This is a genomic window from Corynebacterium falsenii, from assembly GCF_020099275.1.
GTDB classification, from domain to species: Bacteria; Actinomycetota; Actinomycetes; order Mycobacteriales; family Mycobacteriaceae; genus Corynebacterium; species Corynebacterium falsenii.
Genome location: NZ_CP083646.1, coordinates 172,089 through 229,759, shown reverse-complemented (window position 1 = coordinate 229,759; position 57,671 = coordinate 172,089). Strand labels below are relative to the sequence as shown.

47 protein-coding genes and 1 tRNA gene (2 of these 48 cut by a window edge) are annotated in these 57,671 nt (G+C 62.2%); 28 read left to right on the top strand and 20 right to left on the bottom strand.

Going from position 1 to position 57,671, the window contains the following annotated elements; translation table 11 throughout:
- Positions 1–246 carry the beginning of an adenylate/guanylate cyclase domain-containing protein gene (locus tag LA343_RS01100; RefSeq protein WP_025403721.1) on the bottom strand. 1,416 nt of this gene lie to the left of the window's left edge, so 246 of the gene's 1,662 nt are visible here — the first part of the coding sequence; its start codon is at positions 244–246; the stop codon falls past the left edge of the window.
- A gap of 97 nt (positions 247–343) precedes the next feature.
- On the opposite strand from LA343_RS01100, the gene LA343_RS01095 reads away from it, so the two are divergent.
- On the top strand, positions 344–1,561 hold the full coding sequence (locus LA343_RS01095) for a DNA polymerase III subunit delta' (RefSeq protein WP_224209184.1): 1,218 nt from the start codon (positions 344–346) through the stop codon (positions 1,559–1,561).
- 87 nt (positions 1,562–1,648) lie between these two features.
- Positions 1,649–1,724 (top strand) — tRNA-Thr (locus LA343_RS01090).
- A gap of 56 nt (positions 1,725–1,780) precedes the next feature.
- Here LA343_RS01090 and LA343_RS01085 read toward each other — a convergent pair.
- The 7 genes from LA343_RS01085 to LA343_RS01055 all read right to left on the bottom strand — a co-directional run bounded on the left by LA343_RS01085 (position 1,781) and on the right by LA343_RS01055 (position 11,391).
- The gene (locus LA343_RS01085; RefSeq protein WP_025403719.1) at positions 1,781–3,340 is read right to left on the bottom strand and encodes a cellulase family glycosylhydrolase; all 1,560 of its coding nucleotides are present in this window, start codon (positions 3,338–3,340) and stop codon (positions 1,781–1,783) included.
- A complete protein-coding gene (locus LA343_RS01080; RefSeq protein WP_025403718.1) occupies positions 3,337–4,608 on the bottom strand; it encodes a glycosyltransferase in 1,272 nt (423 codons plus the stop codon). Before LA343_RS01080 ends, LA343_RS01085 begins: the two co-directional genes overlap by 4 nt.
- Before the next feature lie 373 nt (positions 4,609–4,981).
- The gene (locus tag LA343_RS01075) at positions 4,982–6,523 is read right to left on the bottom strand and encodes an FMN-binding glutamate synthase family protein (RefSeq protein ID WP_025403717.1); all 1,542 of its coding nucleotides are present in this window, start codon (positions 6,521–6,523) and stop codon (positions 4,982–4,984) included.
- Between the two features lie 165 nt (positions 6,524–6,688).
- The gene (locus LA343_RS01070) at positions 6,689–7,369 is read right to left on the bottom strand and encodes a response regulator (protein WP_025403716.1); all 681 of its coding nucleotides are present in this window, start codon (positions 7,367–7,369) and stop codon (positions 6,689–6,691) included.
- Positions 7,370–7,396: 27 nt separating this feature from the next.
- Positions 7,397–7,588, bottom strand: a complete 192-nt coding sequence (locus LA343_RS01065) for a hypothetical protein (RefSeq protein WP_025403715.1) — start codon at positions 7,586–7,588, stop codon at positions 7,397–7,399.
- A 99-nt stretch (positions 7,589–7,687) separates the two neighbouring features.
- Positions 7,688–8,851, bottom strand: coding sequence for a sensor histidine kinase (locus tag LA343_RS01060; protein WP_144084530.1), 1,164 nt, complete (start codon positions 8,849–8,851; stop codon positions 7,688–7,690).
- 278 nt (positions 8,852–9,129) lie between these two features.
- Complete coding sequence (locus LA343_RS01055; protein WP_025403713.1) at positions 9,130–11,391, bottom strand: acyl-CoA dehydrogenase family protein; 2,262 nt, start codon at positions 11,389–11,391, stop codon at positions 9,130–9,132.
- 219 nt (positions 11,392–11,610) lie between these two features.
- On the opposite strand from LA343_RS01055, the gene LA343_RS01050 reads away from it, so the two are divergent.
- On the top strand, positions 11,611–12,822 hold the full coding sequence (locus tag LA343_RS01050) for an MFS transporter (protein ID WP_025403712.1): 1,212 nt from the start codon (positions 11,611–11,613) through the stop codon (positions 12,820–12,822).
- A 30-nt stretch (positions 12,823–12,852) separates the two neighbouring features.
- Here LA343_RS01050 and LA343_RS01045 read toward each other — a convergent pair whose 3' ends face one another.
- From LA343_RS01045 to LA343_RS01015, 7 genes are all read right to left on the bottom strand, one after another.
- Entirely contained in the window at positions 12,853–13,764 is a 912-nt protein-coding gene (locus LA343_RS01045) for an NAD-dependent epimerase/dehydratase family protein (RefSeq protein WP_025403711.1), read from the bottom strand.
- 103 nt (positions 13,765–13,867) lie between these two features.
- Positions 13,868–14,305 (bottom strand): DUF2304 domain-containing protein, encoded by a 438-nt coding sequence (locus tag LA343_RS01040; RefSeq protein ID WP_025403710.1) that lies wholly within the window; start codon positions 14,303–14,305, stop codon positions 13,868–13,870.
- A complete protein-coding gene (locus tag LA343_RS01035) occupies positions 14,302–15,114 on the bottom strand; it encodes a polyprenyl-phospho-N-acetylgalactosaminyl synthase PpgS (RefSeq protein WP_025403709.1) in 813 nt (270 codons plus the stop codon). The genes LA343_RS01040 and LA343_RS01035 overlap by 4 nt, the downstream gene beginning before the upstream one ends.
- 58 nt (positions 15,115–15,172) lie before the next feature.
- Positions 15,173–16,081 carry a glycosyltransferase gene (locus LA343_RS01030; protein WP_081737369.1) on the bottom strand — a complete coding sequence of 303 codons (909 nt, stop codon included), beginning with the start codon at positions 16,079–16,081 and terminating at the stop codon, positions 15,173–15,175.
- Between the two features lie 11 nt (positions 16,082–16,092).
- Positions 16,093–17,394, bottom strand: a complete 1,302-nt coding sequence (locus tag LA343_RS01025) for a hypothetical protein (protein ID WP_025403707.1) — start codon at positions 17,392–17,394, stop codon at positions 16,093–16,095.
- A 3-nt stretch (positions 17,395–17,397) separates the two neighbouring features.
- Positions 17,398–18,918, bottom strand: a complete 1,521-nt coding sequence (locus LA343_RS01020; protein WP_025403706.1) for a M1 family metallopeptidase — start codon at positions 18,916–18,918, stop codon at positions 17,398–17,400.
- Between the two features lie 78 nt (positions 18,919–18,996).
- Positions 18,997–20,220, bottom strand: coding sequence for an alpha/beta hydrolase (locus LA343_RS01015; protein WP_025403705.1), 1,224 nt, complete (start codon positions 20,218–20,220; stop codon positions 18,997–18,999).
- Between the two features lie 509 nt (positions 20,221–20,729).
- On the opposite strand from LA343_RS01015, the gene lpdA reads away from it, so the two are divergent.
- Both lpdA and LA343_RS01005 read left to right on the top strand, forming a co-directional pair.
- Positions 20,730–22,157 (top strand): dihydrolipoyl dehydrogenase, encoded by a 1,428-nt coding sequence (lpdA, locus tag LA343_RS01010; RefSeq protein ID WP_025403704.1) that lies wholly within the window; start codon positions 20,730–20,732, stop codon positions 22,155–22,157.
- Positions 22,158–22,268: 111 nt separating this feature from the next.
- Complete coding sequence (locus LA343_RS01005; RefSeq protein WP_224209183.1) at positions 22,269–23,270, top strand: hypothetical protein; 1,002 nt, start codon at positions 22,269–22,271, stop codon at positions 23,268–23,270.
- 42 nt (positions 23,271–23,312) lie between these two features.
- Here LA343_RS01005 and ramB read toward each other — a convergent pair whose 3' ends face one another.
- Positions 23,313–24,785: an acetate metabolism transcriptional regulator RamB gene (ramB, locus tag LA343_RS01000; protein ID WP_039910993.1), complete on the bottom strand. Its 1,473-nt coding sequence runs from the start codon at positions 24,783–24,785 to the stop codon at positions 23,313–23,315.
- Positions 24,786–25,117: 332 nt separating this feature from the next.
- Between ramB and LA343_RS00995 the strand changes: the two genes are divergently transcribed.
- Entirely contained in the window at positions 25,118–27,097 is a 1,980-nt protein-coding gene (locus LA343_RS00995) for an MMPL family transporter (protein WP_224209182.1), read from the top strand.
- Between the two features lie 249 nt (positions 27,098–27,346).
- Here the strand turns inward: LA343_RS00995 and aceA are convergent, their stop codons facing one another.
- Entirely contained in the window at positions 27,347–28,642 is a 1,296-nt protein-coding gene (gene aceA, locus LA343_RS00990) for an isocitrate lyase (protein WP_025403700.1), read from the bottom strand.
- 559 nt (positions 28,643–29,201) lie between these two features.
- Between aceA and LA343_RS00985 the strand changes: the two genes are divergently transcribed.
- Together LA343_RS00985 and LA343_RS00980 are read left to right on the top strand one after the other, a co-directional pair.
- Positions 29,202–31,424 (top strand): malate synthase G, encoded by a 2,223-nt coding sequence (locus LA343_RS00985; protein ID WP_025403699.1) that lies wholly within the window; start codon positions 29,202–29,204, stop codon positions 31,422–31,424.
- 107 nt (positions 31,425–31,531) lie between these two features.
- The gene (locus LA343_RS00980) at positions 31,532–32,650 is read left to right on the top strand and encodes an alkene reductase (RefSeq protein WP_025403698.1); all 1,119 of its coding nucleotides are present in this window, start codon (positions 31,532–31,534) and stop codon (positions 32,648–32,650) included.
- A 39-nt stretch (positions 32,651–32,689) separates the two neighbouring features.
- On the opposite strand, the gene LA343_RS00975 is transcribed toward LA343_RS00980, so the two are convergent.
- On the bottom strand, positions 32,690–33,394 hold the full coding sequence (locus LA343_RS00975; protein ID WP_144084529.1) for a hypothetical protein: 705 nt from the start codon (positions 33,392–33,394) through the stop codon (positions 32,690–32,692).
- 197 nt (positions 33,395–33,591) lie between these two features.
- On the opposite strand from LA343_RS00975, the gene LA343_RS00970 reads away from it, so the two are divergent.
- The 14 genes from LA343_RS00970 to LA343_RS00905 all read left to right on the top strand — a co-directional run bounded on the left by LA343_RS00970 (position 33,592) and on the right by LA343_RS00905 (position 49,053).
- The gene (locus LA343_RS00970) at positions 33,592–34,344 is read left to right on the top strand and encodes an HAD family hydrolase (RefSeq protein ID WP_025403696.1); all 753 of its coding nucleotides are present in this window, start codon (positions 33,592–33,594) and stop codon (positions 34,342–34,344) included.
- Between the two features lie 73 nt (positions 34,345–34,417).
- On the top strand, positions 34,418–37,255 hold the full coding sequence (locus LA343_RS00965) for a glycoside hydrolase family 65 protein (RefSeq protein WP_025403695.1): 2,838 nt from the start codon (positions 34,418–34,420) through the stop codon (positions 37,253–37,255).
- Between the two features lie 150 nt (positions 37,256–37,405).
- Complete coding sequence (locus LA343_RS00960) at positions 37,406–38,194, top strand: succinate dehydrogenase cytochrome b subunit (protein WP_025403694.1); 789 nt, start codon at positions 37,406–37,408, stop codon at positions 38,192–38,194.
- 34 nt (positions 38,195–38,228) lie between these two features.
- Positions 38,229–40,262, top strand: a complete 2,034-nt coding sequence (locus LA343_RS00955; protein WP_025403693.1) for a fumarate reductase/succinate dehydrogenase flavoprotein subunit — start codon at positions 38,229–38,231, stop codon at positions 40,260–40,262.
- Positions 40,262–41,011, top strand: coding sequence for a succinate dehydrogenase/fumarate reductase iron-sulfur subunit (locus LA343_RS00950; protein WP_025403692.1), 750 nt, complete (start codon positions 40,262–40,264; stop codon positions 41,009–41,011). The genes LA343_RS00955 and LA343_RS00950 overlap by 1 nt, the downstream gene beginning before the upstream one ends.
- A 120-nt stretch (positions 41,012–41,131) precedes the next feature.
- Positions 41,132–41,452: a hypothetical protein gene (locus tag LA343_RS00945; protein WP_025403691.1), complete on the top strand. Its 321-nt coding sequence runs from the start codon at positions 41,132–41,134 to the stop codon at positions 41,450–41,452.
- 316 nt (positions 41,453–41,768) lie between these two features.
- Positions 41,769–42,074, top strand: coding sequence for an urease subunit gamma (locus tag LA343_RS00940; RefSeq protein ID WP_025403690.1), 306 nt, complete (start codon positions 41,769–41,771; stop codon positions 42,072–42,074).
- A gap of 18 nt (positions 42,075–42,092) precedes the next feature.
- Positions 42,093–42,866, top strand: a complete 774-nt coding sequence (locus LA343_RS00935; RefSeq protein ID WP_025403689.1) for a sirohydrochlorin chelatase family protein — start codon at positions 42,093–42,095, stop codon at positions 42,864–42,866.
- A 24-nt stretch (positions 42,867–42,890) separates the two neighbouring features.
- Positions 42,891–43,274, top strand: coding sequence for an urease subunit beta (locus tag LA343_RS00930; protein WP_025403688.1), 384 nt, complete (start codon positions 42,891–42,893; stop codon positions 43,272–43,274).
- Positions 43,275–43,282: 8 nt separating this feature from the next.
- Positions 43,283–44,989, top strand: coding sequence for an urease subunit alpha (ureC, locus tag LA343_RS00925; protein WP_025403687.1), 1,707 nt, complete (start codon positions 43,283–43,285; stop codon positions 44,987–44,989).
- 5 nt (positions 44,990–44,994) lie between these two features.
- A complete protein-coding gene (locus LA343_RS00920) occupies positions 44,995–45,903 on the top strand; it encodes an urease accessory protein UreF (RefSeq protein WP_224208256.1) in 909 nt (302 codons plus the stop codon).
- Positions 45,904–45,976: 73 nt separating this feature from the next.
- Complete coding sequence (ureG, locus tag LA343_RS00915) at positions 45,977–46,600, top strand: urease accessory protein UreG (protein ID WP_025403685.1); 624 nt, start codon at positions 45,977–45,979, stop codon at positions 46,598–46,600.
- Entirely contained in the window at positions 46,600–47,703 is a 1,104-nt protein-coding gene (locus tag LA343_RS00910; protein ID WP_025403684.1) for an urease accessory protein UreD, read from the top strand. The genes ureG and LA343_RS00910 overlap by 1 nt, the downstream gene beginning before the upstream one ends.
- A 492-nt stretch (positions 47,704–48,195) precedes the next feature.
- Positions 48,196–49,053, top strand: coding sequence for an abortive infection family protein (locus LA343_RS00905; protein WP_025403683.1), 858 nt, complete (start codon positions 48,196–48,198; stop codon positions 49,051–49,053).
- A 230-nt stretch (positions 49,054–49,283) separates the two neighbouring features.
- On the opposite strand, the gene LA343_RS00900 is transcribed toward LA343_RS00905, so the two are convergent.
- Positions 49,284–50,051, bottom strand: coding sequence for a hypothetical protein (locus LA343_RS00900; protein WP_147362861.1), 768 nt, complete (start codon positions 50,049–50,051; stop codon positions 49,284–49,286).
- Positions 50,052–50,177: 126 nt separating this feature from the next.
- Entirely contained in the window at positions 50,178–50,369 is a 192-nt protein-coding gene (locus LA343_RS00895) for a hypothetical protein (RefSeq protein ID WP_144084528.1), read from the bottom strand.
- Positions 50,370–50,658: 289 nt separating this feature from the next.
- On the opposite strand from LA343_RS00895, the gene LA343_RS00890 reads away from it, so the two are divergent.
- The 6 genes from LA343_RS00890 to LA343_RS00865 all read left to right on the top strand — a co-directional run.
- On the top strand, positions 50,659–52,425 hold the full coding sequence (locus LA343_RS00890; RefSeq protein ID WP_025403681.1) for a purine-cytosine permease family protein: 1,767 nt from the start codon (positions 50,659–50,661) through the stop codon (positions 52,423–52,425).
- A gap of 613 nt (positions 52,426–53,038) precedes the next feature.
- Entirely contained in the window at positions 53,039–53,353 is a 315-nt protein-coding gene (locus LA343_RS00885; protein ID WP_025403680.1) for a hypothetical protein, read from the top strand.
- Positions 53,350–54,015: an SGNH/GDSL hydrolase family protein gene (locus LA343_RS00880; RefSeq protein WP_025403679.1), complete on the top strand. Its 666-nt coding sequence runs from the start codon at positions 53,350–53,352 to the stop codon at positions 54,013–54,015. The genes LA343_RS00885 and LA343_RS00880 overlap by 4 nt, the downstream gene beginning before the upstream one ends.
- A 173-nt stretch (positions 54,016–54,188) precedes the next feature.
- Positions 54,189–55,859, top strand: a complete 1,671-nt coding sequence (locus LA343_RS00875) for an AMP-binding protein (protein WP_025403678.1) — start codon at positions 54,189–54,191, stop codon at positions 55,857–55,859.
- 104 nt (positions 55,860–55,963) lie between these two features.
- Positions 55,964–56,851, top strand: coding sequence for a 3-hydroxyacyl-CoA dehydrogenase NAD-binding domain-containing protein (locus LA343_RS00870; protein WP_025403677.1), 888 nt, complete (start codon positions 55,964–55,966; stop codon positions 56,849–56,851).
- A 54-nt stretch (positions 56,852–56,905) separates the two neighbouring features.
- Positions 56,906–57,671, top strand: the 5' portion of a protein-coding gene (locus tag LA343_RS00865; RefSeq protein ID WP_025403676.1) for a DUF445 domain-containing protein. 566 nt of this gene lie beyond the right edge of the window; 766 of the gene's 1,332 nt are visible here — the first part of the coding sequence; the start codon lies at positions 56,906–56,908; its stop codon lies beyond the right edge, outside the window.

Below are 57,671 nucleotides of genomic sequence, written 5' to 3'. Positions count from 1 at the left end.
CGGTGCGAAGAAATACAGTGTCATCGCAATGCCCGCGACCACGGCGAAGGCGAAGTATGCCACGTAGAGGGTCGCAGTGGTGGTGTTGAGGCTGGTCAGTTCCTTGGCTTCCGGGAGGGGGATGAGGAAGCGGAGGAACGTTGCGACCGCCAACGCGCCCATGACGTTGGTGGTGAGGACCGTCGCTGCGTACAGGGGCCAGGAGGTTCCCCAGGCCCACGAGAGGTAGCGCAGCAATTGTTTCATGCCCTCCAGACTATCGAACGTTGGTGGTTTAGTTGTCGCATCGGTTATCCCATCCGGTGTCGTATCCGGTGTCCCATCTGTTGTCTAGACTGTGGGTGTGAGTGAGACTCAGGATCTTTCGGCGCCGGAGGGCGTATTCGCGCGGATCACGTCGCCTGCCGTGCGCGTGCCGTTGCGCCGTGCGGTGACGGATCTGCAGTCGATGACGCACTCGTGGTTGTTTACGGGCCCGCCGGGTTCGGGGCGCTCGATCGCCGCGAAGGTTTTTGCCACGGCGTTGGTGTGCCCGCATGGTGGGTGCGGTCGTTGCGAGCAGTGCCGTTCGGCGGACGCGGGCACACATCCGGATATTTTGTGGGTGTCGACGTCGGGTGTGGTCCTCGCTGTCGATGACATCCGCGAGGTCGTGCGGGAGGCTGCGAATATGCCGACCGTGGCGCGCTGGCGTGTGGTCGTTGTCGAGGACGCTGACCGGCTTTCGGACGGTGCCGCGAACGCCTTGTTGAAGTCGGTGGAGGAGCCGCCGCCGCGCACGGTGTTCCTGCTCTGCGCGCCGTCGACCGATCCGCAGGACATTTCGATCACGCTGCGGTCGCGGTGCCGCCACGTCTATGTGCCCACTCCTGGTGTGGCTGCGGTTAAGGATGTTCTTTTGTCCGACGCCACCCTAGGGCTCACCGATGAACAAGCTCAATGGGCCGCCAGTGTCTCCGGCGGACACATCGGCAGGGCGCGGCATCTGGCGCGGGAGGAGCGTGCCCGTGCCAAGCGAGCGACTGCCCTGAAACTTCCGCAGATGGTGTACGAGTCGGGCAGGTTGTTCCTGTTCACCTCCGAGCTGGTGAAGAAGGCCACGGAGGAGGCCGCGAGTGCCCTTGAGGCCGATGAGCAGCGCGAAAAGGCGGAGCTGGAAAACAGCCTGGGCGTGGGCGCGAAGGGACGCGGCGCGGCGAAGGCGCAGCGCGGTGCTTCTGGCCAGATGAAGGAGCTGGAGAAGGAGCAGAAGAATCGCCGTACCCGCCAAACACGCGATGCCCTGGATCTGGCGCTCATCGATGTGGCGGGTCTGTACCGGGATGCGATGATGCAGGCTGTGGGCGCGGTGGATGACGATGGGGCGCCGATCGGTGGCTACCAACACCCGGATATGGCTGCGACGTCTCGGGAGTTGGCGCGCCGCAATTCCGGCGAGGCGTTGGTGCGGTGCATCGATGCGGTCAGTGAGTGCCGCGAGGTGCTGGGATATAACGTGAAGCCGGAGGTAGCGTTGGACGCGATGGCCGGGCGCCTGCGGGAATGCTGTGGCGTTGTCTAGTTGCAGGCCTGTTTTGGTGCCGGGGCTGGTGGTGCACTAGGATAACGCTTCGTACAACATCCGCTTCTCACGGCGGTGTTGCTACGCGCCGCTTTAGCTCAGTCGGCAGAGCGTTTCACTCGTAATGAAAAGGTCGCGAGTTCGATTCTCGCAAGCGGCTCCAGCAAAACATCAGGTAAAAGCCACTTTCTCGAAACTTGAGAAGGTGGCTTTACCCGTTCACCTGGTTCCCGCAGGATCGGACGAGGTCAGCAGCGTTGGTCGATACACCGGCTCCCGCGGCGTCACGATCACAGAGACTGGGTCCTGCCCACCACTCTCAATGACCAGCTCAGCGGCGTTATCCGCAGATACCACCCTGCCATTCGTCACCCGCACCGTGTACCCGCCCGGGAACGCAGTCGGCGGAATCCGCACCACGCTGCGGGAGCCAGCCGGGAATACCCCATCGCGCGCGGGCCGTTCTGAGCTCCACGTCAGAGCGAACGTCCCGCGGTCGTCCGTGCCCCACCGCAGCGGCGTGCCGGCGATCGCTTGCGGGTACGCCCGCTGAATGTCGCGCAGGTTATCCCAGTTCACATTCACCCCAGCCGGCGCCTGATGCGGGTCGATCACAATGGCCTGATCCTCGGGCGAGGGCGCTGAGGTCGTATGATCCGGTCCGCCATAGCTCCAGTGGAACCAGCTGATCATGTTGGCGTCGGCGATAGAGCTTTGCGTGCGCAGCACCCCCGGGTTACCGATGGCGCCAAATTCGGTCATGGCAAACGGGATGTTCCACTTCTCGGCGTACTCACGCGAGCGTTGCGCGTTGAGCCGTTCCTGAGGGTCGCAGACGAAACCGGGCAGGTCGAGGCCGATATTGCACAGGAACGAATAGGAGTTGAACGGGTAGACCTCGTTGGGATCCACCGGCGGGCCCATGTTGGGGTGCGCGCCCAGCGCCGAGGTGATGTAGGCCATCGGCCAGATGCTCGTCTTTTTGTCCGACGCCCGAATCGCGCCCGCAACCTCGGCATTGAGGGTGCGCAACTTGTCCGTGACCTGGGGTGGGCACAGATCTGCCTGGCAGAGGAGGAAAGTCCACCCCGGCGTGGGCTCGTTAATGGGACTGTAGCCGATGATCCCCGGAACCGAGGCGAAGCGCCGTGCTACGTGCCCCCACATGGTGACGTAATGCGTGCGGATGCCCACGCCGTCCGGGCCCGGGGCGTTGTTGAAGAAGTTGCCGACCGCTTGGTAGACGGCCGGGCTGAACTGGGCGGCGATGAGCCCGCCTGGGATGGCGGGGAAGTTGTCGTCGATGCTGGCCCACTCCGGTGCACCCTCGCCACCGTACTTGCTGGACCAGGCATCTTGGTGCACTTCCAGCAGAGTTTCGATGCCGGCGCGTGAGAGCTGGCGGACGGTGTCCTCAATGGTGTCCAGGTAGTGGTCGTCGTAGTGGCCCGGCGTGGGCTCCACGGCTTCCCAAATGATGCCGAGGCGAACGGCGTTGTAGCCCTGTTCCTTGAGGAAGGCGATATCGTCTGCGCCGAAGCCGATAGAGCCTGGCGTGTAGGGCGGCTTCTTGGCCACCACGTTTTCGCCGTGATAGATCACGGCTCGACCTTGCGGGTCGACGATCCATCGGTTGGCCGTTGCCGGGCGTGAGACCTCGGTGGTGGAGGCGGGTGCTGCGACTGCGGTGACCCCGGCGGTGGCTCCGACCGTGAGGGCGATGGCGCAGAAGCTTGCGAGAAGGCTGGTGAAGCGGCTGGTGAGACGGGAGCGGCTCATGAGATCACCGCCTGCACTGCGGTGGTCTTGCTGGCGCGTTGGCTGGTGGCCCGGCTGGTGGTCCGATGCGCGAGTTGGCTTTCGATGATGTCAGCGGCACGCTCTGCACCACCGGCGCGGGCGAGCTGCCGAGCCACTGCGGCGGTGCGGGATTTCAGCGCCATGGCTGCGGTGACTTTGGAGTGCAAAGCGGAGGCGGTGAGCTTGGTGGGGGAGAGCACTTCACCTGCGCGGCAGTGCCGAACCCGTTCGGCCACTTCTCGTTGATCCCGTCCGAAGGGCACAACCACGATCGGAATGCCCTTGACCAGAGCTTTCTGGGTGATGCCCATTCCGCCGTGGCAGATCACGACAGCACAGCGGTCCAGGATGGCATCGTGAGACAGGAAATCCACGACTGTCGCCTGGGATTTCGGGCGGAAAGTCAGCGGGTCCAGGGCGCCGGTGGTTACGACGGTATGCAGGCCAGTGCCTTCCAAGGCGTCGATGGCGACTTGTCCCAGCTCGGCATCGTCTTGGAACTCGGTGGAGCAGGTGACCAGCGCGATGGGATCGGTGACGTCGCGGAGCACGTCCGAGTCGCTGACGGGTGGTGACCAGGTGCCGGGGCCGACGAGGTGAACATTGTCTGGCCACTGTTTCCTCGAATATTCGAGGGGCTCGGCGGTGAAGTTGATGATGGCGGGCGGGCGCTGGAGCAGGTCCGTGGTGTGCCGGAGAGGTTCCAGCCCGTGTGTGGTGCGCAGCGCGTTGACGTCTCTGATGCTGAAGCGATCCCACAGGTGCGTGAGAACGCGGCGCAGTGCCTTGTCGCGCAGTGCGCCGGTCGTACCGGTGGAACGCTTGAGGCCCATGCCGAATGGCGGGTCGTCGGGAAGGTTGAGCGGCAGGAAGGTGGGGCTCCAGAGTGCCCACGGAAGGCCGGAGGCTTCCGCCGCGATCTGGCCGCCAAAGGTCGTGAAATCCACCATGACCATGTCCGGTTGTGTTTCCGCGATGAGGCTGGTGAGCTCGCGGAAATCATGAGGCATACGGCTGACGAGCTGGCGAAGCACCGCGTTGAGCGCCCCGATGGAGTTGGTGGCTTGCCAGTCGTCGAGCTGGGCGTCGTTGAGAGTGTCGCTGAGCGGGATTGCCGTGAAACCGAGATCTTCGAGTGTCTGCGTTTCGCTGGAGAGTGTTTTCACCACGATGGAGTGGCCGCGTGAGCGGAGTTTGATGAGGGTATCCACGAGGGGATAGAGATGCCCCTTGGCAGGGGATGTCATCACTGCGATTGTTGACATGTGAACGTCGTCCTAAAGGTAGGCACGTCTTCCAGTAGGTCCTGATCCGGCCGGTGTTGCAGCGTGATTGAGGGACACGAATGCGAGTGGACGAATTAAGGGTGTTCCGAAAAGCTGCGAAACAATTCGGATGGAGACGTGATGCTGATGAGGAGCATTGATAAGCGTACCTTATACGGAAGCTGAGTAAAGGGGCCGCAGCAGATGCTGCGACCCCTTTTGGTCAGTGTTGATAGGTTTCCGATGATGGATTGGCTCAAGCTTCTCAAGCTACCTATCAACGCGCGGATACCGCGACCTACCGATTCCCACTAATTCCCACGGGTGGTAATGGGATCCGTAGCGCGATCAGCGGTTAGATCCGCGTGCGGGTTCCTCGGGTAGACGGCTCGAAGTTGTCCGCGCTGGCCTGCTTCCAGTACTCGGCCCACACGCCCTTCGGCTCCTCAAGCAGCTCGCCGTCGGAGAGCCAGGTGAACAGGTCGAGGTAGGTTTTGGTCTCGGTAGCGCTGATCACCTTGCGCAGCATGTGCGGAGCCAGCTTGGATGGGTGGTCAACACCCATGGCAGCCATGAGGTTTTCGGCCTCCTTGGCGGTGGCATCGTGGTAGTTGCGCACGCGGATGGCCTTTTCATCCACATCCAGAGCGCGCTGGCGCCACTGGCTCTGGGTGGCCACGCCCACGGGGCACTTACCGGTGTTGCAGACTCGCGCCTGGATGCAGCCGGCGGCCATCATCATGGGGCGGGCGGCCAGGGTGATGTCCGCGCCCTGGATCAAGCGGCGAACGATGTCGTTGCCGCCCGTGATCTTGCCGGAAGCGCCGAGGGCGATCTTGTCGCGCAGGCCGGTGCCCACCAAAGCGTTGTGTACAGCCATGAGGCCATCGGTGAGGCGCATGCCCACGCGGTCCTCGAACTCCACGGGCGCTGCGCCGGTGCCGCCTTCTGCACCATCGACGATGATGTAGTCCGGTCCGGTGCCGACGGCGAGGATGGCCTTGCAAATAGCCAAAATGTCGGTGTGGTTGCCCACGCACAGCTTGAAGCCGATCGGCTTTCCGCCGGAGAGCTCGCGGAGCTCCGCGATGAACTCGATGAGCTCGGTGGGGGTGGAGAATTCCTTGTGGGATGCGGGGCTGATGCAGTCCTGACCACGGGGAACGCCGCGGATCTCGGCGATTTCAGCGCTGATCTTCGATGCCGGAAGCTCGCCACCAATGCCGGGCTTGGCGCCCTGGGAGATCTTGATGGTGATCATCTTGACGTTGTCGATCTGCGACTTCTCCTTGAACAGGCCGCGGTCCAAGTGTCCGTCTTTGGTGCGTGCGGAGAAGTAGCCGGAGCCGAGCTGCCAGATGACGTCGCCGCCATAGCGCAGGTGGTACTGCGTGAGGCCACCCTCGCCCGTGCTCTGTGCGAAGCCACCGAGGGCTGCGCCCTTGTTCATGGCCATCACAGCGTTGGCGGAGAGGGCGCCGAAGCTCATGTCGCTGATGTTGTAGCGAGAGATATCGTAGGGCTTCTTGCAGTCCGGGCCGCCGATGGTGGCGCGGAAAGGAATGTCGATGTGATCCAGCGGGAATGCTGAGTGCGCCAGCGTTTCGTAGCCGAACTTGTCCATGTCCGACTCGGTGCCAAACGCGGTGGCGGAGCCGAGGCCCTTGGCGCGCTGGTAGATCATTGAGCGGGTGGTGCGGTCGAAGGGGCGGCCTTCGCCATCGCCCTCGATGAAGTACTGACGAATCTCCGGCCGGATGGTCTCCATGGCGTAGCGCAGGTGACCGGCAACTGGGTAGTTGCGGAGGATGGAGTGTTTCTTCTGGGTGAGGTCGCGAGCAGCGAGCCCAGCGGTAGCTGCGGCCGCTACGGCAGCGATTTTCTGTGGCAGTTGCATAGTGGTAGTCCGAACTTTCTCGTCGCGTAAGTTCTTTACCCAACCCATGCTAATACCGTTTATTGCTATCGCGCCGGGGCTGGCACCATTCTGGTGCATTCTGCACAGTATCTTAATAGGCATTCACCCAGCTCAGGGGCTGCAGAATTGCAAAAATATACCGTTTTACCAGCCTGCTCGAATAGCAGCCGTGGCTAGTTTTAATCGCGATGAGGCATCAAATTTTTGCATCAGAGACGATACGTGCTTTTTGACGGTCGATTCTGCATACCTGGACTCCAGCGCTATTTCCTTATTGGACAGCCCTTGAACGATAAGTCGAAGCACGGCCTTCTCGCCGTCGGTGAGTTGTGCCGGAGATGTGGCTCGAGTTTTCGACCAACTTCCGCGACCGTCCTCTGCTGCGTCGACCGGAGGGATGTAGTCCAGTAGGCGGGAAAGGCACTCGGGGGACACGGCCGTGCCACCGTTAACTGCGTCTTCGACCGCGGCGATGAAGCGCTGGGGGCGAGAGTTTTTGATGATGTAGCCGCTGCCGCCGTGGCTCAGGATCTCGAGCATGGTTTCGTCTGTATCCATGCTTGTCATGGCGACAAAGGCGGGGACGTGCGACAGGTGCTGGATGTTCTGGAGCAGTTCCAGGCCACCCATCTCTGGCATGTGGATATCGGCCAGCACGACGTCGATGGCAGCTGGGTCTGCGCTGATGCGCTGGAGGGCGGCGCGACCGTTTTCTTCCTCGCCGACAATTTGAATGGTGTCACTGACAGCAAAATAATGCCGCAGTGCGGTCAGCACGGCGGCATCATCATCCACTAACAAAGTGCGGATGGGGGAGGTGTTCATAGGCCTAGCCTACGTCCTCAAGGCAAGTTAGCACCACACCATTTCAGGGTGGACGCGGCAGCTGAAGATCATGTACGGAGCCTCGTAGGGGGTGTACTGAATTTTCTGGGTGGTCGGTGCGGGTTGTGCGGCTGCGATTCCGGTACCGCCGAGCATCATGACGATGCCGGCCCCCGCTGCGACAGCGGCCTTTGCGAAGCGATTGTTCTTGAATGACATGATAGCTGTGTTCTCCCTACGAATAAGAAGCTATATACAAAAGATAGTCTAGAGTCAGGTACTTATATTTGCATCTCATGTGGCGGGCATCACAGGAACCTAGCGCTGGATCTCGATGTCAAGCGACCATAGAGGCCCTGCCGGAGACTCGACGACGTGACCACGCGCGGATCCCTTCGTGCGTTTTGCCCACTGAGTCAAGCTCTCGAGCCCCAAACCTGATGACATGATCGTCTTTCGTTTCGCGGGCAATTCTTCGGCAGTTTTGCATAGGTTCCGAATGTACAAGGTCACTCGCCGCCTGCTGCTGCGAATGGCGAATTCCACGGTGGAACCGGGCTTTGCATACTTGAGGATGTTCGTTGAACCCTCGAACAATGCTCGCTGAGTGAGCATGCGCTGCTGGTTGCCATCTGGCAAGAGAGCTGCGAATTCTCGGGATGACAAGCTGGTGGCCCGTGCCTCGTCGCGGAATTGCACGGTGAAGCCGTGATTCTTGAGAAGACGAATTGCCTGCTCGAGTGACTCCGCTGGGCGAAGCGCAGGGTTGCCCGGTTTTTGCCAGTCGGTGGTGGTGAGAGCATTGAGTAGCTCTCGTAGTTGAGTCATCGCTGTGCGTCCTTCTTCAGCGATGAACTCAAGGGATTCGCGTAAATGCAGAATCTCAATGTCATTCTCTCGAGCAGTGGGCTCAACTATTTTCGCTTGCTGCTTGCGCAGTGCGTCGATCTGAAGGCCGAGAGTTTCGGACTTCATGACGACGGAAGTAAGTGATGAAGCCACGTTGTCATGTAGAGATTCCGCGAGCTGGCTTTGCTTCGTCTCGAGCTCACGGCGCCATTCCTCGGTGAGATCTCTGCGTTGCCGATCCTTATGCCCTAAGAACCACCCCAATGCGTCGGCCACACAAAGAAACCCAGTCCAGATAATTGCTGCCATGAGATCGGCAGATGCGACCGAGTCCGTTAGCGTTTTTGCGGAAGGGTCTAGGACTCCCCAGGCGCCGAGCAAGACTGTGCACATCACCGTTAACCAAATGCGGCCTGAGTAAGCGATGATCCCGCAGAAGACGGGAACCATGAACGTAAAAGCTGCGAACTCGCTCGACGAATGAATGGTCGCGAATCCCAAGGCAGCGATGAACAGCGGTGCTGCGATGCGGGGGAACTTCACCGCAGCGGCGAGCAAAATCGACAGCGCCAACCCCATGAGGATCGTGAACAAGCGAACCTCTTGTGGCTCCAGCAGGAAGTTGAGTGCCACAACCACGAGGCTGGCGACGAGAACCCACAGGTCAGCCCCCACGCGGGGTCGGCGAGCGGGAGACGCCGAGCGCGGCCTGTCCGCCGTAATACCCTGAGAATCCACGATATGGCCTGTCTACGAATGGCTCCGTGGTGGCGTCGGAATAAAGAAAGACTAACCAGAGCCGAAGGTTCCTGGTCATCGCCACCATAAGTACTGAAGAAATTATACGCAGTCCCATCCAGTGAGAAGAACTGGATGGGACTGCGTGAGAAGGCGTATCGTCTCGAAAACTCCTACCGCTGCGCCTCGGAGCGTGCTTGCTCAGACGCGGAAGGGTCAGAGACCCACTTGGGGGTCATGTCCTCGTAGGACTCCATCATCGTGACATTCGTGATCGTGCTCGGGATGCCGAACGCATCCACTAGCACCTGCGACCATGGACCCAGCGAATCGCACAGATCGTTGAGCGCCGCGCGGGCAGCCTTCGTGCGCGTGCCGGAAAGCAGGTTCTGTTCCAAGTACCACGAGGCGTTATCTACGATGCAGCTGAGGAAGAAGACGTCGCGGATCTGCTCCAGAACCTGGCTCCCTTCCTCCGACTCCAGGCGGGATTCGGCATCCACGAAGGCCTCGAAGATGATGCGATCCACGTGCGCCCAACCCACAGCGAGCAGGTGGTCCTGGGCCTTGTCCACGACCTTGGCTGCTTCCTCCACACCCAGCTTGCGAGCCGCGCGTAGGCGGCGAGCGAGCGACAACATCATGCGATCCTCGCGCTCAGTGAGCAGCTCGAGCTGGTAGGCAGGGTCGAACAGGGATGCGTCATCGCTGTCGCTGAATGTATCCACGAGGTTCTGCAGAATTGCATCGGCGGCGGTGCGGCGGCGCAGCAGGGTACCGAAGCTATCCAGGCCGAAGCGGACCATCTCCATCGGCTTGAGGCCGCCGAGCTCCTTGGCGAAGCCGGTCATGAGCTCCTTGGCGGCGAGCTGCATCATCACCACGTTGTCGCCCTCGAAGGTGGTGAACACATCCGAATCGGCCTTGAGTGTGGTGAGCAAGTTCTCCGCCATGTACCCGGCGCCGCCGCAGGCTTCGCGCATGTCCTGAATGGTGTCGGTGGCGTGGGCAGTGTTCGCAGCCTTCAGTGCGGCGGCGTGGGCCTCGACCTCACGCTGGTCGGCCTGCTGCTCCTTGGTGAACACGGCCGGGTTCAGGCCCAGCTGATCGAGCTCGTGCACGCGGGAGATCAGGTGGTTCGTGGCGAACTGTAGGCCATAGCTGCGGGCGATTCGCGGGATGAGGCGCAGGCGGTGCCAGCGGTGCTCGATGAGCCGCTTCTCCGGCAGGGAATCATCCGGTGCGAACTGGCGGCGCAGGTTCGCGTACGTGGCGCCGATATCCAGCGCGGTGCGGGCGGCAGCGCCTGCAGCCGCTCCCACGGTCACGCGACCGCGCACGAGCGCGCCCAGCATGGTGAAGAAGCGGCGGTTCGGGTTGTCGATATCGGAGGAGTAGTTGCCCTGCTCATCGACATCGGCGAAGCGGTTGAGCAGGCCCTCACGCGGGATGCGGACGTTGTTGAAGCTCAGCGTTCCGTTGTCGACGCCTTTAAGCCCGCCCTTGTAGCCATGATCTCCGAGGTGGACACCCTCAACGGCGGAACCGTCGTCCTCGCGGATGCGAACCAGCAGGCAGTGCACACCCTTCGATTCCTCGTCCCCGGGAACGAACAGCTGCGCGAACACCGCAGCCCAGCGACCATCGCGGGCGGCGTTGCCGATGTACCACTTCTCCGACGAGGCCGTGGGGGAGTTGATGATGAACTCCTGGGTCTCCGGATCGTAGGTGGCTGTGGTTTCGAGGTTTTGCACATCGGAACCGTGACCGCGCTCCGTCATGGCGAAGCAGCCCAGGGCGTCGAGGTTGATGAGATCCTTGACCATCTGCTCGTGCCGCTCGGAACCGAGGTTGCCCACAGCGCCGCCGAACAGGCCCCATTGCACGCCGGACTTCACCATGAGCCCCAAGTCAGAGTGCCCCAGCATCTCGATGGAGGTCAGGCAGTAGCCCGTGTCGCCCGTGCCGCCCTGATCCTTGCGGAATGCGGCATGGGGCAGGCCGGTTTCCAGTACCTTGCTGAGCTGATCGGTGGTGTGCGCCCGAGCTTCCTCCAGGTCGAAGTCGGGGCGGGGGATGAAATTACCCGTGGCCAGCAGCTCGCGCATGCGGCTGCGAGCATCGACGAACTCGCCATCGAGGACGGACTTCAGATCCTCGGTCACGTGGGCGGCTACTAGCTCGTCCGGTGCGGCGTTGAGTGTTGCGGGGGCATCCTTCGCGCGGCGGATCGAGAAGCGTCGGGTGGAGTTTTCTCCCTTGTCGTGTCTGCGGTCGTCTCCGCGTTCTTCACTGCGGTCTTCACCGCTGTTTTCTCCACGCATGGGGTTCTCGGTGGAGCTTCCAGCGGAGTTCTGCGGATCTTCCGCAGCAGGGCTAGTGGCGTTGCCCTCGGGCTGGAGTGCATCGTTCCCAGAAGTGGTGTTATGTGACATAACTTAACCTTACCTTCAATTGTGATCTGTGCTGCACAATTTTAATAATAAATTCATGTCTTTTGTCTAGGGGACATAGGTAACTCTCAGCTAACTGTGACAAAGCTGAACTGGAGGCTCCATCAGTGCCGGTCCCATCCCGCTCCTGCGCCGCCCGGAATCCGATAAACGTGACCCGCGCCACCGCGCACACCACCTACAGGCATACACTTGGTGACTATGCCAAGGAATAAAAATGCATGGAAACTCGTAGCTTTTGCCGTGCTCGCCGTGGCATGGGGAGGCAACGAGTTCACCCCCATGATGGTGTTTTACCGCCAAGAACACGTGTTCAGCCGCGTGTTCGTGGATGCCCTCCTGGCGTGCTACGCAGCAGGCATCGCAGTTGCCCTGTTGCTCTCCGGCCCGCTTTCCGACCGCTACGGCCGCCGCGTGGTGATGCTCCCCGCACCGGTCGTCGGCCTCGTGGGCAGTATCCTCATCGCCCTGGGCGAAACCAACGAGCCCCTCATCTTCATCGGGCGCGTCCTCTCCGGCCTATCCATCGGCATGGCTATGACCGCAGGTGGCTCGTGGATCAAGGAACTGTCCACCACTCACTTCGACCCCACAGCCAAGCCAAACTCCGGCGCCAAGCGCGCCACCATGTCCCTCACCTTCGGTTTCGGTGCGGGCGCAGGACTGGCAGGAGTGCTCGCCCAGTGGCTGCCCGCTCCCGGCCAGATCACGTACATCGTCCACATCCTCCTGTCCATCGCCGCGCTCGTGGGTCTCTCCCGCATCCCCGAAACGCGCCAGTCTGCTCACCTCAAAGTGCGCGGATCGTTCTGGACTGACCTGCGTGTGCCGTCGATGTGGAACCCGCGGTTCATCTTCGCCGTGCTTCCCATTGCCCCCTGGGTCTTTGGTTGTGCGGGCGTGGCCTACGCGATCATGCCCAGCCTGGCTCAGTCTGAGTCTTCGACGCCGATTGCGTTCTCCGCTCTCGTCACCGCCCTGGCGCTGGCGCTCGGATTCTCCATCCAACAGGTATCCCACTGGTACATCCGGCCCAACAACTCCCGTGCCCAGCAGGTAGGCCTGGTCATCGTGATCATCGGCATGATCATCGCAGCGTGGACGGCCAAGGTCGGATCCATCGCGGGCACCATCGTGGTCGCAGTTCTGCTCGGCACCGCCTACGGCATTTGCCTCATCACCGGCCTCACGGAGGTGCAACGCATCGCAGGCCCCGATGACCTCGGCGGTCTGACCGCAGTGTTCTACGCCTTCACCTACATCGGCTTCTTCTTCCCGATGATCCTCACCCGCCTGAGCGAGTGGTTCACCTACCCGATCATGCTCGGCTTCGGCGCCGTCATGGCCGCTCTGGCCTTGGTGGTCGTTACGATCACGTCGAAGAAGTTCATCCCCGCCCCTGCCGAGGCCTAGCGCGGTCCGTGAGCCCAGTGGCAGATAGCCCTACCGGAAGAACTCCACTGTCCGCCGGATACCTTCTTCCAGGCTGACCTGCGGGGACCAGCCCAGTACCTCGCGGGCCAGGGACGCGTCCAGTGCCGAGCGCGGCACATCTCCCAGGCGCGCCGGGGCGAACTCAGGGTCGTCATCAGCCCCCGCGGCAGCTGCCACGAGCGAGTGCAGCTCCCGGTCGGTGGTCTCCTTGCCGGTTCCCACGTTGAACCGCAGCCCGTTGCCTTTGTCGCCGGACGCCGCAATGAACGCATCCACTACGTCCCCCACGTACACGTAGTCGCGGGTGTTAGAACCCTCACCGAACACCTTGGTGGGCTTGCCCTGCAGTAGGTGCTGGCTGAAGATCGCCACCACGCCGGCCTCGCCGTGCGGATCCTGCCGCGGCCCGTAGACATTGGCTGGTGCAATGAATGAGCACTCCAACCCATACAGGCGCCGGTACACGTTCAGGTAGATTTCTCCCGCATATTTCGACGCCGCGTAAGGCGATTCTGGCTCCGGAACCACCTTCTCGCTGACAGGGAGCTCGGGCCGGCCGTAGATGGCTCCGCCACTGGAGGTGTGCACAATCTTGCGCACGCCGTGCCGGCGTGCGGCTTCCGCGAGCCGAATGGTGGAGAGGATGTTGAGGGTGGCGTCGTTAATAGGGTCCTCGACCGAGCTGCGCACGTCGATCTGCGCCGCCAGGTGGAAGATGACCTCCGGAGAGGCCTTCGACACGATCGAATCAAGGTCGGCGGTGCGAATGTCGGCGTCGATCACCGTGGCCTTGGGGTTGATGTTCGTGCGCTTGCCGTGGCTGAAGTTATCCACGATGGTGACCTCATCGCCGCGATCGATGAGTTTGTCGACCAGATGAGAGCCGATGAATCCGGCACCGCCTGTGACGATTGCGCGCATGGGCATCTACCTTTCTCTACTTGTCTCTCTGTGACCTCGGATCGGACTTCGGATCGGACCTAGGGCCGGGCTCGGGGCGACCGTAGTGGACGCTCACCTAGTGTTACCGATTGTCGTGCGGAGAGGGGGAAGACTCCACACTAGCGGAATCACTATCATTGTCCGGCTGTGCTGTGTTCTGCTGTGCTGTGTTCTGCTCCGGCGGCACCGCATTCTGCAGTGCAATAGCGCGCGCCAAGCGGGCGTACCGCAGCTCCTGCTCACGCAGGCGCATGTACGTGGACATCGTGGTGAACACAAACCCCACCACCAGCATGTACAGCAGCAAGTCCGTGCCACGGGATACGCCGAGCCAGCGCGCGACCACTGTGAGATCGTCCGGCCGCAGCACCGTCCACACCGAGAGGATGATGAACAGCACGAAGCCGATCTTCACGCCCGCCTTGGCGCGAGCCTTCTTGCGGTTGGAGAGGAAATAGAGGGCCAACCCCAGTACTGCCAGCAGCAGCAGGGTTTGGATGAGCATGGTGGTTCCGGTCATGGCAGCTTCCTCGCAACGAATCCGTCGGCCAGGATGTTCACACCGTTGAGCAGGCTTTGGCCCTTGGACATGGAGTATTCGGTGTAGAGAATGTCCACGGGCTCCTCGCTCACGCGCCAACCCTTGGTTGCCATGAGGGTTACGAACTCGCTGGCGTGGCTCATGCCGTTCATCCGCAGGTTCAACTCATCGGCCACGCGCTTGTTGAACACGCGCAGGCCGTTGTGGGCGTCGGACAGCCCGAGCTTCCGAGTCTTCGGGGAGAGCAGCACCACGGTCTGCAGCACGAGGCGCTTGAGCCACGGAACCTGCGAGTTGTCCTGCCCGCCGAAACGGGTACCCGTGATGATGTCCACCTCTTCGGTGCGCATCCGTCCCAGCATCGTGAGCACGTCCTTGACTTGGTGCTGGCCGTCGGCGTCGAAAGTGACGAAGTACTGGGCTCCCGGCTGGCTGCGGGCGTATTCCACACCTGTCTGCAGGGCAGCGCCCTGCCCCAAGTTCACGGGGTGATTGACTAGGTGTGCACCAGCGGCGTGGATCTGCTCGGCGGAGTCGTCAGCCGAGCCGTCATTGACGGCCACGATGTTGGGGAAGGTGCGCAGGGCGTTGCGGATCACATCCCCGATGACAGTGCCTTCGTTGTAGCAGGGGATGATCAGCCAGACGTCCCGGTTGTCCTTATTGTCCCTGCTGTCGACCGAGTCACGAGCGCTCGAGCCGCTAGGGCTTCCAGCGCTGCTAGAGCCGCCAGCGCTGCGATCGTTGCGCGGTGCAACGTCGCTGGCGGAAGTGTGAGGGTGTGCCATAGCCGGCTTGTGCTCTCCTCGAAATCGTCTGCACTGCCTGAACGAAACGGACGAAAAGTCAGCGCTGGAATAGTACGCGATAGACCAACCGCAGCATGGGGCGCGGCAGAGATCGGTACAGACTACGGAATAACAGGTTAAATATAGCCCGTGGTCGGCTAATCAGCCCGTAATGAAACAGGTTGGCCTGCATCTGCTTCTCTGCGCGCCACATGTCTGTGCCCGTCCGGCGGTCGAACATTGCCTCCGACGTGCGGAAGTAGGTGAGCCCTTCCGGCAGGTTATGCAGCGTGTAGCCACCGGCCACCAACCGCGCCCAGAGGTCGTAGTCCTCCATGAATGGTACGTGCCGGTAGCCGCCGAGTTCGCGCAGCGCGCTGGTGCGCAGGATGGAGGCGGGGTGATTGATCGGGGAATTCCAGGCCACCGCCTTGTGGATCTCCTCGTTTGTCTCCGGCAGCGCCCGGGTGGAGTGGGCTATCGTTGCTACCGCTCCGAGATCCACCGTGAAGTCTCCCGGCGCGGCGACCGGTAGGTCGTGGTCGGTGAACTCCGCCAACGCGGTTCCCAGTGCGTCGATCTCCGGGTGTTCGCGCAGGTAATCGAGCTGTTTTTCCAGCCGGTCGGGGCGCGCGATATCGTCGGCGTCCAGCCGCGCCACCCAGGTGCTCGCGCAGTGTTCCAGCCCCGCGTTCGATGCGATGGCGCTGCCCTGATTCTCTGGCAACTCCACGATCACGGTCGTGTCATGCAGCTTCTTGTACTGCTCGACGACACCCCGAAGCTTCTCACCCACCGGGCCGTCGAGGACGATCACGGTGTGTGCTGGTTGGAGGGTTTGCTGGTGGATGCTGGCCAAAGCCCACGTGAGGTCGCTGGGGTCGATGCGGTGGTAGACGGTCATGAGAACGTCCACAGAGTCGGCCGGTGGCGCATCATGGGAAGAATGGGAGGGCTGGGAAGTCATGGTGAAAGAGGCTAGACCTTATCAGGGAAGGACGTGGTGTCTGCGGGGGTGTCGGGCCTATCGAGCCTGTCGGACCTGTCGGATCCAGTGCCAGCATAATCCGGGGTGGGCAGGAACGAGAGGAGCCCGAGCTGTACGACGGCGCCGACCAGCGGCCCGATGCCCAGCGCCAGGATGGCGCGGGTATCGGCGGAGGCGTTGATGGTAAGAATGCCGATGGTCACCGCTGTGGCCACCAGCCACCCTGTCGTGTAGAGATTGTGCCGGTCTGCAGCGAGCGCTGCGGAACCGCTGATCATGAGGATGGCCGTGGCACCCGAGGCCACCGTGAGCAACCCGAGGGTTGCGGGGGGAGCGATGAGGTCGGCGTCGAAAAAGATTCCCATGAGCGGTGCGGCGATGGCCCATGCGGCCAGGCCACCGACAACCGCCACACCCGCGACCGCGCCAATCGGCAGGGCTGCGGCGCGGAGGACGTGGTTGCGATGCTTCGTGAAGTGCACGATCAGCGCAGGTTGGAAGCGTTGCAGGGGAACGAGGATGGGCGCACGCGTGAGCGTGACCGCGGTGATGGTGGCGGCGAGAGCACCGGGCGGAACATCCGAGGCCGACGTGTAGCGCAGGAGCACCGTGAAGCCGGTGATGAGAATGGCGTTGGCGCCAGCGGCGATCATGGCCTTGCCAGCGCGGCTGAGAAACGCGTTGGTAGCCACGTCCGCGCGTTCGGGGAGCAGCTCGCGGGCCTGGCCGCTGACCAGGAGGATGAACAACCATGTGAGCGCACCGAGGACGGTGACGATAAGGAAGGCCAGGACGTGCCAGCCTACCGCCCACGCCACGGCGGCGAGGACGAGGCGCACGCCGGAATCGATGGCGATGAGCCACGCGAACACACCCCACGCATTCGCTGCGGAGAGCAGTCCGCACACCACCGCCTGGAAGGTGTAACTCGCCAGGCCAATGGCCATGAGTCCGACGCCCCAGCCCGGCATGCTCGGCACGATCTGATCCACCCACAGCGGGCCGGTGGCGGCCATGATGATGGCGATGACCGCAGCGACGATCGCGCTGATCCGGAACGGCGCGGCGGTGCGGGTGTGGGGAACGGCCGGGCCGCCGAGTTCGCGCCGGGTCGTGACGGCGCGGGCGGTCTCCTGCATGAGGCCATCGAGCACGCCCGTGAGCGCGAAGAACATGGACCAGTACACCATGAAGTCTTCGTAGCCCGCCTTCGGCAAAGCCTTCGAGGCTACCCAGATCACCAGGTAACCGGCGGCGGCCACGAATACGGTGGCGTAGGTCATCGCGCGCATGGGTCAGCGCCCTCCTGCGTCGACGTCGGGGGCGTTGGGTCCGGCCGGCAGAGCGGCGGTGGGGATAGCGCCCGCTGCGCCCGCTGCGTCTGCCGCACCTGCTGCCGGCACAGGGAATTCGGGTAGCTCAGCTCCCCGGACCCATGCGTCGAACAGGGCCGTGACATCCGCGCTGCTCACATGTGGCAGCGCCTGGGTGATGTGTTGAACCAGGTTCTCCAGGTCGCGCGTTTCCACCAACCCCATCCGGAACGTGGACGTCCATGTGTGGAGCAGCTCGAAAAACGCCGCATCGCCCAGCAAACAGCGCAGCGCGTGCACGGTCAGTGCGCCGCGCTTGTACACGCGGTCATCGAACATTTCTTGCCCACCCGGCTCGGCGAGCACGAGGTCTTGCGGCTTGATGCGCAGCACATCGTAGTGCGAGCGGGCATGTGTGGCCGCTGGGATGCCGCGGGAGCGCTCGAACCACAGCCATTCCGCGTAGCAGGCGAAGCCCTCATTGAGCCAGATGTCTCGCCATTCCACCAGTCCCACAGAGTTGCCGAACCACTGGTGCGACAACTCGTGGGCGATGAGGCGTTCCCAGGTGCCCCGACCGTTGGCGTGGTTGCTGCCGAACATGGACAGCGCTTGCGCCTCCAGCGGAATCTCCATCACCTCGTTGGTGACCACCACGGAATACTCGGGGAAGGGGTAGGGGCCGAACATCTCGGAAAAGGCCTCCACCATGGCGGTTTGATCCTTGAAGTCCCGATCGATGTTGTCCCGGACGCGCTTGGCGTGGGCGTCGCCGACAGGCACCCACCCGATGACCGGTACCTCCTTGCGCCCCACCTGGGCCTTCGGCCATTCTCGACGCTCATACGGTCCCACATACACAGCCGCCAAATAGGTGGCCATGGGGTAATCGACCTCGAAGACGCGGGTGATGGTGTTGCCAGAGGACGTCGTGGAGGTCAGCAGGCCCGTGGCCACCGCAGTGACATCGCGGTGTGCGGTGATGGCGATGCGGTACGTGGCCTTCTCGTCCGGGGTGTCGTCGCAGGGGAACCAGCTGGGTGCGCCGTTGAGTTGGCCGGCGACGACCGAGCCGGTGTCCGTCTCCTCCCAGCCGACCTCGCCCCACTTGGAGCGCAGCGGGCGGGGATAGCCGGCGTAGGAAATCCGCACGTCAAAGGTGAGATCGGCGGGGATTTCCTCGCGGAAAGTGATGGTGAGTTTGTTGCCAGAGTGGCGGAAACGGCGGATCGTGAGGGTATCCGCGAGACTGGCCTCCCCGTAACCGGTGATGCTCACGCGGTTGACAGCGAGGTTATTCGCCAAGTCGAGCGTGAGGGTTTTCAGGGGGAGGTAATTTTCCACCGAGATGGTGGCAGTTGCCTTCAGATGATTGGGCTCAACGTTGTAGTCGAGATCCAAATCGTAATGCAGTACGTGAAAGCCCAGGTTGTAGGCGATTCCGGTGTAGGAATCGATAGCGCCATCGATGGGTGTACTGCGGCAAGGGCGGGGAAAAGTCACACAAGGCACCCTACCCGCTGGCAGCCCCGGGCACCCAAATGAGAACCGAGGGCTGGCGGGTGGCTAGCTGCGGGGTGGCTACTGCTGCGAGCCGAAGATGTTGCCGGTGGCCGGCTGAGAGTGCGGCTCGGCAGGGCGCGGCACGTTGGTGCCGAGGCCCTTGGTGACGATAGGCCAGAAGTCGCGCAGGTCATCCTGCCAGTAACCCCACTGGTGGGTGCCCTGGGGGCGGAAGTTGTACGTCACGGGGATGTCCAGAGCCCGAGTCTTGGCTTCCAGATCGTGGGTGCACGTGTTCGTGGCGGTTTCGATGGCACCACCTTCCACCATGACTCGGGCGGAGGTCAGCAGGTTGCCATCCACGCGCGGGTCGGAGGGAAGGTCGTGCTCACCGGGCCAACCGGAACCATTGGACACGTAGATGTTTTCCGTGTCACGCAGCTTGTCCGCGTTGATGAGGGCATCGTTGTAGCGAGCCACCTCGGACTGCGGGCCGCCCCACATCTCGTTCATGTTGGAGTTCGCGCGGTTGAGCGTGATGTTCACGAACAACGGTGCAGCACCGGTGGTGGTGGCAGCGCACCCAGAGAACGAGCCGAGCGCATTGTAGAAGCCGGGGTTGTGCTCGGCGTAGAGCAGGGAGGTAGTGCCGGACATCGACATGCCCGCCAGGGCACGCTTGCCGTTGGAACCCAGAGCAGATTCCAGCGGAGCGGGGAGTTCCTTAGTGAGGAAGGTCTCCCACATCTGCTTGCCACCCAGCTGCGGGGCCTCGTTCACCCAGTCGGAGTAGTAGGAAAACGCACCGGACATGGGGATGACGATGTTGGCGCCGATGCCCGGGGAAGGATCTCGCAGGCCAGCCTTAGCACGCAGGCTCTTGGAGGGATCGTCCAAGCCACCGAGGTACTCGACAACGTCGGTCTGCATGAGCCAGTTCGCGCCGCCCTCGCCGCCGTCTGCACCATTGAGGAGGTACAGCGTGGGAGCATTGGCTCGCTTGGCCTTATCCAGCGGACGGATGACGACCAGCGGCACGTATCGGTCCATGGACGGTGAGTAAGCGTAGGCCTCTTCGATGTTGTCGAAACCAGCCTGCTGGTACTGACCCAACGCGAAGCGCCACGACGCCTTATTCGGGTCGAGGTTCGGGGTCTTGCCGAAGTGGATCGTAGCGGGGGTTACCGCCTGGTCAGCCTGACCCGGTTCAGCCTGCGCCGCGGGGGAGACGGCCACGGTCGCTACTGCGGGAGCGAGGGCGGCCAGGGTAGCTGCAACTGCCCGGATGACACCTTTTTTCATGGAATAGCTTTCTCGTGAGGGGTGATCTCAAAACGTCGCTACTGCACACCACACGTATCGCTGTGTCACAGTAGTATTCCTTGCAGACAATACAGTGTCGCATACTGTACTGCCTAGGCATCACAGCAATTTTTCCTCGACCTTCACTCTAGAAAGGCCCCTCATGTCTCCAGATTCCATCATCCTCGCCCTCACCTATGCTCTGGGCTCCGCCAGCCACGCCATCCTCACCGTGGCCTCCACGGTGGGCTACTACCTCAGCACGATCCTCCCGCAGTAGATCGTCCGCTTCAGATGGTCCGCTTCGCCACCCGCCACCTGAACCGCGCAGCCCCGAGCGGCTCTCCCTCTGGGAACTCCGATCGGAGGTGTGAGGGTTGGGGAGGCGTGGGGTGGCGTCGAGATAACAACGCAATAAACGCAATAAATGAGGAACGCCCGCGCGGGGGAGAGCGAATAGTTACCACGGGGGAAGAAAAACCAGCCAGAAACACGTATCCTTGGACACTGTGGCTAAAGAAAATTATGACCTCGTAGTACTCGGAGCAGGCCCCGGCGGATATGTGGCGGCAATTCGCGCTGCTCAGCTGGGCCTCAAAGTAGCAGTTGTGGAAAAGCAGTACTGGGGCGGCGTGTGCCTCAACGTGGGCTGCATCCCGTCCAAGGCGCTGATCCGCAACGCGGAACTGGCACACACCATCACCAAGGAAGCCAAGTTCTACGGCATCACCGGTGACAACATCTCCATGGACTTCGGCGTGGCGCACCAGCGCTCCCGCAAGGTCTCCGAGGGGATCGTCAAGGGCGTGCACTACCTGATGAAGAAGAACAAGATTCAGGAGATCAACGGCCTCGGCACCTTCGTCGATGACCACACCCTGGAGATCACGGACGGCGACGACGAAGGTAAGACCCTCACCTTCGACAACTGCATCATCGCCACCGGCTCCGTGGTGAAGTCGCTGCCTGGCGTGGAGATCGGTGGCAACATCGTCTCCTACGAAGAGCAGATCCTCGACGAAAACAAGCCGGACTCCATGGTCATCATCGGTGCCGGCGCCATCGGCATGGAGTTTGCCTACGTGCTGTCCAACTTCGGCGTGGACGTCACTGTGGTCGAGTTCATGGACCGCGTTCTGCCCAACGAGGACAAGGACGTCTCCAAGGAAATCGCCAAGCAGTACAAGAAGCTGGGTGTGAAGCTCAAGCTCGGTCACAAGACCACCGAGGTTCGCGACCTCGGCGAGGGCAAGGGCGTGGAGGTGGACATCGAGTCCGCCGACGGCAAGAAGAACGAAACCCTCAAGGCAGACCGCGTGATGGTTTCCATCGGTTTCGCCCCGCGCGTGGAAGGCTTCGGCCTGGACAAGACCGGCGTGAAGCTGACCGAGCGCGGAGCCATCGACATTGACGACGAGATGCGTACCAACGTGGATCACATCTACGCCATCGGTGACGTGACCGCGAAGCTGCAGCTCGCCCACGTGGCCGAGGCACAGGGCGTGGTGGCCGCTGAGGTCATCGCCGGTGCCGAAACCGAGCTGCTGGGCGACTACATGATGATGCCCCGCGCAACCTTCTGCTCCCCGCAGGTGGCCAGCTTCGGCTACACCGAGGAAGCCGCCAAGAAGAAGGCAGAAGAGGAAGGCCGCGAGGTGAAGGTCGCCACCTTCCCGTACTCCGCCAACGGCAAGGCCCAGGGTCTCGGCCACGCGGTGGGCTTCGTCAAGCTCGTGGCGGACGCCGAGTATGGTGAACTGCTGGGCGGACACATGGTGGGCCCGGACGTCTCCGAACTGCTGCCGGAGCTGACTCTCGCGCAGCGCTTCGACCTCACTGCTGAGGAAATCGGACGTAACGTGCACACCCACCCGACGCTCTCCGAGGCAATGAAGGAAGCCGCGGAAGGCATCGGCGGACACATGATCAACCTGTAAAAAGGTTGAAGGCGATCCGCACCGCCGCCTGACGTTAGTAGCGCGACAAGAGAGACACCGTTGCCTGAGAAGATTGGTCTTCTGGCAGACCGCGGACTGCCAGAAGCACGGGTGCGATCCCTTCTCCCGGACCTGGAGAAGGCCGCCGAACATCACATATCCGGCGAAACCCCCAGCATTGAATTCCGCACCGGAACGCTGCCCATGGATGACAGCGGAAGCGTGCGCCTCGCCGACAGCGCTGCGGGCATCCTCCGCGACTACGGTTGGGACAGACTGGTGTACGTCACCGACCTGCCCCTAACCACCCGGCGACCCGTCATCTCCCAAACCGTGGAGTGCGGGCGCGCCACCATGCTGTGCCTCCCCGCCTTCGGCTTCCTGCGCGCCAAAGACGGGCTGCGCCAAGAAATGTCCCGCCTCGTGTGCGGCAAGTCCGCAGGGGCAGGAACCAAAGAACGCGGCGTGGAAGACATCGAGGGTGGCGATGTTGAAGCCGACACCACCCGAGTTCTCGAAGGCCGGGGGCGCACACTGCGCCTGCTGCTGGGAATGACGCGGGCGAACCGCCCTGGCCAGCTCGTTAAGGTCCTCTCCAGCTGCCTCGCCACGGGCGTGGCCACCGGTGGGTTCGGCATCTTCTACGGCTCCGTGTGGGAAATGTCGTACCTCATCGCCACGTGGCGGCAGGTCATGATCACCGTCCTGTCCATCAGCCTGCTGACCTTCTGGCTCATCTACAAAAACGGTCTGTGGAACAGCCGCTCGTACAAGAAGAGCCTGGATAGCGTGGCCGCGTGGCGCGCCCGGATGGACAACCTGGCCACCGCGGCAACCGTGCTGATCTCCGCCACAGGCGTGTATGCGCTGCTGTTTCTCACGATGCTGCTGGTCTCCGGGGCGGTGGTTCCCATCCAGTTCTTCGAAAACAAAGTCCATGCCCACATCAGCTTCATTGATTACCTCAAGCTCGCCTGGTTCTCGGCCTCGCTGGGAACCCTCGGCGGCGCGCTGGGTTCCAGCTTCGACACCGACGAATCGGTGCGCGAAGCCACGTACAACCGCCGCGAATTGCGGCGCCGACAGATCACGGGTCTGTTCGACGAGTCTTAGGCCTGGTGGCGTCGAAAAAACAAGAAACCTGCGACGGACGATCTAGTACGGCGACACCGTCGACCGGTGCGGATCAATGCTCAACGGGCGGTGGATCGCCGGGAAGGCGCGCTGCGGGCACTGCGCGCGAGGGCACAAGCGGCAACCGGAACCGATGGGCACGGCCGCCGACGTATCCGCGATATCCAGACCGTCGGAATACACCGTGCGGGAGGCATGCCGCAGCTCGCAGCCCAGTCCGATGGCGAACATCTTGCCCGGCTGGCCCCACGCCGCGCGGTGGTGATTGACGGTGCGGGCGATCCACAGGTACGTGCGCCCATCGGGCATCTCCGCGATCTGGCGCATGATTTTGCCGGGGTAGCTGAACGTCTCGTACACATTCCACAGCGGGCACGTGCCACCGGAGTTGGAAAGGTGCAGGCCCGATGCGGACTGACGCTTGGACATGTTGCCCGCCCGGTCCACGCGCACGAACGTCCACGGAACGCCACGCAGGCTCGGCCGCTGCAGGGTGGAGAGGCGATGGCAGACGGTTTCGTACCCCACGCCGTACTCGCGCATGAGAAACTCCAGGTCATAGCGGGAATTTTCCGCCGAGGCGTGGAACTGTTCGTAGGGGAGGAGCAGCGCGGCGGCCCAATACGTGGCGAGGCCGCGGGAGGCCAGGGCCTTCGTCTCGTCAGACTGGAAGTGGCCGAGCTCCACGAGGGAATCGATGGTGTCGCCGGCCTCGAGATAAGCCAGCTCCGTGGCCATGCGGAACGCGATCTGCCCCGGGCGCATCTTCGAGGACACGTAGAGGGTTTTGGCCTGCACATCGAAGCGGTGCTGCGTGTCGCCGAGGTCGCGGGAATACTGCACAGTCACGCCGTGGGCGTTGGCGAGGTGCTCGCCGATGATCTGTTCGGTGTGGTGGATCTGCTGGGTGCCGATTGCTAGCTCGGCGGCTACGTGCTCGGCCTGGACGTCGAGGACATCCACGTAGTTCTGGCGGGCGTAGAAGTAGTCGCGGACTTCCTCGTGCGGCATGGAAAAGGCTTCGGGGCCGGACGCGCGGCCGAAGATCTCGCCGCGCGGGGTGATGGACATGATCGCCGAACCCTGCATGCGCTCCTCGGTGAGCAGGGAGAGCTTGTCCGAGATGTTGCGATAGCGCGAGTGCATGTCCACGAACGCGCGGGCGAGGGTGGGGTGGTTCTTCACCAACTCCGCCAATTCGGTGACATCCACGGGTTCGGACAGCAGCTCGGAATCGAGCGTGACATCCTGCACCTCCGCCAGTAGGCGGGTGGAATCCTGGTCCGCGAAGAAGGTGGGATCAACCCCGAAAGTGTTGGTGATCTTCTTGAGCACCGAGACCGTCAGCGGGCGCCCATCGTGTTCGATCTGGTTGACGTAGGACGCGGATAATCCCAGTACCTCAGCGAGCCGAGCTTGGGAAATGCCGCGTTCGTGGCGCAGTTGCCGCAGCCGCGAACCCACGAAGGGGCGATCCTTTCCTTCCATTCCCATACTGTGCAATGCTAACTAGTTTCACCGATCTGTGTGCTTCGGGTTATCGTTTTTGTGAAGAACGCTCAGGGTCACCACACGTTTGCCTCAGGACTCACCATCCGCCGACCGTTGTGCTGGGCACAGATTCACGTGGCCGAACACCGTTGAACAGTCGCCACACACCACAACCAACACCGATTACCGCTGACCGCAACCGACCGCCACCGACCACCACAACCACAGAAGACACCGAGGGGCCACCTATGCGCACAGAAAAAGCAGCCAAGTTGAGTAGATGGGTGACGCTTGCGCTCATCCTCCTGGCCGGAGCACTCATCGGGATGGGCCCTATGGCCCAGCCCAAGGATCAGACTGCCACCCTCCCCGACGGCGCGGAATCCACCGTGGTCGCCCAGCTGCAGCAGCGCAGCGAGGACCCGGCCGCCGATAGTGCCCTCGTGCTGTTCACCGCCCCCGATGGCGCGGACAGCCCGCAAGCCAAGGCCGTGGGCCAGAACTTGGGAATGCTGCGCGACAAGGCCAAGCAGCTCGGCGGCCCGCTGATCCCGAACGACCAGGGCACGGCGGCGCTGAGTTTCATCAACATCACGTCCGATTCCTCCACACAGAACGCGGAGAAGGTCACTGAGCTGCGGGAGAAGGCCAACGAGGGCTTGCCGGAGGGCATCGTCGCGAAGGTCACGGGTCCGGCGGCTGTCCAGGCCGATCTGGCGAATGTGTTCAAGAATGCCAATTTCCTGCTGCTCAGCGTGACGGCCATCATCGTGGCGGTGCTACTCATCATCACGTACCGCTCGCCGGTGTTGTGGCTAATCCCCCTGCTGGTCATCGCGCTTGCTGACCGTTTGGCGGCGGTGCTGTTCACGTACGTGTTGAGCGCGGTGGACGTGCCGTGGAACGAGTCCACCTCCGGCATCTTGTCCGTGCTGGTCTTCGGCGCGGGCACGAACTACGCGTTGCTGCTCATCAGTCGTTATCGCGATGAGCTGCATGAACATGACAGCCGTTTCGCTGCCATGGCTGCGGCGTGGTGGCCGACGGTGAAGACGATCACCGCCTCTGCCTCCACCGTGGTGCTCGGCGTGGCCTGCCTGCTGCTATCTGCCGTGCCGACCACTCGCGGCCTGGGCTTGGCCGCCGTCGTGGGTGTGTTGGTGGCGCTGTTCTTCGGTGCGTTTGTCCTTCCCGGTGCCATGGTGCTGTTCGGCCGGTGGATTTTCTGGCCTCGACGCCCACAGGTCGGCACCGCCGTGGAGCACAAGTTCTGGGATCGCATTGGTGGCTTCGTGAAGGCGAAGCCGCTGCCGATCACGATTGTGTCCTTGCTGGTGTTGGGCCTGGCCTGCATTGGTGCCACGCAGATGCGCACGGGCTTGAACCAATCTGATCAGTTCATTGATACCCCGGAGTCCATCGCTACCGCTCCGCTGCTGGAGCAAGCATTCCCGGACCAGGATGCCACGCCGGCTACGGTGATGACGCTCAACCCGAAGCAGGTGGAGACGGCGCTGCGGGATAACGGGCTGTCTGAGCGCGCGGTGCAGAGCGCCGTCAACGAGGGCCAGCAGATTACCGTGCCGAACGGCGAGATCGATGGTGCCGCTGGCGGCACGTGGACGAGCATGCGTGTGTCCGGTCTGAGTGTGGAGGAGCTGCGGCACATCTTTGCGGGTGAGGGCAAGGACGGCAATATGCCCGGTGGCCAGGTGATCCGCGATACCTACGTGGGTGGGCAGGATGCTCAGCTCATCGATGCGGAAACATCCTCGGCGCATGACCGCCTGGTGATCTTCCCGCTGGTGTTGGGACTGGTGTTCGTGGCGCTGGCCGTGCTGCTGCGCTCGCTGCTGGCGCCGTTGATCATGGTGGCCACGGTGCTGCTGACGAACATCTCCGCACTGGGCATCGGTTGGTGGATCTCCACGGGCGTGTTTGGGTTCAAGGCCTTCGCGGACACGACTCCGCTGTATGCATTCGTCTTCCTCGTGGCCTTGGGCGTGGATTACACCATCTTCCTCATCACTCGAACGCGCGAGGAAGCGCGGCGGGTGGGCACAAAGGAAGGCGTGCTGCGCGCGCTGACCTCCACGGGTGGCGTGATCACCTCGGCGGGTATCCTCTTGGCCGCGGTGTTCGCTGCGCTGGGTGTGCTCCCGCTGGTGGTGTTGGCGCAGCTTGGCGTGGTGATCTTCGTCGGCGTGCTGCTGGACACCTTGATCGTCCGCACGCTGCTCATCCCGTCGGTGGTCCAGTTGCTGGGTGAGAAGTTCTGGTGGCCTGGCTCGGTGAGCCGAAATAAAAAAGATTAAAAAGATTAAAAGCAATAAAGAAGCGCGCTCCGCAGAGTGCGCTTCGGGGTGTTGCGCCACAGAAAGCCACAGAAAGCCACAGAAAGCCACAGAAAGCCACAGAAAGCCACAGAAAGCCACAGCAAGCTTTAGAAGGACACAGAAATAGGGCGGCTCATGCGTGTGCATGAGCCGCCCTATTTCGCCCTATCTGGCACTGTGATCAGCCCCGAGGAAGCTCGGGAAGCTGGTCAGCGCTGCGGGGATGGCCTAGTGGAACTGGCCTTCCTCGGTGGAGCCCTTCAGTGCGGTGGTGGAGGAGTTCGGGTCCACGGTGGTGGCGATGGAGTCGAAGTAGCCGGCGCCAACCTCGCGCTGGTGCTTCACAGCGGTGAAGCCGCGCTCCTCGGCTGCCTTGAACTCGCGGTTCTGCAGGTCCACGAAGGCGGACATCTGGTTGCGGGCGTAGCCGTAAGCCAGGTCGAACATGGAGTAGTTGAGGGCGTGGAAGCCAGCCAGGGTGATGAACTGGAACTTGAAGCCCATGGCGCCGAGCTCGTTCTGGAACTTGGCGATGGTGTCGTCGTCCAGGTGAGCGGACCAGTTGAAGGACGGGGAGCAGTTGTAAGCCAGCAGCTGGTCCGGGTACTCGGAGCGAACAGCCTCGGCGAACTTCTTGGCCAGCTCCAGGTCCGGGGTACCGGTCTCCATCCAGATCAGGTCTGCGTAGGGAGCGTATGCCTTGGCGCGGGCGATGCAGGGCTCGATGCCGTTCTGCACGTTGTAGAAGCCCTCGGAGGTGCGGCCGCCGGTCAGGAACGGCTTGTCGCGATCGTCAACGTCGGAGGTCAGCAGGGTAGCGGCCTCGGCGTCGGTACGTGCCACAACCAGGGTGGGGGTGTTGGCAACGTCAGCTGCCAGGCGGGCAGCGTTCAGGGTGCGGATGTGCTGCTGGGTGGGGATCAGCACCTTGCCGCCCAGGTGGCCACACTTCTTCTCGGAAGCGAGCTGGTCCTCCCAGTGGGTACCAGCGGCGCCGGCCTTGATCATGGCCTTCTGCAGCTCGTAGACGTTCAGAGCACCGCCGAAGCCAGCCTCGCCGTCGGCAACGATCGGAACGACCCAGTTGTCAACGGAGGTGTCGCCCTCAACGCGAGCGATCTCATCGGCACGCATCAGAGCGTTGTTGATGCGCTGCACAACGTTGGGGACGGAGTTGGCGGGGTACAGGGACTGGTCGGGGTAGGTGTGGCCGGAGAGGTTGGCGTCACCTGCGACCTGCCAACCGGACAGGTACACAGCCTTCAGGCCTGCGCGGACCTGCTGCACAGCCTGGTTACCGGTCAGAGCGCCGAGGGCGTTGATGTAGGAGTCGTCGCCCTTGTTGATGGCTTCCCAGAGGATTTCAGCGCCGCGGCGAGCGAGGGTGTGCTCCTCGACAACGGTGCCCTGCAGCTTCTCGACCTGCTCAGCGGTGTAGTCGCGCTTGACGTGCTGCCAGCGGGGGTTCTCGTCCCAATCCTTCTGGATCTCTGCTGCGGTACGTGCCTTACCAACGTTTGACATGTGGTGTTCACTTCTTTCTTTAGTCGAAGACTCTTGTCTCGAATGCCCCGTTAGTTGTGGCTGGACGGTCTCGTGCATGAGTGATCCACCCACGGATAGGGGCACGACGAGGGTCGTGTGGGACTTGGAGTGAATGTCCGCTTGTGCTCACCGATGGCGAGCCGTTTGAGGATTTTCACTGCGGTGAAGCCCGCGGCCAAAGTCGCTAACTATCACACTACCAACACAAAATTGCCCGTCAATGGCGGTGTAGCAGTTATTTATGTGTGGGGGTGTAGCCCATTTTTGTAAACTTTGTGAAGATCCCACTCGTGAAATTTTTCTCGTTCGACGCCACCAGCCCGCGTGATCTACGTCTCTAACTGGGTTTATAGGACAATGCACCACAGCGCGGCTTGTGGAGTAGGAACAAGGAAACGTGTCCGCAGATCTTTGGGATTCCCCAGGGGTGGGGGTGATGAAAATGTTGCGCACGTCCAAAGGGGTGCCGATCGTGAGCGCGGTCACCTATCTTTGGATAGTAGAAACTCCATACGCAATCTGAGAATGAGGAGTCACCATGACCCAGACCCAGCAGACGGAACGAATCTCTGCGGGCGGCCTTCAGGTCGCCACAACTCTGTATGACTTTGTCAACAACGAGGTACTTCCTCGCATCGGCAAGGGCTCGGAGGAGGAGCAGAAGAAGTTCTGGGACGGCTTCGGCAAGATCGTGGAGGAGTTCACTCCGCGCAACCGCGAGCTGCTGGCAAAGCGTGAAGACCTGCAGAAGAAGATGGATCAGTGGTACGCCGATCACACCGGCGCCCAGGATCCGGACGAGTACACCGCATTCCTGAAGGAGATCGGCTACCTCGTTGAGGAGCCCGGCGACTTCGAGATCTCCACCGCCAACATCGACTCCGAAATCGCAGAAACTGCCGGCCCCCAGCTGGTGGTGCCGGTGCTCAATGCCCGCTTCGCCATCAACGCATCCAACGCTCGCTGGGGCAGCCTGTACGACGCCCTGTACGGCACCAACGCCATCTCTGAGGAAAACGGCCAGGAAAAGGGCAAGGGCTACAACAAGGTCCGCGGCGATAAGGTCATCGAGTGGTCCCGCAAGTTCCTCGACCGCGCCGTGCCGCTGGAGTCCGGTTCCCACGTGGACGTGACCAAGTACTCCGTGGAGTCCGGCCAGTTCACCGCTGAGATCGACGGCCAGGACGTTCACCTGCGTGAGCCCGAGGTGTACGTGGGTTACGCCGGTGACAAGGCTGATCCGACCAACATCCTGCTGCGCCACAATGGCCTGTACATCGACATCCAGATTGACCCCGAGTCCCCCATCGGCAAGACCGACAAGGCGGGCGTGAAGGACGTCTTCCTGGAGTCCGCTGTCTCCACCATCATGGACTTCGAGGATTCCGTGGCTGCCGTCGACGCCACCGATAAGACCCTCGGCTACCACAACTGGTTGGGTCTGAACACCGGCGAGCTGACCGAGGAAGTCTCCAAGGGCGGCAAGACCTTCACCCGTGAGCTCAACAAGGACCGCATCTTCACCTCCCGCGAGGGCGAGGAGCTGCGTTTGCATGGTCGTTCCCTGCTGTTCGTGCGTAACGTTGGTCACCTTATGCAGAATCCCGCGATCCTGGATAAGGATGGTGAGGAGATCTTCGAGGGCATCATGGATGGTGTGATCACTTCTGCCGCGGCTATCCCTGGCCTGGCGGAAGATAACGAGCGTCGTAATTCTCGTACTGGTTCGATCTACATCGTGAAGCCGAAGCAGCACGGTCCGGAGGAGGTGGCTTTCACCAATGATCTGTTCGCCGCCATCGAGGACCTGCTCGGTTTGGATCGGTACACCCTGAAGGTCGGTGTGATGGATGAGGAGCGTCGCACCACTGCCAACCTGGATGCTTGCATCGCGGCTGTGAAGGATCGTGTTGCCTTCATCAACACTGGCTTCCTGGATCGCACTGGTGATGAGATCCACACTTCGATGGTTGCTGGCCCGATGATCCGTAAGGGTGAGATGAAGACCAGTGACTGGATGCTGGCCTACGAGGACAACAACGTTGATGCTGGTTTGGCACACGGTCTGCCCGGTAAGGCTCAGATCGGTAAGGGCATGTGGGCCATGACTGAGCTGATGGCTGAGATGCTGGAGCAGAAGATCAACCAGCCCAAGCAGGGCGCGTCGACTGCGTGGGTTCCGTCGCCGACGGGTGCAACTTTGCACGCTACGCACTACCACGATGTGGATGTTTTCGAGGTGCAGGAGAAGCTGCGTACCGAGGGTCGCCGCGATACCTTGGGCAAGATCCTGACTGTGCCGGTGGCCGGTGCGAAGTTCGGTGAGGGTAATGCCACCTGGTCTGAGGATGAGATCAAGGAGGAGCTGGATAACAACTGCCAGTCCATCCTGGGTTACGTGGTGCGCTGGGTTGAGCAGGGCGTTGGTTGCTCGAAGGTGCCGGATATTCACGACATCGATCTGATGGAGGACCGTGCGACGCTGCGTATTTCCTCCCAGTTGCTGGCCAACTGGCTAAAGCACGGTGTGATTTCCGAGGAGCAGGTCATCGAGGCTTTGGAGCGTATGGCCAAGAAGGTTGATGCGCAGAATGAGGGTGATGCGGCTTACCGCAACATGGCTCCGAATTACGATGAGTCTGTTGCTTTCCAGGCCGCTAAGGACCTGATCCTGAAGGGTGAGCAGCAGCCTTCTGGTTACACGGAGCCGATCCTGCATGCTCGTCGTCGTGAGTTCAAGGAGAAGAACAACATCGCCTAGCGCGATAGCGTTGTTCTACCCCTGAGCCCCGGCATCGTCCTCAGCGAACGCGCATGGGCGGCCGGGGCGTGGCGAGGACGGCAGCAACAGGAATAGGATTGGCTGCCATGTCCACTTCCAAGCTGTACGAAGCACTTGAGTTCCCCGCCGCGCACAACGGCTCAACCATCTCTAACCGCATCACCATGGCCGCGCTGACCCGCCAGCGCGCCGGCGAAAATGGCACGCCCACCGAGCTTCACCGGGAGTATTACTCCCAGCGAGCCTCCGCAGGCATTGTGGTCACCGAGGGCACCTTCACCGCGTTCACCAACCGTGCCTTCCCCGGCCAGGCCGGGATGGTCAACGACGAACACCAGAACGCCTGGCGCGAGGTGGCGGATGCTGTTCACGAGCGCGGAGGTACCCTGTTTATGCAACTTATGCACGGCGGCCGGATGTGCTCCCCGGGGCTCCTCCGCGGCGCGCAACCCGAGGCTCCGTCGGCCATCGCTCCGGGCGTGCCCGTTCGCGATTTCAACGGCAAGTCGGAGGCACCCATCCCGCGCGCCCTCCGGACTAACGAGCTTCCTCGCATCATTCAAGAGTTCGTTGCCGCTGCCCGCCGTGCCGTGGATGCCGGCGTAGACGGCGTAGAAATCCACAGCGCCAACGGCTACCTGCTCCACGAATTCCTCAGCCCCGTCTCCAACACTCGCGAGGACAACTACGGTGGCAGCCCGGCCAACCGTGCTCGCCTGACCGGCGACGTTGTCCGCGCGGTCGCCAACGAGATCGGCGCCGAGCGCGTCGGGCTGCGGATCTCCCCGGAACACAACATCCAGGGCGTGCTCGAAGAGGACCGCGAGGACGTGCTGGCCACCTACGGTGCCCTGCTCGATAGCCTGTCCGACCTGAACTTCGGCTACGTCTCCGTTCTGCACAGGGAAGCCGCTGAGGATCCGACCGACGGCGAAATCAGCGAGTTGCTGGCCTTCTTGAAGGCCAAGTCCACGGGCGCGTTCATCCTCAACTCGGGCTTTAGCTCCTTCACGCAGAAGGACGAAGCTGAGCGCCTCGTCGATTCGGGATGGGCAGACGCGGTCGCCGTGGGTCGCATGCTTATTGCTAACCCGGATCTCGCCGAGCGCTGGGAAAATGATTGGGAGCTCAACGAACCCGATCAATCCACCTTCTACTCCAGGGGCGCCAAGGGGTACACGGATTACCCATTCCACGAGGCCTAAGCGCTGACCCCAGCCCCGGCTACCGCGGGTGCCGGGTGCCTAGTACAGGTACACCGTGTGCTCGGCCGGGTTGTTCACACCAGCGCAGCGGATTCCATCTCCGGCGATAGCCTCGCACCGCATGGAATCGGCCCCACCCGGCGTATCAGCGGGAAGGGTGACGGTCACGGGAACGAAGCTCCGCACGTTCTCGCTCGGCGCATGGCCGTGGAACAGTGCGCCAGCGGTGGCATCCGCGACACCGCACGGAGTTCCCTGCCCGGCCACGATGAAGCCCACGCCGAACCCGTTGCCCATTCGGCACATTGTGGCGGCCTGCCCATGAGCGACCACGGCCTGGCCTGGCTGCAACCCAGCGGGGTGATCTTCCATGCGCGGCGCACCGCCGGGCTGGGAAGCGTCGCTCATTCCTGCGTTGCCCGCGGTTGCCGGGGCATTGCCCACGGTGGGATGTGGCGCGGGGGCAGAGGGCTGTGCGCCGCTACCTGCAGAGTCCGTTGCAGCGTTCGCATCCTTCGCGGTGGCAGACGCCGTTGATTCCACGTTCGCGTTGCTGGGTTCGGCCTTGTTGGCGTTGTGATCCATATTGCTGCCGTCTGCGCCCCCGTCGCAGGCGGCGAGGAACAGTCCACCAACCATCAGCGGAACCAGAGCGGCCTGGCGGAGGTGGCGTCGCGAGAATCCCTGGCGCTGTGGTGCGTGGGGAGCCTCATGAGTCAGCTGTGTCCTCGATTGTGTCGTCATATCTCAGATGTATCACCCCATTGCGCTGCACCGCAATTGATTTGCTGGATTGTTACCAACCGGAAACACTAAGGCGTTCTCTGCTGGCCGCCACCGCCCGCGCAGCCGCTGCCGCTGCACATCCCAGCCAGATCATTAGGATGAAATGACGTACCGCAACCAGCCCCGCACTCCACCGCGTTAGGACACAATCACCGATGACCAACGACACCCCCAGCACGCCCGTGGACATCTACTCCTACGAGGCCCTCCTCTTCGACCTCGACGGCGTCATCACCCCCACCGCGAAGCTCCACCGCCAGGCATGGGCCCGCATGTTCAGCGCCTTCCTCGACAGCCGAGGCGCCCGCCCCTACACCGAACAGGATTATTTCGACTTCCTCGACGGCCGCCGCAGGGATGAAGGCATCCAGGCTCTCCTCGACTCTCGCGGCATTTCGCTCCCGCTTGGTTCGGACTCCGACGCCGCTACGGAGGACACCGTCCATGGATTGGGCACGCGGAAAAACGAGGACTTCCTTGCCCTGGTGGCCGAAGGAGTGGACGCTTACGAAGGATCGGTGCAGCTGCTCGATGCGATCCGTGACCGCGGCGCTGACGGCGAGCATGTGCCCCACATCGCCATCGTCTCATCCTCCAAGAACGCCCGGCAGGTCCTTGAGGCGGCGGGACTCCTCGATCGTTTTGAGGTCATTGTGGACGGCGTGGTGGCGTCGGAGGAAAAGCTTCCCGGAAAACCCGCCCCCGATACGTACGAGTACGGTGCGAAGAAGCTGGGCGTGCCAGTGGACAAGGCCGTGGTGCTGGAAGATGCCACCAGCGGTGTCGCCAGTGGACGCGCCGGACACTTCGGCCTTGTCATCGGCGTGGATCGCGGGGCGGGCAAGCAAGCGTTGCTCGACCACGGCGCGGACGTGGTGGTTCAGGACTTGGCGGAGCTGCTGGGGTAGAAGCTGCACCCTAGAACCCGGCGTGGAATAATCACCCGGTATCTATTGAGAACGTTCACGATCTGGAGGAATGATGGGCTCCAAGGCTTCCGCGAAGGCTTCCGAAAAGGCATCGGAGGAACAGCTGAAGAAGTTCCTCGCTGCTCGGCGTACGGGCGAGACGGAGGATTTCCGCCGCCCCATTGACGGCGGGGACCTCTTCGCCCAGGGATACCGCGCGGATTCTAAGCACTCCGCGTTCGATTACAAGGCCTCCATCGACCGAGACATCAACCCCGTGGACGAATGGGCATGGATCGAGACGAAGCCGAACGTGGTGGACCTCGGCGTGTCCGAGACACTGTTTGCGCTGTCCAACGGCTATCTCGGCATGCGTGCCAACCCCGCTGAGGGGCGTGACTCGAAGACGCACGGCACGTACATCAACGGCCTGCACGAGACGTGGGACATTCAGCACGCCGAGGACGCGTACGGCCTAGCCCGGGAAGGCCAATCGATCATCTCCGCCCCCGATGGCAAGGCCATGCGCCTCTACATCGATGACGAACCGCTGCGCCTCGGCAACGCGGAGGTCACTGACTACCGCCGCAGCATCGACTTCCGCGAGGGAGTGCTGCGTCGGCACATGATCTGGCGAACCCCCGGCGGCAAGCGTGTGCGGGTGACCAGCGAGCGCATGGTGAGCTTCCAGGAGCGCCACCTGGCGATCCTGTCGTTGGAGGTCGAGCTGCTCGACGCCCCCGCGGCCGTGGTGATCTCGTCTCAGCTGCTCAACCGCCAGGACGGCGAGGGCGAGTTCCCAGACAACAACTCCAACGCGGGCGAGGAGTTCGACCCTCGCAAGGGCGAGCAGTTCCAGGAGCGAGTGCTCATCCCGAAGTACCAGTCCACCCCGGAGCCGGAACGCGCCACTTTGGGTTACCAGGTCAACCACTCCGGTATGACGGTTACGGCATCGATGGATCACGTCCTCGAAGTCGATAACCCGAAGGATGCAGACGACACTGACGTGGACACCGGCGTGGAAGTCACCACCGAGGTGGAGGACGATGTGGCACGGGTGACGTACCACCTCAACGGCCGCAAGGGCATGAAGCTGCGCCTGGAGAAGTTCCTCAGCTACCACTCCTCGCGCCACGTCGCGCCGCGCGAGCTGGCCTTCCGCTGCGCCCGCACCATCAACCGCGCAAAGTCCGTGGGCTTCGAAAACCTGGTGAAGAACCAGGGGGAGTGGCTGGCCCGCTTCTGGGAGCGCTCCGACGTGCGCATTGGCGGCCAGCCCGAGATCCAGCAGGCCACGCGCTGGAACATCTTCCAGCTCGTACAGGCATCCGCCCGCGCCGAGACGCAGGGTGTGCCGGCTAAGGGCATGACCGGCTCCGGATACGGTGGGCACTACTTCTGGGACACGGAGATCTACGTGATGCCGTTCCTGTGTTACACCAACCCCACGTTCGCGCGGAACGCCCTGCGGTTCCGCTTCGACATGCTGCCCGCGGCACGGCAGCGCGCGTTGGAGCTCTCGCACGATGGTGCGCTGTTCCCGTGGCGAACGATCAACGGCCAGGAATCCTCCGCGTACTACGCGGCGGGCACGGCGCAGTACCACATCGACGCAGACATCACGTTCGCGCTGATGAAGTACGTCTACGCCACGGGAGACGTGGACTTCCTGCTGGAGCAGGGCATCCACCTGCTGGTGGAAACCGCCCGCTTCTGGATGTCTCTGGGCTTTTTCAACCACGATGAGGATCGCTTTGAGATCCACTCCGTGACCGGCCCGGACGAGTACACCACCGTGGTGAACAACAACCTGTACACAAACGTGATGGCCCAGTACAACCTGGAGGTTGCCGAGGCCGTGGTGCGGGAGATGAGCCGCGAGCGGCCGCAGGCCTACGCCGAATTGGTGAAGAACTATAGCCTCACCGACGAGGAGCTGGAGCGCTGGCGCAAGGCCGCCGAGTGCATGTACGTGCCCTTCAACGACAAGCTCGGAGTGAATCCGCAGGACGATCAGTTCCTTCACCGCAAAGTCTGGGACATGGATGACCCGGCTGTGGGGCCGAAGCGCCCGCTGTTGCTGCACTACCACCCGCTGACGATCTACCGGTACCAGATCCTCAAGCAGGCAGACGTCGTGCTGGCACTGTACTTGCAGGGCCAGAAGTTCGACCAGGACGTCAAGCGTGCCGACTACAACTACTACGACATCCTCACCACCGGTGATTCCACCCTGTCTGCGGTGGTGCAGTCGATCATGGCCGCAGAGCTCGGCTATCAGCGCAAGGCCGAGGACTTCTTCTACCGCGGTCTGTTCGTGGACCTGTGCGACCTGCACCACAACACCAGCGACGGCGTTCACATCGCCTCCTGTGGTGGTGCATGGGGCGCACTGACGAGTGGATTCGGTGGATTCCGTGATCATTTCGGCCAGTTCTCGATCGACCCACGCCTGCCCGTGGGCTGGGACTCACTGACGTACTACATCACCCTGTTCGGCGTGCGGCTGGAGGTCCAGGTTCGACCGGGCGAGGTGGAACTGAAGGTGGTTCACGGCGATCACCGCGTTGGCCCCATCTGGGTCATGGGTCACGAGGTCATCGTGGGTGAAGAGCCGGTGATCGTGACCGGTGACACCGTCCTCGACGACAGCGCTGACAGCGCTGAAGCCACGCGGCACGGAATTCAGGCTGCAGCGCCTGAGTCGGAGCCGGAGGCGAAGGATAGCGCTGACAGTGCTGAGAGTGCTGATAGCGCTGCGGCTAGCGCGGCAGACGCATCGGACGCAGCAGATGCTGCGGATGGCCGCAAGACCGAAGGCGTCGACAACACCCGCGATGGCAACGCCACTGACTCGGCGCGGTCACGCGCCGCAGGACCCCTAGGGTCGTCGTTCCGCCGGATCTAAAAACAGCGCGAATCGGCGCGGTTTCCCACTTCCAACTGGCACCTGTGAAAACACACCCCCTTAACGGGGTGCTAAAGGGTCACGATAATCCTTGATAAGTAGTCCAAAAAGGGTCATGCGATTTAAGGTATTTGTGACACTGGAGGTGCCATGACTGTTAAATATGACGACCGGGACGCAATTGTCCACGGAAAAATAAAGACTAAGGGCCTGCGCGAAAAGCCGGGCTTCCCATCATGGGCAATGAAGCTGACGATGGCCATCACGGGCATCATCTTCGCGCTCTTTGTCCTGGTTCACATGGTTGGAAACCTGAAGGTTTACATGGGAGCCGAAAGCTTCAACACTTACGCCGACTTCCTGCGCGAATTTGGCTACCCGCTTCTGCCTCACGAGTCCTTCCTGTGGATCGCCCGCATTGTTCTGCTGGTGGCCCTGGTTCTCCACGTATGGTGCGCATTCGCCCTGACCGGGCGCGGTCACCAGTCTCGTGGCAAGTTCCGCCGCAAGAACATGGTGAGCAGCTGGAACACCTTCACCGCACGGTCCATGATCGTCACCGGTATCGTTCTGCTGCTGTTCATCATCTTCCACCTGCTGGACCTCACCTTGGGCGTGCAGCCCGCAGCGTCCGCAGACTTCCAGAGCCCCGTGGACGGCAACCACGCTGCTTACCAGAACCTCGTTGCTTCCTTCGAGCGTCCGGGCGTGGCCATCTTCTACATCCTGGCCATGCTGATCCTGTTTATGCACCTGTCCCACGGCATCTGGACCGCATCCTCTGACTTGGGTATCACGGGCCACCGCTGGCGCCAGGTCATGCTGTGGGTGTCCTACCTGCTGCCAGCCATCGTGATGATCGGCAACATCTCCATCCCGCTGGCTGTGATGTTCGGTCTGGTTGATCAGACTGCCTTTGTCCCTACGATGGGGCACTAGCGCCGCGGTTCTGATTGAAGGAGAAGAGAGTTAAATGAGCGAAGTTACCAACCACCCGCACAACCAGACCGCGGACTTCGACTACGACAAGGCCGTTGCGGAATTCACCGCACCTCAGTCCTCTGTTGAGGGCGTCCAGGTCGGCAATGTTCTTAAGGACAATGCTCCGCACGCCGTGAGCCAAGACAAGCAGTGGCAGTACGCGAAGGAACACTTCGGTATGGTGTCGCCGCTGAACCGCAAGAAGTTCCGCATCCTCATCGTCGGCACCGGCCTGGCCGGTGGCGCAGCCGCAGCCGCCCTCGGCGAGCTGGGCTACGACGTTAAGGTGTTCACCTACCACGATTCCCCTCGCCGCGCGCACTCCATCGCCGCGCAGGGTGGTGTGAACTCCTCCCGCGCAAAGAAGCTGGATAACGACTCCACCTACCTGCACGCCAAGGACACCGTCAAGGGTGGCGACTACCGCTGCCGCGAGAACGACTGCTGGCGCCTGGCCATGGAGTCCCCCAAGGTCATCGACCACATGAACGCCATCGGCGCTCCGTTCTCCCGTGAGTACGGCGGCACCCTGGCAACCCGTTCCTTCGGTGGTGTGCAGGTCTCCCGCACCTACTACACCCGTGGACAAACGGGTCAGCAGCTGCAGCTGGCCACCACCTCCGCCCTGTACCGCCAGATCGGCGCAGGCAACGTGGAGATCTTCACCCACAACGACTTGGTCGACCTCATCGTGAAGGACGGCAAGTGTGAGGGTGTCATCATGCGCAACCTCATCACCGGTGAGCTGACCGCTCACACCGGCCACGCAACCGTGCTGGCCACCGGTGGTTACGGCAACGTGTACCACATGTCCACGCTGGCAAAGAATTCCAACGCCTCCGCTCTCATGCGTGCCTACGAGCTCGGCGCCTACATGGCTAGCCCGTCCTTCGTGCAGTTCCACCCGACCGGCCTTCCGGTTAACTCGGACTGGCAGTCCAAGACCATCCTCATGTCCGAGTCGCTGCGTAACGACGGCCGCATCTGGACCCCGAAGAAGAAGGGCGACGACCGCGCCCCGAACGACATCCCGGAAGACGAGCGCGATTACTTCCTGGAGCGTCGCTACCCCGCCTTCGGCAACCTGGTGCCTCGCGATATTGCATCCCGAGCAAATGCACAGCAGATCAACGCTGGCTATGGCGTCGGGCCGAAGAAGAACTCGGTGTACCTCGACCTGGGCGATGCGATCAAGCGCCTGGGCAAGGACACCATCCGTGAGCGTTACTCCAACCTCATCCAGATGTACGAAGAGGCCATCGGTGAGAACGCCTACGAGACCCCGATGCGCATTGCACCGACCTGCCACTACACCATGGGTGGCCTGTGGACCGACTTCAATGAGATGACGTCCATCCAGGGTCTGTTCTGCTCCGGTGAGGCTGCATGGATGTACCACGGCGCCAACCGCCTGGGTGCTAACTCCCTGCTGTCCTCCTCCGTGGAAGGCTGGTTCACCCTGCCCTTCACGATCCCGAACTACCTGGCACCGCTGCTCGGCGACCCGATCCCGGATGCCGACTCCCCGGCAGCCAAGGAAGCTCTCGAGCGCGCCAAGGCGCGCATCGAGCGGATCATGAACATCAAGGGCGACAACCCGCACGGCCCGGAGTACTACCACCGCCAGCTCGGCGAGATCCTGTACTTCTCCTGCGGCGTGGCCCGCAACGTCGAGGACATGAAGGACGGCATCGAGAAGATCCGCGCGCTGCGCAAGGACTTCTGGGCCAACGTCAACATCCCCGGCAACCCCGACGAGATGAACCAGGTTCTGGAGTACGCAACCCGCGTGGCCGACTACCTGGATCTCGGCGAGCTCATGTGCGTGGATGCCCTCGACCGCGACGAGTCCTGTGGTGCCCACTACCGCGATGACCACCTCTCCGAGGACGGCGAAGCCGCACGTGACGACGACAACTGGTGCTTCGTCTCCGCGTGGGAGCCTGCTGGCGAGAACAAGTTCGTTCGCCACTCAGAGCCCCTGTACTTCGACCGAATCCCGCTGATGACAAGGAATTACAAGTAATGAAACTGCATCTTGAAATCTGGCGTCAGGCGGGCCCGAATGCCGAAGGCCACTTCGAGTCTGTCGATGTCGACGACGCCGAACAGCAGATGTCCATCCTGGAGCTGCTCGACCACGTCAACAACAAGTACGTTGAAGCTGGCAAGGAGCCGTTCCACTTCGCCTCCGACTGCCGCGAGGGTATCTGCGGTACCTGTGGCCTCATGGTCAACGACCGCCCGCACGGCCCGGACAAGAACAAGCCGGCCTGCCAGCAGCGCCTGCTGTCCTTCAACGATGGCGACACCATCAAGCTGGAGCCGCTGCGCTCTGCCGCGTACCCCGTGGTCAAGGACATGATCGTGGACCGCTCTGCTCTGGACCGCGTCATGGAAAAGGGTGGCTTCGTGTCCATCATGGCCGGCACCGCTCCGGATGCCGACTCCCTGCTGGTCAACCACTCCGACGCTGAGAAGGCCCTGGATCACGCAGCCTGCATCGGCTGTGGTGCCTGTGTGGCAGCCTGCCCGAACGGTGCTGCCCACCTGTTCACCGGCGCCAAGCTGGTTCACCTCACCCTGTCCCCGACGGGTCGGGAAGAGCGTGGCCGCCGCGCCCGCAAGATGGTGGACGAGATCGAGACCACCTTCGGTTCCTGCTCGCTGTTCGGCGAGTGCGCCGATGTCTGCCCCGCCGGCATCCCGCTGACGGCCGTGGCAGCCATCACCAAGGAACGGACCCGTGCCGCTTTCCGCGGTAAGGACGACTAAGATCGGTTGCATCAACAGTTGCATCGCCGTGGTTCGCCACAGATGCAGCTGTGGCACCGGCTTCACCAGCGACAACTGCTACAACAGCTATATCGGTTAAACGGAAAGTAGGGAAAGAGCATGGCTATTTCCGAGGATCTCTACATGGAGAAGTCCTACAAGGAGGGTTACGTTCCCTCTAGCTTGGACTCCCCGCACTCCTCGCTGCACCGCACGTCTACCTGGGTTGGCATGGGCCTGTGGCTTCTTGCAATCTTCGGCCTGGGCATCGTGATCTTTGGCCTGGAGACCTGGATGGATGACACCCAGGAGTACGGCTTCGAAATCATGATCGGCGGCATCATCGGCGTGGTTGTGGTCGTTGCTACCGCAATTGGCCTGATTCACGCTGGCCGCAGCAACTACCGCGCTTACGTGAAGCGCTCTGGTCGCATCCAGTAACTCTGCTGGGATCAGACTCTGCCGACCGGCATAGCTGTAGGTAGCTGCAGTAGGTAACCTCCACCGCGTAGCGCGGCACCCCGTGGGTAATGTCCACGGTTGGTGTCGCGCTGCGCTTTTTGCGCCCAGGGGTGGGCCGCCGGGGATTTCATCTGCCCGTAACACTTCACGGCCGCTTGGCTTCTAAGCTGGTATCCATATTCGACGCCACGCCACGGTCACCCCGCCTCGGGGATGCGCTCGTGCGCTGGCCATCGCGCGCGGACCAAAGCAGACAAAAGCAAACAAAAGCAGCCAGAAGCAGACGGAGGAGACGATGTCCCTAACCCCACGGGAGCTCGACAAGCTCTACATCTTCACCATGGCGGAAGTCAGCCGCCGCCGGAAGGACCGGGGGTTACAGCTCAACGTCCCAGAGGCCACGGCCATCGTCAGCGAGGCCTGCATCGAGGCCGCCCGTGACGGCAAGACCGTCGCGGAGGTCATGGAGATCGGCACCCAGGTGCTGGGGCCGGACGATGTGATGCCCGGCGTGCGCGAGCGCCTGAGCTTGGTGCAGGTGGAGGCCACGTTCCCCGATGGCACGAAGCTGGTCAGCGTGCACGACCCCATTGGCGAGTAGACGGGTGCGACAAGATCAATGACAGCATCCACGGATAAATCCCACACCATCATTCTCCACGCGGGTCCGGAAGTCCCCGAGCCGCAGAAACTCTCCGCGCTCCTCGAACTGCCGATCGCCACGACCGGCCGCGAGCTGGAGGACGTACTCCGCGCCACGTCCCCGGCGACGGCGGTGACCGTGGTGCCGATGAGTACCGGCCGAGATCTGACGTCCATCACCCAGGCGGCACAGGCGTTGCGCTGGTTCCGCGACCAGAACCCGGGCAGTTCGGTGTGCATCGCCGGCCCGGTGGTCAACGACACGTACACGATCGCCCAGTACCGTAAGCACATTCGCTCCCTCGCGTCGCAGGTGGATGGGGTGATTTTCCTGTCGCAGGCCGTTGATCCTTTCGCTGATGCCGAATTGGTTCGACGCCTCCGCCTTGCCCAGCACTATTCCGAACAGGTGTCGGTCGAGGTGGCTTTCGATGGGACGTGGCCCACGCTGGACACCACCCGAGATCGCCTCGCCCGCCTGGACTGCGATTCGGTGGCAGTGGTACGGGCAGATTTCGGTGTGGCCGGGGGAGACCAGCAGGCGTTGTTTTCACCCGGGGCGCTGCGCACTGCGGTGAGACTGGCGGCGGAGACGGCGGAGCACATGCTCCACCACGGCGATGACGGCATCGCCGCTGCGCTGCTGGCTGATCACGAGCAGGGGTTTGCGCACTCCCACGGCGATGAAGACCACGGCCACTCGCACACCCACGGCCACAGTCATCATCAGCACTCCCACCACCATCACTAGCCGGACGAAGGATTAGGACAACTCATGTCAGGCGGATACTCCCCGTACATCACGCAAGAAGGAAGCATCGAGCTCAACCCGGGCCGGCGCACCACCACCGTCACGGTGGCAAACACGGGCGACCGTGCCGTGCAGGTGGGCTCGCACTACCACTTCTTCGAGGCCAACCCGGCGCTGGACTTCCCCCGGGAGCAGGCGTGGGGCATGCACCTCAACATCCCCGCGGGCCTGGCCATCCGCTTCGAGCCCGGCGACGAGCGCGACGTTGAGCTCGTGGACTTCGGCGGGACACGCACTCTCTACGGGTTCGCCAACCTCGTCAACGGCGAACTCGATGACCCCGAGGTGAAGCAGGCAGCGCTCGAGAAGCTGGACTACTTCCTCACCGCGAACGAAGAACAGGAGTAACGGCCACCATGAGCAGCGTTGATCGCCGCCGATACGCGGACATCTACGGCCCCGCCACCGGCGACCTCGTGCAGTTGGCGGATACGAACCTGCGCATCCGCATCGAGAAGGACCTTTCTGCGGGCACTGTCGGCGATGAGTCCGTCTACGGCGGCGGCAAGGCCGTGCGCGACGGCATGGCCCAGGACCCAACGGCAACCGATCCACTGGATACCGTCATCGTCGGAGCCATCGTGGCCGACCCGATCCTGGGCATCATCAAGGCCGATGTGGGGATTAAGGATGGCCGCATTGCTGGCGTCGGAAAAGCGGGAAACCCCCACACCCAAGATGGCGTGGACATGCTCATCGGCCCCGGCACGGAGGTGATCGCGGGGCAACACCGGATCGTCACCGCGGGTGGCGTGGACACTCACATCCACTACATCACCCCGCAGCAGGCCGAGGAGGGGCTCTCCAACGGCATCACCACGTTCTTCGGCGGCGGCACGGGACCGGCGGAAGGCACACTCGGCACCACCAGCACCCCGGGCGTGGACGGCATCGAGTTCATGCTCCGCGCCGCCGAGGGCATGCCCGTGAACACCGGGTTCCTCGGCAAGGGCACCGCCAGCCTGCCCGAGGCGCTGCGCGACCAGATCCGCGCAGGCGCAGCCGGATTGAAGGTTCACGAGGACTGGGGCGCCACGCCCGCCGCCATCGACAACGCCCTGAGTGTTTGCGACGAGATGGATGTGCAGCTTGCCGTGCACACGGACACCCTCAACGAGGGCGGGTACTTCCAATCCACCGTCCGCGCCATCGACGGCCGCGCGATCCACACCTTCCACTCCGAGGGTGCCGGTGGTGGGCACGCGCCGGATATCCTGCGGGTCACGGGCATGCCGAACGTGCTGCCCTCGTCAACGAACCCCACGCTGCCGTACACCATCAACTCGGTGGAAGAGCTGCTGGACATGGTGATGGTCTGCCACCACCTGTCCCATGACATCCCGGAGGACGTGGCCTTCGCCGATTCCCGCGTGCGCGCCGAGACCATCGCCGCAGAGACCGTGCTGCACGATATGGGCCTGATCAGCATCTTTAGCTCCGATTCGCAGGCCATGGGTCGCGTGGGCGAGTCGTGGTCGCGCGCGTTCCAGACCGCCCATCACTGCAAGGATCAGCTCGGCTCCCTCGAGGGCGACGGTGAGGATGACAACAATCGCGTGCTGCGCTACCTCGCCAAGCTCACCATCAACCCGGCCATCGCCCAAGGCATCGCCGAGCATGTGGGTTCCATCGAGGTCGGCAAGTTGGCCGACCTCGTCGTGTGGCCCATCGATTCCTTCGCCGCCAAGCCGCGCGTGGTGCTGCGGCAGGGCCGGATCTGCTGGGCGGCGATGGGCGACCCGAATGCGTCCCTGGCCACCCCGGAGCCCATTTACTACCGCCCGCAGTTCGGCAATTACGGCTCGGCATTGCAGGCCACGCGCGCCACGTTCATGTCCACGGCCGCGATTGAAGCGGGTGTGCCGGAGAAGCTGGGGCTGAACTCCCTAGTGCTGCCCGTCAAGGGCACCCGTGGCATCGGTAAGAAGGACATGGTGCACAACGACCGCTTGGCGGATATTCAGGTGGACCCCGATACTTACGAGGTGCGCGTGGACGGCCAGATCGCCACCATCGACCCCGCCGAGTCCCTCCCGCTCGCGCAACTGTTCTACCTGTTCTAGCCGCGATGTCTGATCCCGCTCATCCCGCTCATCCCGCTTATCCCGCTGAGCCTGGCCGCCCCACCGCGGCCGTGAGCACCGCCGCGCTCATGCACGCGGTGGTCTTCGGCGACTCCGCCTACCCCTCTGGGCGCTACACCCTCTCGCATGGGTTGGAGGGCTTGGTGCAACGCGGCCGCGTTCACGGCGTGAGTCAGTGCACGGATGCGCTGCTGGATCACCTGCGCATCACGGCCGCCCCCGGTGACGGAGTTGCCACCGCCGTGGCCACGATGATTGCCCTTTCGGTTCCTCCATACGCCGACGCCACCCCGCGCCCCCACCACCCCCAGTCCGTCGATCGGGCCATCCAGTTGGTGGAGTACCTGGATGCGGAACTGGAGGCGATGAAAGTCACCCAGGAACTGCGCAAAGCCTCGACCCGCGTGGGCCGGCAGACGCTGCAGGTGCATGCGCAGGTGGCCGATGCGCTGGGCCAGGACCAGGACGCACCGAGCTCGGACGACCGCGGCGCTTCCGGTGCAGCCCACGTGCTCGCCGCCTACTCGCAGCGCGCCCGCAACCGAGATGTCCCCGGTAGCCAGGCCGTGGCCCTGGGGCTCATCCACGCCACCCAAGGCCTAGACGCCGAACAGGCCGTGGCAGTGGAACTCACCGGCCTCGCAGTGGGCTGGTCCAGCGCGGCGCTGCGGCTCAGCCAGTGCGATCACATCGGCGCGCAAGCGATGGTCGCCCGAGCGATACCGCTCATCGCGGAGCTGGCCGCCCAGTGCGCGGAGCACGCCGACGAGTTATTGGACGCGGCGGATCCCGGCGACCCGCGCAGCTTTGCCACACTCGGCAGATCAAGCCCGGGACTGGATATCGCTTCCGCCCAACACCAGATCGCCCCGGCTCGCCTGTTTATGAGTTGAGGTGGGGCGCGTGGTGGCGTCGGGAAAAAGAAACACCAATGACCAGCGACAACAACGGATACAGGAGAACACCATGACCAACCCAGTGACACTGCGCATCGGCATCGGCGGGCCCGTCGGCAGCGGCAAGACCGCGCTCATCGAGGCGCTCGTGCCGAAGTTCATCGAGGCCGGGCGGAACGTCGGCGTCATCACCAACGACATTTACACGCAGGAGGACGCGCAGCACATCCGCCGCCACCTGGATGGCGTGGTGCCCGCCGATCACATCATTGGTGTGGAGACCGGCAGCTGCCCGCACACCGCGGTGCGCGATGACCCCACGATGAACCTCATGGCGGCCGCCGACCTGCTGGACGAGCACCCCGAGGTGGACACGCTGTTCTTCGAATCGGGTGGCGATAACCTCACGCTGACTTTTAGCCCGGCGCTCGTGGACGTGTTCGTGTTCGTGCTGGACACCGCGGAGGGGGACAAGATGCCACGCAAGCGCGGGCCCGGGATCACGGACTCGCACATCCTGGTGATCAACAAGGTGGATATCGCCCAGTATGTGCGCTGCGACCTGGAGCGGATGCACGCTGATGCGCAGGACGTGCGCGGCGGTAAGCCGGTGGTGCTGACCAATAGTTTGGAGGGAACCGGCATCGACGAGCTGGTCGCGGCGCTGGAGGGCTTCCGCGCCGGGGGTCAGTAATGGCCGATCGGCTGGACCCGTCAGCGCTGACGCCGCCGATTCCGCCTGAGCTGCGGCGGATCGTGGGGGCTGGCGCTGGTGCTGGTGCTGGGGATGGTGCTGGTGTGGCCAGCGGCGATGGCGTGACCAGTGGCGTGCGTGGCGTGGGCCAACCGGGCAAGGTTGGGTTGCTGCAGGCGCAGCTGGTCGCCGGGAGCAGTGGCCGCACGGGGTTGCGCGGGCGGTTCGCCAAGGCGCCGCTGAGCGTGTCTCGGCCCTTATATATCGACGCCACCAGACCGCACCACGCCTACCTCTACACTCGGACGACCGGGGGTGGGCTGGCCGAAAATGATCGGGTGCGGCAGATCGTGGACGTGGAGGATCACGCTTGCGCGACTGTGACCACCCAGGCGGCGACGAATGTGCATCGTATGAATGCTGGGTGCGCGACCCAATGGTCCACGTTCACTGTGGGGGAAGGTGCTGTGCTGGAGTATCTGCCGGGGCACACCACGTTGTTCGCGGGAAGCCGATTGGTGCAGTCCACGGAGTTTCGCTTGGCTGCGAGTGCGACATTGCTGGCGGTGGAAACCGTGATGCTCGGGCGTTTGGCGCGGGGTGAACGCCATGCGTTCGACGCGTTCAGCCAGGGACTGCGCGTGGAGCGCGAGGGGAGGCCGTTGCTGTCTGACATCACGTGTGCCGCTGGGGCCGGGGTGTCGGGCGAGACGGAGAGCGTGACGGCAGGCGGGATGGCATCCAGCCAATCGGAGTTGCTGTTCGGACCGTGGCCGGTGTGGACCACGATGGTGGTTGTGCCACCCGTGGGGTGGGGCGATGGTGCTGCGCGAGAGCACGTGAATCGGCTGGCGGGGGAGCTGGTGAGCGCAGTGCCGGAGGAACGTGCGCCGGAGGGACAGGGAGAAACGCAGTCGGAGAAACAGGAGGAGACACAGCCGGAAACACAGTGGGGCGTGAGCACGTTAGTGGGTGATTCGGGAGTAATCGTGCGTGTTGCGGGCATGTCTACGCGGGAAGTAAACCGAGTTGTAGACGTGCTGTACGACACTGCGCGTCGAGCGGTGCTGGGCGCTGGCGCGGTGGATCTACGCACTATGTAGGGGGTGGTCGGATGACACTCCCTATCGCTAAATCTGGTCATGCAAGATGATCACTGGAGAGAAACGGATGGACGAGGCTTTGCAGCTGCTTCTAAGGCAGGTTGTGGCGTAAGCAGATCTGATTAACCAGTGCAGGACTCGCCCGAAGATCAAATCGCTACCTAGATTCGAAGCGGAAGTGCGACGTGGTTTGCAGGTGGCAGACTCGCTCGGCCCATCAGTTTCAGGTATTATCGCATCGATTTACGTTTGAATTGTGGCAAGCTTAATCAGATATCCGAACATCACAATCGTTTCCGTATATTCATCCGTGTCAAGGAGCAGAGACGTTCCCTTAAGTTGGTCGCGGATCCGGCATGATCAAAAATACAGACCATAATCTGCCAGTCCACGCTATAGCGGATAGCTTCCAAGAGGGAAAACGGGATGTAGATCTCTCTAAAACCTCTCAGAAGTCAAGATTGGATTGGATACTCAAAAAAAAGGCTTAAATTGGAATTAGTCAGTAAAAATGTTCGCGGCGCAGTCTTGACGCTAAGTCCCTACGTCAGTCCTTTCGGCGCTTGTATGAGCTGGGTAAGATATGGTTTTTTGCACCGTGATTATTCTGAACCAAACGAATTAATGCATAATCCAAACCTCTATGACTCGTTTGAGATTGGTTCAGCGCATTCCAGACAATTCGATTGGCGAGACTCGGAAGAGGCTTCCCGAGGGCTGCGTGCATTAACTCAATTCGTCCGCTATGCCAAATGCGAAGATTTTGATGATGAAAAATCATTCCGTTTGTTGCTGGAAGATCTTGAAAATGCTTGTCGGGAAGACGGATTTGAATTTATCGAGAATCCCCCAACTATTTCGCAGAGTAGGGGAATCTCAATCAGTGAGATGAATCTATCTGAGATATCGACAGTCTCGGGAATTCAGCGCAAAGTTAAGAAGCTAAACCGAGCGCTCGTGCAAGAGAAAGATAATCTTGAAGTAATCAGTTACTCAAAAGATCTAATGGAAGCTGTGGCGGGAGCAGTCCTGATGGAGCTGAATTTTCCCCAGCAGCAAGTTAGGAATATGCAAGTTGTTGAGCGGTGCAGTAAGGCGCTTTCTGAACTGGGTGTCACAAATAAGAATGGTGTTGGAAAAGTCGCCGAGGGGTTGACTTTTCTAAGAAAAGGACTTAACAAGATTACCGAAGGAGTGACTGAGATGCGCCGTGAGGACACTGACGAAGGGCATGGTATGCCGACTGAGCGATTTGTGACGGACGCTCAAGTCAACCTTGCGGTTTCGGCAGCGCTTCTTTGGTGCAACTTCTTGTTGGATAAATATCACGAGCCAAACCCTCCATTCTGATACTGATTTCGAGGATTTTGCGTGACTTGCCCTAGCTTTTTCGCTTGGTGCTTATTCGCGCATAAAATCTTGGAATTCCTAGAAAGGGCCGTGTCTTATGCTGTAGGTGATAATGCGTGACGGGGCGGTGTGGCAGCATGGGAAAGATAATACGCGCGACGATGCCCCCAATTGCGAATGTCGTCCAACGTTCGCCGACTGCAGTCCCTGAGCTTCGTTCAAGACGTGTCCTAAGCCATCCCCGGAAACCCCGCCGGAGTCAGCCACAGATGCCCGCCGACAATCGTTCGGCCTACTTTGTTTGCCGTGCTAAGGGAGGGGCGATTTGCGGGGTCGATTTCTCCCCACAGGACAGGCGTGGCGCGCCCCGACGAATCGCCGGGTGCCGTGGGGATGTCGGAGGAACGGAGACACTGGGTCAAGAGTGCCGTCGCGACAGCTGAATAGTTGTTGCCCTGCTGGGAGGGATGAATGCACTTTTCCACCATCTCCCACCCCGTCAGTCCGAAGGCGTTGTTGGGGCGGGCAGCGATGAAACCTACTATGCCCTCCGGGCAAGAAGCACTAGGTAGCTCCGGTTGTGCGGAATCCTCCGTCACCTGCAATGCGAAGAGAAGCCCAGCTTCCTCGCATTCCTCAAGCTCATGCTCATCGGAGGGCCGGGCCCACCAGCGCAAGGAAGGCACCTCCCGTTCGATCGCATCGTAAATGGCGCTGATTCCCTCGGCCGCCTCAGCTGCGTGTGCAGGAACAAGCTGGATCTGCACTCGCTTCGACGTGGTGAAAGAGGTGGTGAGATTTGTCGGGTGGTGTGCCTCCTTGGATCCGGTGGTATCGACCGGGCCGGCGAGCAGAAGCGTGTCTATGTCAGCCCTCAGCCCTAACCCAGAATCATTGATTGCTGTCGCGGTCGATTCAGGATCCGCGACGAATACCCTGACACAGCGCGGATTGAATTCTTCAAAGTAGTGCAACGGCCCCGACTCGGGGTAGGCCAACACAGCAAAGGTAGTTAGTGATGGGGGCAGATCGGTAGCAATGATGTCCACATAGCTTCGGTCAATATCTTGATCGCGGGCTCGCGACGCAGCAAGAATCCAGGGAGTGTCTTCAGATCCCGCCGTTCACAGCTGATCAGCGTGCTGAGGGCGGCCATCCAAGATCCGGTTGGCCCAGAGCATTGGATCGGACACCGTTACGGGAATCGCCGCATCGAGTTGTCCGGCGAACTCCGCGTTGTCGATACGCCATACCTCCTCGGACAGCCACTGCGTCACGGGAGCAGTGGGGTTGTCGGAGGGTAGCCATGAGCGCACAGCTGGCTACAGCCAGGGCATCACGGCTGTGCTGATTGCGTTTGCTGGCAGGGAAGACTGATGGTGCGGCATGTGAGACGGCATACAGGACAAGGTATATCGCACAGCCACCTCAATGGGGTGTGAATGTGCCTTCCTGGTGGCGTCGACCCGAAAAACCACCACACCACCCGCCAACCGTGACCGCACCAGCGGCCGTAACCGCACCGAAATTCAGGAACGAAACTAGAAACATAACTGTCACGAAACTGGCGATCAGGGGAAATATGGAAACCGTAAATTTCTCCCCATGACACCACCGACGAAGCTAGATACACCCCCGGGACCAGCGGCCCAAGCGACCGCCCCCAGCGCGGGACAAGCACCAACGACCATCGCCGGCGCCCCCAACGAGGCCCGCAACGCGAAGCAAACTAAGGGCGCGGAGGACTTCAGCCTCCGCTTCGCTCCCCGCCACTACCGCCGCTGGACCCCAGCCGTGGTGGCAGGCTCCGCACTCGGCGGCATTGCCTACCTGGCGGACTTCTCCATCGGCGCCTCCATCGGCATCCAGCACGGTACGGGCAATGCCATCGGCGGCATCCTCATCGCCGCGGTGCTCATCTTCATCAGCTCCTTCCCGCTGGCTTACTACGCCGCGCGCTACAACGTGGACTTGGACCTCATTAGCCGCGGCTCCGGATTCGGCTACATGGGCTCGATCCTCACGAACCTCATCTTCGTGTCCTTCACTTTCATCCTCTTCGCCACCGAAGGTGCGATCATGGCGCAGGGCCTCAAGGTCGGTTTCGGGCTGCCGCTGTGGGCCGGTTACCTCGTCAGCTCGCTCATGATCATCCCGCTGGTGATGTATGGCATGAAGATCCTGGCGAAGCTGCAGTCCTGGACCAACCCGCTGTGGCTGATCATGATGGTTCTGCCCCTGGCATATCTGCTGATCAAGGAGCCGGAATCCGTTTCCACCTTCATGGCCTACTCCGGCCAAAACGGCGAGGGCGTGAACTTCGCCTCCATGATGCTCGCCGCCGGCGTGTGCCTCTCCCTGACCGCGCAGATCGCGGAGAACATCGACTACCTGCGGTTCATGCCGCCCAAGACCCCTAAGAACAAGCGCAGCTGGTGGACCGCCGTGATCCTCGGTGGCCCGGGCTGGGTATTCCTGGGAGCCGCCAAGCAAATCATCGGGGTGTTCCTGGCCGTCTACATCATCGCCAACCTCAACCAGAGCACGGACATGGCTATGGAGCCGGTCAACCAGTTCCTCAGCATGTACAAGGAAATGATGCCCGGCTGGCTGGCCGTGGCGCTGGCTGTGTTCCTCGTGGTGGTCAGCCAGATTAAGATCAACGTGACTAACGCCTACTCCGGTTCCCTGGCGTGGACAAACATCTACTCCCGCACCTTCAAGCGCTACCCGGGCCGCATCACCTTCGTTGTGCTCAACGTGGGCATAGCCCTGGCGCTGATGGAGTTCAACATGTTCCAGGTGCTCGGCTTCGTGTTGAGCTTCTACTCCAATTTCGCCATCGCCTGGATCTTCACCGTGGCGGCGGACATCGTGTTCAACAAGTACCTGCTGAAGCTCTCGCCGCTGGAGCCGGAGTTCCGTCGCGGCATGCTCTACAACGTCAACCCCGTCGGTGTTGTCTCCGTACTGGCTGCTGGTGGTATCTCCGTGGCGATGTTCTTCGGAGCCTTTGGCGACGGCATCGCGGCGTTCAGCCCGCTGTTTTCCGCCATCATCGCGATCATCGTCACCCCGCTCATGGCGATCGCAACGAAGGGTCGTTACTATCTGCGCCGCTCGCACGATGGCATTGACGTGCCGATGTTCGACGAGCACGGTAACCCCACCGATCACAAGCTCACCTGCGCTATCACGGGTGAAGAGGTGGAGCGCCCGGACATGGTCGCTTCCGCCAAGACGGGCCCCAATGGCGAGACGCTCTATGTGTCCTCCCTGGCCTTGACGTTGGACACCACCGGCGAGCATGTGCTCCCGGCAGACAACAACGTTGTCCGACGCCGAACCCCGCGCCGCCGCATCGTCGAATAGGTAGGGACCGGGTCAGTGGCTCTGGGGGAGGGGCACTGACGGGATAGCTTCCCGAGCGGCTGTCGCCGACGATCGACCGTGAAACACTTTCTCTATATCTTGAGGTGGTGAAGCTACCTCAGGAGGAGGTGATTCGCGGTCGATTTTTCTGTGATCTACAACACCATGGGATCTGATACCGATGGCGAGTCTTGGCAGGGGCCCCGTTCAATAGATGAAAAACATTAATAAAACATAAGAAGAAAATTCATAATTCTTTGTTTGTGATCAGAGGCGTGGTGTATCCGAGAGTGTCGAGGGGGGGGCGATAGGGATTGGGCGGTAATGGTCTTTGACCTGCTGGTTTAGCGAATATTCTCGAGGATATATTGCAGCCGTGCGGCGGGCGAACAAACAAATTGTTTGGCAAAATAGTTTCAGTTTTGCATCTAGGTTCAGGAAAGCTAAATGGCACGTCATGCAGCATCTATGGCCTCAGTGAGATGCAGAAAATCAGTTGGGAAAGCGATTCTTGCGGACTATTCTTATTCGGGTCTGGATAAGGCCGTAAAAGGCCACGTTGAAAACTGAACAGAATAACTGCATGTGCATCACTTCTGGAAGGGAGCATTACATGACGATTCGCACCACGGGTTCTCGCTTCAAGGCACCACTCGCCGCAGCCGCAACGGCAGCCACCCTCGCACTGGGTGTTGCAGGCCTGGCCGCCCCCACCGCCTCCGCCGCTGAGCCACACAACCTGGTCACCTTCGGCGACTCGTACCTGTCCAACCCGACCCCCGCAGAAACCGTGGGCGCGAAGGTGCGCGCCAGCGCCGAAGCGGCCGCTATCCCGCTGGATAACCCCATCGGCGCCAACCTCACCCAGTACTCCCCCACGGCTGCGGCCAGTCTCCCACGAATGCTCCTCGCCAGATCGGCCAGATGAAGAACCTCGAGGTGCGCGACTACTCCTGCCCGGGTGCCATGGCTTACGTCAAGGGCGGCCCCTCCGCAACCCTGGACGGCGAAATCAACAACGCCCTCAACGACCACGCCCTGAACGCTGACACCAGCAACGTGGTCATCCAGTTCGGTTTCAACGATTCCTACACCTGGCTGTCCCAGCAGGTCGCCGCCCGCGGTCTGCCGGACATGCTCCTCTCCCTCCCACAGCGCTACGACGAGCAGCGCGTGCTGTGGACCAACGCGATGAACGCCGCGATCGACCGCATCAAGCAGGCGGCCCCGAACGCCAAGATCACCATCGCCGACTACCCCACGATCTCCAAGACGGAGACTGCCGAGCAGTGCCTCGTCCACGTTGAGATGCTCCCGGGCGATATCGGAATCCCCGCATTCTGGATCCGCGATGCCGAGGTCAACATCCACAACTGGGCCAAGGACCTCGTCAACGCTCGCGCGAAGGACAACGTTGTGTTCGCCGACATCCGCGATAGCACCGAAGGCACCGGCGAATGCGCCCCCGACGATCGTCGCATGATCGCCGGTGTCATCGACACCACCAACGTGTCCGGCTACAACCTGCCTGTTCACATGACCAACAACGGCGTCGCCCACACGGCCAAGGTCATCGCCGGCACGTTCTAGGAACCTCGTCTTCAAGGCGTTCTAGAGACGCCCTAGAGACAACGTTCCTCGCCGGGGCGACGGGCCTAACTCGTCGCCCCGCTCTTTTGGCCTGCTCAGCTGGTCTTTTTCGCTGCCCAGCTGGCCTGCCTGCTGCCTCGTCACACACCGACTCCCGAAGTGAAGATCCCACCATGCATAAGCACAACACCTACGTCTCTGCCCAGCTCAACGTCAGCCAGATGCTGAAATCCCTCAAGCCCCTCATGCGTGCGGGCGTGATCCGCACCGGCGGGCTCAAGGAGTCCAAGACTCTCATCGGGGCGACGAACCGATGGGGCATGTCCCTGGCAGCCCTCGTGGAGACCGGTGCAGCATCGTACCCAGACCGCACCGCCATCATCGACGATGACGGGTCCCTGACCTTCACCGAAGTTCGCGACCAAGGTCGCGCACTCGCCAAGAGCCTGCGCTCCCTGTCCACCGCAGATGGCTCGGACCTGCGCTCGATGTCGCTGATCGTCCGCAACAGCCGCTACATGATGCTGGGCCTGATCGCTGCCGCCTACAACGGCATGGAAACCAAGATCCTCAACCCGGCATCGTCCCTAACCCAGCTGCAGAACATCGCTCTGGAATACCCCAGCGATGCCACGCTCATCGATGCCGAGTTCACGGACGTCATCGCCGGGCTCGACGTAGAGAACAAGATCATCACCGCTGAGTCTTCTGCACCCGAGGATGCCGATGCCCCCAGCGTCGCTGGTTACGCCCGCGCCTCCGACCTCATCGAACGCGGCGCAACCGAGTACCGCAACGTCGCGCTGCCCAAGCACCCGAAGCAGCAGCCGACCGTCATCATGTCCTCCGGAACCCGCGGTGTACCGAAGGCCGTCATGCTGCCCGTTCCCAAGACCCCAAAGGTGCTGGGCAGCATCCTCGACAAGATCCCCTTCCGCCGCAACGACGTGATCCAGCTGTCGGTATCCATGTTCCACGCCTGGGGCTGGCTCAACCTCCACATCGGCTTGGCCACCGGCTCCACCCTCATCACTCACCGGATCATCGAACCCGTCCGCGACGCCGCCGAGATGGAGAAGTACCGCGTCACCGCGATCATCTCTGCAGCCGTGTACCTCCGCGACTTGCTCGACGAGGTGGAAAAGACCGGCGCCGATGCCTCCACCGTCCGCTTCATCGTCTCCGCCGGCAACGCCATCCCGCCGGAGCTGGTGTTCCACCTCAACAAGCGCTTCGGCGACGGCAAGGGCGTGGTGCACAACTTCTACGGCTCCACCGAGCACGGCCAGATCACCGTGGCCACCGCCGAGGACATGCTGGATGATCCCACCACCGCCGGTCGCCCCGGCCCCGGCGTGCGCCTGGCGATCATCGGCGAGGACAATCAGCCGGTCGCGCCCGGCGAAACCGGCGTGATTTACTCCTCCAACTCCATGACCTCCGTCGGCTACCTGTCCGATTCCGACTCCACCGATGTGGTCGATGGCATGCTCTCCACCGGCGACAAAGGCTTCGTGGACGCCAAGGGCCGGCTCTACGTGGGCAGCCGCGCAGACGACATGGTCATCCGCGGCGGCGAGAACATCCACCCGCGCGTCATCGAGGAGTTCCTGCTCACCCTGCCGCAGATCGATGACGTCTTCGTCATCGGCAATCAGGATGACATCGTCGCAAAGCTCACCGCCTACATCATCGAGGCCGAGGAGATCACCGATGAGGACCTCAACAACGCCGTCCTCGCCGGCGTGAGCAAGTTCAGTGCACTGGATTCCATCATCCGCGTGTCCGAACTTCCCCGGAACGATTCCGGCAAGGTTGTGCCGCGCCTGCTTCCGCAGGCCTAGCACTTCCGCAGGCTCAGCACACCCGTTCTAGCGCTCACGCGCCAGCGTGAGCATTCCACTATTCACACACGACATGTGCCCCGCTGCGGGGCAAGGAGACGGTTATGACCCAACGCATTGCAGTGATCGGTTCGGGGCTGTTGGCGTCGCAAATCGCGGCCCAAGCTATCCGGCATAATTTCCTGGTCACGGTGTATAACTACCGCAACGATTTCACCACGTTCGACCGTTACCTCGCCTGGATCGGCGGCGAGTACACGAAGTTTTTCGATACTTTCGACGCCGCCAGCTTCCGCACCAACTGTGCCGCAATCGATCGCACCGGCGACCTAGCGGAGGCCGTCAGCGGGGCGGATATCGTCATCGAATCCGCAGTGGAGGACGTGGAGACGAAGCAGCGCCTGTTTGTGGAGATCGAACGCCACGCAGCACCCGATGCACTCCTGCTGACGAACTCTTCGACCTTCCTGCCCGCTGAGATTGCCGCGCAGATGAATGCCGGTGATCGGCTGGTCTCCATGCACTTCGCCAACCTGATCTGGCGATTCAACATTGCAGAGATCATGGGGCAGGAGTCGACGGCGGCGGAGACCTTCGACCGTGCCACCACGTTTGCCGAGGACCTGGGGATGGTGCCGGCCGTGATCCGCAAACCACTGCGGGGCTACATCCTCAACTCCCTGCTCATTCCTTTCATGGACGCGGGGCTGTCTCTGCTCGCGCGCGGACACGCTAAGCCGGTGGACATCGACAAGGTGTGGAAGATCTCTACCGGGTCGGAATTCGGCCCCTTCGAGATCATTGACGTGGTGGGCTTCAACGTGGTGGTCAAGACGTTGGCGCACAACGAGGACGAGACGCTGCGTGAGCTAGGCAAGAAGTTCGCAGCGGAAATTGAGGCGGGGCATTTCGGCCGCAACTCCGGCGTGGGCTTTTATATCTACAACGCCGAGGGCGAGGTCGTCGGCGAGAACGAGACCTGGGTGCACTAGCGAGGGAAAGGCGGGAAAATCTGAGCTCAGCGCCATTAGTGCAATAATGACCAGGTGACTGATAAGCACCACTCCACCACCGAACCAGATACCAGCCCCGACCTTCTCGAGGTTCCCGGACCGGACCCGGAAACCGAGGCGCAGAAGCGTGCCGAATTGCGCAAGCACAAGGCCATCGCCACAGGCTTGCTGGTCATGGCCACGGCGATCTACATCGCTATGCGCTGGTTGGAGTTCACCGGCAACCCGGGGGCGTGGATTGGCTACGTCCGAGCGGCGAGCGAGGCCGGCATGGTGGGCGCGCTGGCGGACTGGTTCGCGGTCACGGCACTGTTCCGCCACCCGCTGCACATCCCCATTCCGCACACGGCCATCATCAAGCGCAAGAAGGATCAGGTCGGCCACGCCCTCAGCGAGTTCGTCGGCGAAAACTTCCTCAACGCCACCCTCATCAGCGAAAAGCTCCGCAAGGCGCACATCCCGCAGCGCCTCGCGGATTGGGTCGTCGACGGCGTGGGAGCAAAGCGCGTGTCGCAGGAGGCAGGCAAGCTCATTGACCTGGTGGTCAACGGCATCGCCCCCGAGGAGGCCGAGCAGGTCATCAACGCCCTGGTGATCGACAAAGTCCGCGAGCCGAACTGGGCCCCGCCGCTGGGCCGCGGCTTGGAGCAGCTCATCGAGGAAGGCCGGACCGAGCCGGTCGTCGATGCCATCGTGATTTGGCTCGACGACAAAGCCCGCAACTCCGAGGAGTTCGTGGTTCGCCTCATCGACGAGCGCACCCCCACCTGGGCGCCGCGGTTTGTCCGTGACCTCGTGG

What these genes read in the sequence shown, in the direction of transcription:
- LA343_RS00970 (WP_025403696.1), top strand. Translation starts at nt 33,592, where the DNA reads ATGACCAACGACACCCCCAGCACGCCCGTGGACATCTACTCCTACGAG.
- LA343_RS00940 (WP_025403690.1), top strand. Translation starts at nt 41,769, where the DNA reads ATGTCCCTAACCCCACGGGAGCTCGACAAGCTCTACATCTTCACCATG.
- ramB (WP_039910993.1), bottom strand. Translation starts at nt 24,785, where the DNA reads ATGGGAATGGAAGGAAAGGATCGCCCCTTCGTGGGTTCGCGGCTGCGG.
- LA343_RS00870 (WP_025403677.1), top strand. Translation starts at nt 55,964, where the DNA reads ATGACCCAACGCATTGCAGTGATCGGTTCGGGGCTGTTGGCGTCGCAA.
- aceA (WP_025403700.1), bottom strand. Translation starts at nt 28,642, where the DNA reads ATGTCAAACGTTGGTAAGGCACGTACCGCAGCAGAGATCCAGAAGGAT.
- LA343_RS00885 (WP_025403680.1), top strand. Translation starts at nt 53,039, where the DNA reads ATGACGATTCGCACCACGGGTTCTCGCTTCAAGGCACCACTCGCCGCA.
- LA343_RS00980 (WP_025403698.1), top strand. Translation starts at nt 31,532, where the DNA reads ATGTCCACTTCCAAGCTGTACGAAGCACTTGAGTTCCCCGCCGCGCAC.
- LA343_RS00985 (WP_025403699.1), top strand. Translation starts at nt 29,202, where the DNA reads ATGACCCAGACCCAGCAGACGGAACGAATCTCTGCGGGCGGCCTTCAG.
- LA343_RS01025 (WP_025403707.1), bottom strand. Translation starts at nt 17,394, where the DNA reads ATGCGCGCGATGACCTACGCCACCGTATTCGTGGCCGCCGCCGGTTAC.
- LA343_RS00965 (WP_025403695.1), top strand. Translation starts at nt 34,418, where the DNA reads ATGGGCTCCAAGGCTTCCGCGAAGGCTTCCGAAAAGGCATCGGAGGAA.
- LA343_RS00875 (WP_025403678.1), top strand. Translation starts at nt 54,189, where the DNA reads ATGCATAAGCACAACACCTACGTCTCTGCCCAGCTCAACGTCAGCCAG.
- LA343_RS01070 (WP_025403716.1), bottom strand. Translation starts at nt 7,369, where the DNA reads ATGAACACCTCCCCCATCCGCACTTTGTTAGTGGATGATGATGCCGCC.
- LA343_RS01040 (WP_025403710.1), bottom strand. Translation starts at nt 14,305, where the DNA reads ATGACCGGAACCACCATGCTCATCCAAACCCTGCTGCTGCTGGCAGTA.
- LA343_RS01085 (WP_025403719.1), bottom strand. Translation starts at nt 3,340, where the DNA reads ATGAGCCGCTCCCGTCTCACCAGCCGCTTCACCAGCCTTCTCGCAAGC.
- LA343_RS00960 (WP_025403694.1), top strand. Translation starts at nt 37,406, where the DNA reads ATGACTGTTAAATATGACGACCGGGACGCAATTGTCCACGGAAAAATA.
- LA343_RS01075 (WP_025403717.1), bottom strand. Translation starts at nt 6,523, where the DNA reads ATGCAACTGCCACAGAAAATCGCTGCCGTAGCGGCCGCAGCTACCGCT.
- LA343_RS00890 (WP_025403681.1), top strand. Translation starts at nt 50,659, where the DNA reads ATGACACCACCGACGAAGCTAGATACACCCCCGGGACCAGCGGCCCAA.
- LA343_RS01050 (WP_025403712.1), top strand. Translation starts at nt 11,611, where the DNA reads ATGCCAAGGAATAAAAATGCATGGAAACTCGTAGCTTTTGCCGTGCTC.
- LA343_RS00930 (WP_025403688.1), top strand. Translation starts at nt 42,891, where the DNA reads ATGTCAGGCGGATACTCCCCGTACATCACGCAAGAAGGAAGCATCGAG.
- LA343_RS00975 (WP_144084529.1), bottom strand. Translation starts at nt 33,394, where the DNA reads ATGACGACACAATCGAGGACACAGCTGACTCATGAGGCTCCCCACGCA.
- LA343_RS00945 (WP_025403691.1), top strand. Translation starts at nt 41,132, where the DNA reads ATGGCTATTTCCGAGGATCTCTACATGGAGAAGTCCTACAAGGAGGGT.
- LA343_RS00950 (WP_025403692.1), top strand. Translation starts at nt 40,262, where the DNA reads ATGAAACTGCATCTTGAAATCTGGCGTCAGGCGGGCCCGAATGCCGAA.
- LA343_RS01065 (WP_025403715.1), bottom strand. Translation starts at nt 7,588, where the DNA reads ATGTCATTCAAGAACAATCGCTTCGCAAAGGCCGCTGTCGCAGCGGGG.
- LA343_RS00910 (WP_025403684.1), top strand. Translation starts at nt 46,600, where the DNA reads ATGGCCGATCGGCTGGACCCGTCAGCGCTGACGCCGCCGATTCCGCCT.
- LA343_RS00880 (WP_025403679.1), top strand. Translation starts at nt 53,350, where the DNA reads ATGAAGAACCTCGAGGTGCGCGACTACTCCTGCCCGGGTGCCATGGCT.
- LA343_RS01030 (WP_081737369.1), bottom strand. Translation starts at nt 16,081, where the DNA reads ATGACTTCCCAGCCCTCCCATTCTTCCCATGATGCGCCACCGGCCGAC.
- LA343_RS00935 (WP_025403689.1), top strand. Translation starts at nt 42,093, where the DNA reads ATGACAGCATCCACGGATAAATCCCACACCATCATTCTCCACGCGGGT.
- LA343_RS01055 (WP_025403713.1), bottom strand. Translation starts at nt 11,391, where the DNA reads ATGTCACATAACACCACTTCTGGGAACGATGCACTCCAGCCCGAGGGC.
- LA343_RS00955 (WP_025403693.1), top strand. Translation starts at nt 38,229, where the DNA reads ATGAGCGAAGTTACCAACCACCCGCACAACCAGACCGCGGACTTCGAC.
- LA343_RS01080 (WP_025403718.1), bottom strand. Translation starts at nt 4,608, where the DNA reads ATGACATCCCCTGCCAAGGGGCATCTCTATCCCCTCGTGGATACCCTC.
- LA343_RS01015 (WP_025403705.1), bottom strand. Translation starts at nt 20,220, where the DNA reads ATGAAAAAAGGTGTCATCCGGGCAGTTGCAGCTACCCTGGCCGCCCTC.
- LA343_RS01035 (WP_025403709.1), bottom strand. Translation starts at nt 15,114, where the DNA reads ATGGCACACCCTCACACTTCCGCCAGCGACGTTGCACCGCGCAACGAT.
- LA343_RS00995 (WP_224209182.1), top strand. Translation starts at nt 25,118, where the DNA reads ATGGCCCAGCCCAAGGATCAGACTGCCACCCTCCCCGACGGCGCGGAA.
- LA343_RS01045 (WP_025403711.1), bottom strand. Translation starts at nt 13,764, where the DNA reads ATGCGCGCAATCGTCACAGGCGGTGCCGGATTCATCGGCTCTCATCTG.
- ureC (WP_025403687.1), top strand. Translation starts at nt 43,283, where the DNA reads ATGAGCAGCGTTGATCGCCGCCGATACGCGGACATCTACGGCCCCGCC.
- LA343_RS00920 (WP_224208256.1), top strand. Translation starts at nt 44,995, where the DNA reads ATGTCTGATCCCGCTCATCCCGCTCATCCCGCTTATCCCGCTGAGCCT.
- ureG (WP_025403685.1), top strand. Translation starts at nt 45,977, where the DNA reads ATGACCAACCCAGTGACACTGCGCATCGGCATCGGCGGGCCCGTCGGC.